Raw genomic sequence first — 56,895 nt, forward strand, 5'->3', positions numbered from 1 at the left:
TGCGTTCCGTTGCCTTTTTTCTGTGAAAAACGTTTCGACGTTTTTCATGAAATGGGATGTGACCGCTTGCGGTCAACAAAACGGTCACGACCGTTTTGGGCAGTTATGTCCTTTCTTTTATGCAGTCGGGCAGAAAATCTTGGTATATTCATGGACTTTCCATCACACATTAATAGAGGTGTTACTGTAAGCACGATGCCCTGCAAAGGAGGAGTTCATGTGTATTTCTCGAAAAAAGCAATTGTTCCGGTCGAAGAAGAGGAAACAGATGTATGGACGTGCAGCAATGATGGGTGTACGTGCTGGATGAGAGATAACTTTTCCTTTGACAAGAGCCCGAGCTGCCCTTTTTGCCATTCCGAAATGATTAAAGATACCCGGGTGCTTCCGGTTTTGACCAATCACAGCAAGCGAAACTCCTAATCTCTCCCCTCTTTTTCCTTGCGGGCACCCGCCCTCTTCTCTACAATTAAGCACATAACGTGTACGACTGATTGTTAGAGGAGCATATCTATGAACCGAAAAGAGATGGAAGATCAAGTCATCCAGGCTTACCAGCGCGACGAAGGAATGATGATTCTCGTCTTTGCCCAATGGTGTGTCAACCATGGGCTTGATGCACGTGAGCTGTATCGGGCCGCTTATCCCGCTCAAGGCGAAAATCCACTGCTCGCGCAAATGTTGGAAAACACGGTGCCGAAAGAGGAAGCAGAAGAAATCCCTGACGCCACCATCCTCGGTGTCCTGTCGCTCTTTGGCAACGATGATCTGGCCTTCGTGGTCAGCCAAGCGATTGAGGAGCGGAACAAGCCGCAAAAATAAGGCCGAAAGCCACGCACAGGTGTGGCTTTTTTCCTGTCTTCCCAAACATTGGCTTGCACAGATCACAAAGATCAAATCTCTTTCAAAATTTCATTATCTAAGATAGACGCATTCGCAATTTATTGTGTTGGCTGTCCGCAGGGTTGGACGCAGACGACTCGCCAGACGACGAACAAGTAAATGGAGAATGCCTATGTATACCGATTCGAAAATTTTGAAATCGCTGTTTTACGTCCAGTTGTTCTCAAGCTTTCTGGTCGTGGTCGGCCATTTTACTGCTTCTGTGCTGTATTTCAACGATCCGTTCTGGGTGGTCGCTCTCAATCAGATCAGTCGCTACGGCACTGTGCTTTTGACGATCGCCACCGGCTATTTGACCGCTTACTCGTTTGAGGCGAAAAGCCCGACGCCCCGCGACTTTTTTACGGGCAAGCTCCTGTACATTTTCTTGCCTTACCTGGTTTCCGGTATTCTGTACCACTATTTGCTGAAAAAAGAGATGCCGCATACGACCCTTGATTTCACAAACATCCTGATGGGGAAAACCGGCGATCATCTTTATTTTGTGTTCATGATTTGCCAGTATTACGTGTTTGCTTACTTTTTCCGCAACTGGATTACCAAACGCAACATTTTGTATGTCATCTGGCTTCTGCTCGCCGTGCAATACGTCTACATCAACTATTTGCACAAAGGCTGGCTGGAGCTGTCGACGCGGCACATGCTGCCCAGCTGGATTTTCACGCTGTACATGGGCCATCTGTTGTACTGGTACCGGGAGACGATTTTGTCCTTTTTGCGAAACAACCGCTCGATCCTGATGCTGCTTACAGGGATCGCGACCGCTGCCGCCATGTTTTTTGTCGTTTCCAGCAAGCTGTACGTGGCGGTGCATCTGACTTTTGTCTTTGCTACCTTGCTGTCTTTTCTCGTGCTGATGGTCTTTTTCCTGGAATTGGTCGATCATCTGCGTCTCAAGTTTCGCAAAGGTTTGACGTACTTTATTTTCCTGTTTCACTCCGCTTTTTTGATCCTGTTCAAAGATTTTCTGTTTGAGCAGTACGGCGAAGTCGCCTGGGTGTTCCAAAACACCTGGTACTCGCTTTTGTACCTGGGCTTGATCTTCGGGTGCAGCTTCCTGCTCTCCCTCCTGTTGGTCTGGCTGGTCAAAGGACTGGAGCAGTTGGGCCGATTCGCCGGGAAAGCGCGAAGGGAGCGGCTACAGTAAGCGTGTGTCTTGCTTGCTTTTTGTCCCATTCGGTAGACAGTAAACAAAGGGTTCATGCTGTCATGGATTCAGTCACTGTCGACCGGGTGGGACTTTTTTTGTCAGGAAAAAGGAGGATACTACGCTGGGGCCATCCATTTGCATCGTGTGGAGGAAAATAAAAAAAGCCATCAAAGTTGATAGCTTTTTTTGTATGATACGTATCGCCTTGCTTTGAATCTTATGTAAACTTGACTCTCCTGATCGCTTACGTGGTTAAGGAGACATCGATTTCCTGGTTCCGGTTATTTGCCCGAATGATTTTTTGCAACTCTTCCTCATTCAAGCTCTTGATCATGGTCACAAAATTCGCTGCGATTTCAGCATCAAACTGGGTGCCGGCTCCTTCCTGAATCCGCCTCAAGGCTTCTTCCACGGACATGCCTTTCCGGTAAGGACGATCAGAAACCATGGCGTCAAAAGCGTCACAGACAGCCAGTATGCGGGCTATGAGCGGGATTTCGTTTCCTTTGAGCTTATCGGGATATCCTGTCCCGTCAACCCGCTCATGATGCCAGCGAATGGCAGGGAGCAGCTCGGGGAAAACCGACGTCCTTTTCAAAATCTCGTACCCGATGACCGGGTGCTCCTTGATGCGTTCAAACTCCTCTTTGGACAGAGCGCCTTCCTTGTTTAAGATGTTGTCTTCTATACCGATTTTGCCAATGTCGTGAATGATCCCGCCATAGTAAACTTCCGTCGACTGCTTTGGCGGAAGTCCCATGAATTTTGCTGTTTCTCTCCCCCAGTGCGCGACGCGAAACGAGTGTCCGAGCGTGTATGGATCGCGCGCATCGATCGATGCCGCCAGGGCGATCAAGAACGAATCATTCAGGTTTTTGATCTCTTCCATCTTTTTCTGCTGATCGCTTATACTCGCAAAATACTGATGGAAAACCGAGCGAAGCAGCAAAACCGTCCCTAGCAATATCGTCAAGGAATACCCCTCGTAAGCTCCTACAAATCGCGCCCCTATCTCCCCCACTGCCATGAGCAGGAGATAAGTCATGCTGCCGCCTTGCAACATGCTTTTTATAATGACTTGAAAAGACACCTCTCTAAAATAGGAAATGCCGGCCGCGGCCAAAAGAGTGTTGCTCAGCCAGTAGACCAGGATCAGCCCGATATCCGTCAGAAACCAATAGTCAGGATAATAGGTGCGGAAAAACTGATCCAAAGTTCCGACCAGCCAAACCGTAATCAAGACTTGGCCACTATTTGCGAGAGCTCTCGATACTTTCGATTTGAATATAAACGAAATGATGATAATCTCCAAAAGCGCTGACCAGACGCCGATCCAGGTGCCATACAGGACAATTCCCGAGAATATCACGGCATTGTTCAAGGTTAAAGGCGAATTTAGCGTGCGAATGGGAGTAAACGAGCTGACCAAGGTCAAAATGGTGTAAGTCGCCATGACTCCCCAATGTTCATTCACACCCCAAGAGGTAATGATTGAAATGATCACCAGCAGCCCGGCTACCGGAAATAAGCATTGAACAAGTAATCCTAGAGCAAAATGACTAAAGTTCTTGGTTGGTTTCATGGATTTTACCCTCGCGGAGTCTGATTAGAGATATTGGTTTTCCCATTACGCGTTGTACAAGCAAGAACGCGCCTATCATAATGAAAATATCGCCAATACTGATGACTCTTGCAATTGGGAACGGCATAAACATTATGTCTGTCAAAAATGGCAAATTGGTTGAATTATCCAAAACCGAGTGCTTGAAATCGGTCCCGTTTACAATCGGATCGACCGAGTATTTCAGCTTCTTTGCAAGTTCGAGGTCAATGGGCATTTTCCCAAAGTTCGACCAGATTGCGATCGCATTAAAGAACCAGCCAATCATGAAAAATCTGATATCTTCATGCTCTCTGTTGGAATAGAAGAAGATGAGTAGACACAAATACGCAACTGAGACAAAAATTCTTCCCCACGTTGGCATGAGCGCGGATAGAATCTGCAAAAGCACAGCGATTCCAAAAACAGAAAATTTATTAAATTTTGGTAATTCTTTTATTCTGCCTCCCCGTATCAATGCCACAACAAAAGAGATGAATATAATATCTAGCAACATGATAGAACCATCCTCCGATACAGTAAAAAAACACCACTAAGAAGCGGTGTTTTCTTACTTCATTCACGCTGTTATGTAATATGCCAGTTTGCAGATGTTGCTCCTACGATTGCCGCAACGAGGAGAAATGCGTAAACTATTTTTTTCATAAAGACATCCCCCTTTTGTATGGTATAAACATGCATTACAATTGAATTGGTATACATATCCATAATAGAGTGCTACGTAGCTGCTACGATCAATTTTACAGTATTAGCCAACTATCGACATTAGTTATCTTAACCTATTTTCAGCACTCTATCTCTGTTTACCTTAGGTATATTTTCCCCCTACTTCATCGGAATTTCAATAGGGAATGTCGTTTTCATAGCTTGTTTTCATAATTTTACCTATTGTATAAAAGAATGCGCTCTTGATCGCTCATTTGCCCTTAGTGCTTTTTCTCTATTCTTCCTGGTTAATGCGGTCCAGGTCGACATGTATGCATATGGGAAATGTTGAATCTAGCAGGAGTTACTGCCATGTCGAGAAAAGGTAGCTCTAGCTGTAGTCAGCATGTTCAGCGGCGCACGTATTGGCGCTGGCCGAGCGTGAGCCATTCCCAGCTTGGAAACTGCTTTTGGGGATTCTTGCCCATCTTAACCGAGAAGCGCTCTCTTGAAAAGCCTGTAACCGGGACAAAAGCCCGGATGTTCCTTGCAGACTCTAGCCAATTTTACAACAAAAATCGCGTTCAGAAAACTCGGCGACCTCTCCCCCGCAGATTACAAGGAAGCGACCGCCGTATCATTCGAGCCTTTTTCGTTGTCCACTCGACAGGGAGATGCGCATAAGCTTAGCCGCAAATGCAGGTCGTTTTGATTGCGCTGGCTGATCAAGTATGTCTGAAGTACATGGAAAAGACCGTCTGCTGATCAGACGACTCGCATGCGATCATCCCGCCATGGCGCTCGATGATCTCCTTGCAAACGTACAACCCGATCCCCGTTCCCAGCTCTTTCGTTGTAAAGAACGGCTCGAAGATGACTGACAGCAGGTCGGGCGGGATGGGAGCGCCATTGTTGGAAATCGTGATCACGGCCATTTCTTCGGTTTGGGCCCCTTTGATCGCCACTTCTTTCTCCCCGTTTTTCCGTTGCAGCGCGTCCAGCGCGTTGGAAATGATGTTGATGAACACTTGCCTCATCTCGTCCCTGTAGCCGACCAAAAGCAGGGCAGGGTCAATCGAGCACGTAATGTGCGCGTTGACATCCACGATGTTTGGATAGAGGAAGGACAAAATCTCCTCGAACAGTAGAGCTATGCTAAAGACTTCTGTTTTTTTATGTACAGCTCCCTTTTTGGATACAAGCAAAAATTGGGAGACACGGTAGTTCAGCTGATGAAGCTCGTTCTCGATAATATCCACGTACGGCAGGTTCGGGTAATCTTCTTTTAGCAATCGGGAAAATCCCATAATGGAAGTTAGCGGATTGCGAAATTCATGGACAAAGCTCGAAGCCATCTGTCCCAAGATCGTCAGCCTGTCTTTGTGAGACCGCTCAATAAACAGCTTCTTTTCCTCCAGATCGCTGTCTTTCAGTTCGGTATATTTGGACACGGCATGCACCAGAAAGACATCGAAGCATTCGTTTATTTTAATGAGTGCTGGAAGCAGAACATTTGGAGAAAAGGGGCCTTTTTGCAAGGTATCAATCACCAGCTCACGCCCCATGCAGACGTTAAAAACAAAATCGCCAATGTTAATTTGGGCTTGATTCCGCTCATGCGCTACTTTATAGGCAAGATCCTTGATGTCCTCATGAGTAATCTTCGAACGAAGATATCCGGCCACCATGCGATACATGGCTTGTCCGTTCAAAGGAATAATCTCGTTGAACTGATCGTGCTCAGCCACCTTAATCCGTCTCCTGAACTCTTCCACTGCCGCATCCTCATGCTCGTCCAAATATAGTGCCAAGTCGTCCATCGCCATCTATCCCCACTCCGAATGATCGGCATACTAATTCCGATAATATTATACTATCGATTCAACATTTATTGACTAAATATTTTTACTACTCCTATCATTGTACACCGTTCGACGCTGAATTACATTTGAAAGTCATTCTTATTGAGAAAACAGCTGAGAAAACTTTTTACGGGGCGACAGAATCGGTGCGCTGTTTTTTTCGAATAAAAAAGCAAAGGGACGGTTGCTCGTTCCGTCCCTTTGCCTGTAAAGCTTTAGTTTAGTCTGACAATAGTTAGCGTGGCCCCGGCGCCAGTCAACAGCGTAGCTGCTCCCAACAGGCCGAAGAGCTGAAGCGTGATCGTCGAGTTCGCTCCCAACGGGGCAATGATTGTGTTGTGGAAGGAAGAGAGGGACAGCGTTGGTGCAACGATTGACGGAGTGAATGGAGAGCCGTTAATGACAAGACGTGTACTGACCAGCAAAGCGGCTGTCGTATTGATCGAATACGACAAGAGGTAATTCCCCGCTGATGGCACGGTAAAGGTGGTGTTGGCGCCATTGACGGTTACACCGTTCAGGATCTGATTGTTGGGCAAAGGTACGTTCGTGCCGCCCAATACAACTGCGATGAGCGCCCCGCTTGTATTTGCACCGAACGCGTTGATGTTTGTGAAGACGGTTCCGGTGGCGCCTGTGGCTCCCGTGGCTCCGGTTGCTCCCGTGGCTCCGGTTGCTCCCGTGACTCCAGTTGACCCCGTGGCTCCAGTTGCTCCCGTAGCTCCCGTAGCTCCAGTTGACCCCGTGGCTCCGGTTGATCCCGTAACTCCGGTTGACCCCGTGGCTCCGGTTGATCCCGTAGCTCCAGTTGATCCCGTAGCTCCAGTTGACCCCGTGGCTCCGGTTGATCCCGTAGCTCCAGTTGCTCCCGTGGCTCCAGTTGATCCCGTGACTCCAGTTGCTCCCGTCTCTCCGGTTGCTCCCGTCTCTCCGGTTGCTCCCGTAGCTCCGGTTACTCCCGTTTCTCCGGTTGACCCTGTCTCTCCGGTTACTCCCGTAACCCCGGTTGCTCCCGTTGCTCCAGTTGACCCCGTAGCTCCAGTTGACCCCGTGGCTCCGGTTGATCCCGTCTCTCCCGTAACCCCAGTTGCTCCCGTGACTCCAGTTGCTCCCGTAACTCCGGTTACTCCCGTTTCTCCGGTTGCTCCCGTTGCTCCCGTTGCTCCCGTTGCTCCCGTCTCCGGTTGCTCCCGTCTCTCCGGTTGCTCCCGTAGCTCCAGTCGACCCCGTGGTTCCGGTTGCTCCCGTGACTCCAGTTGACCCCGTGGCTCCGGTTACTCCCGTTTCTCCGGTTGACCCTGTCTCTCCGGTTACTCCGTAACCCCGGTTGCTCCCGTTGCTCCAGTTGACCCCGTGGTTCCGGTTGCTCCCGTTTCTCCGGTTGCTCCCGTAACTCCGGTTGCTCCAGTTACTCCAGTTGCTCCCGTGGCTCCAGTTGACCCCGTAGCTCCAGTTGGCCCCGTGGTTCCGGTTGCTCCCGTAACTCCGGTTGCTCCCGTAACTCCGGTTGCTCCCGTAACTCCGGTTGACCCCGTGGCTCCGGTTACTCCCGTTTCTCCGGTTGACCCTGTCTCTCCGGTTACTCCCGTAACCCCGGTTGCTCCCGTAGCTCCAGTTGACCCCGTGGCTCCGGTTGCTCCCGTCTCTCCTGTCGCTCCCGTAACCCCAGTTGCTCCCGTGACTCCAGTTGCTCCCGTAACTCCGGTTACTCCCGTGGCTCCGGTTGATCCCGTGGCTCCGGTTGATCCCGTAGCTCCAGTTGACCCCGTGGTTCCGGTTGCTCCCGTCTCTCCGGTTGCTCCCGTGACTCCGGTTGCTCCCGTAGCTCCAGTTGACCCCGTGGCTCCCGTCTCTCCAGTTGACCCCGTGGCCCCGGTTACTCCCGTCTCTCCGGTTGCTCCCGTGGCCCCGGTTACTCCCGTCTCTCCTGTCGCTCCCGTGGCTCCGGTTGACCCCGTAGCTCCAGTTGCTCCCGTCTCTCCGGTTGCTCCCGTAGCTCCAGTTGACCCCGTGGTTCCAGTTGCTCCCGTTTCTCCTGTTGCTCCCGTAACTCCGGTTACTCCCGTGGCTCCGGTTGCTCCCGTAGCTCCAGTTGCTCCCGTAGCTCCAGTTGCTCCCGTGGCTCCGGTTGATCCCGTAGCTCCAGTTGATCCCGTAGCTCCAGTTGACCCCGTGGTTCCGGTTGCTCCCGTCTCTCCTGTTGCTCCAGTTACTCCTGTTGCTCCCGTAGCTCCAGTTGACCCCGTGGTTCCGGTTGCTCCCGTCTCTCTGTTGCTCCCGTGACTCCAGTTGATCCCGTAGCTCCAGTTGACCCAGTGGCTCCGGTTGCTCCCGTGACTCCAGTTGACCCCGTGGCTCCCGTCTCTCCGGTTGATCCCGTAGCTCCAGTTGACCCCGTGGTTCCGCTTGCTCCCGTCTCTCCGGTTGCTCCCGTAACTCCTGTTGCTCCCGTAACCCCGGTTGCTCCCGTGGTTCCAGTTGACCCCGTGGCTCCGCTTGATCCCGTCTCTCCTGTCGCTCCCGTACCCCCAGTTGCTCCCGTAACTCCGGTTACTCCCGTTTCTCCGGTTGCTCCCGTAACTCCGGTTACTCCCGTTTCTCCGGTTGATCCCGTAGCTCCAGTTGCTCCCGTCTCTCCTGTTGCTCCCGTAGCTCCAGTTGACCCCGTGGTTCCGCTTGCTCCCGTCTCTCCGGTTGCTCCCGTAACTCCTGTTGCTCCAGTTACTCCGGTTGCTCCCGTAGCTCCAGTTGACCCCGTGGCTCCGGTTGATCCCGTGGCTCCGGTTGCTCCCGTGGCTCCGGTTGCTCCCGTGGCTCCCGTGGCTCCCGTCTCTCCTGTCGCTCCCGTAACCCCAGTTGCTCCCGTCTCTCCGGTTGCTCCCGTAGCTCCAGTTGACCCCGTGGCTCCGGTTGCTCCCGTGACTCCAGTTGACCCCGTGGCTCCCGTCTCTCCTGTTGCTCCCGTGGCTCCGGTTACTCCCGTTTCTCCGGTTGACCCTGTCTCTCCGGTTACTCCCGTCTCTCCTGTTGCTCCCGTGGCCCCGGTTACTCCCGTCTCTCCTGTCGCTCCCGTGGCTCCGGTTGACCCCGTCTCTCCAGTTGCTCCCGTGACTCCGGTTGCTCCCGTAGCTCCAGTTGACCCCGTGGCTCCCGTCTCTCCGGTTGCTCCCGTAGCTCCAGTTGACCCCGTGGTTCCAGTTGCTCCCGTTTCTCCTGTTGCTCCCGTAACTCCGGTTACTCCCGTGGCTCCAGTTGACCCCGTGGCTCCGGTTGCTCCCGTAACTCCGGTTGCTCCCGTAGTTCCGGTTACTCCCGTGGCTCCAGTTGCTCCCGTGGCTCCGGTTGACCCTGTGGCTCCGGTTACTCCCGTAACTCCGGTTGACCCTGTCTCTCCGGTTACTCCCGTAACTCCAGTTGACCCCGTGGCTCCGGTTGTTCCCGTCTCTCCTGTCGCTCCCGTAACCCCAGTTGCTCCCGTAACTCCGGTTGCTCCTGTAGCTCCAGTTGACCCCGTGGTTCCGGTTGCTCCCGTCTCTCCGGTTGCTCCCGTGACTCCGGTTGCTCCCGTAGCTCCAGTTGACCCCGTGGCTCCCGTCTCTCCAGTTGACCCCGTGGCCCCGGTTACTCCCGTCTCTCCGGTTGCTCCCGTGGCCCCGGTTACTCCCGTCTCTCCTGTCGCTCCCGTGGCCCGGTTGACCCCGTAGCTCCAGTTGCTCCCGTCTCTCCGGTTGCTCCCGTAGCTCCAGTTGACCCCGTGGTTCCAGTTGCTCCCGTTTCTCCTGTTGCTCCCGTAACTCCGGTTACTCCCGTGGCTCCGGTTGCTCCCGTAGCTCCAGTTGCTCCCGTAGCTCCAGTTGCTCCCGTGGCTCCGGTTGATCCCGTAGCTCCAGTTGATCCCGTAGCTCCAGTTGACCCCGTGGTTCCGGTTGCTCCCGTCTCTCCTGTTGCTCCAGTTACTCCTGTTGCTCCCGTAGCTCCAGTTGACCCCGTGGTTCCGGTTGCTCCCGTCTCTCCGGTTGCTCCCGTGGCCCCGGTTACTCCCGTCTCTCCTGTCGCTCCCGTGGCTCCGGTTGACCCCGTCTCTCCAGTTGCTCCCGTCTCTCCGGTTGCTCCCGTGACTCCAGTTGATCCCGTAGCTCCAGTTGACCCAGTGGCTCCGGTTGCTCCCGTGACTCCAGTTGACCCCGTGGCTCCCGTCTCTCCGGTTGATCCCGTAGCTCCAGTTGACCCCGTGGTTCCGCTTGCTCCCGTCTCTCCGGTTGCTCCCGTAACTCCTGTTGCTCCCGTAACCCCGGTTGCTCCCGTGGTTCCAGTTGACCCCGTGGCTCCGCTTGATCCCGTCTCTCCTGTCGCTCCCGTACCCCCAGTTGCTCCCGTAACTCCGGTTACTCCCGTTTCTCCGGTTGCTCCCGTAACTCCGGTTACTCCCGTTTCTCCGGTTGATCCCGTAGCTCCAGTTGCTCCCGTCTCTCCTGTTGCTCCCGTAGCTCCAGTTGACCCCGTGGTTCCGCTTGCTCCCGTCTCTCCGGTTGCTCCCGTAACTCCTGTTGCTCCAGTTACTCCGGTTGCTCCCGTAGCTCCAGTTGACCCCGTGGCTCCGGTTGATCCCGTGGCTCCGGTTGCTCCCGTGGCTCCGGTTGCTCCCGTGGCTCCCGTCTCTCCTGTCGCTCCCGTAACCCCAGTTGCTCCCGTCTCTCCGGTTGCTCCCGTAGCTCCAGTTGACCCCGTGGCTCCGGTTGCTCCCGTGACTCCAGTTGACCCCGTGGCTCCCGTCTCTCCTGTTGCTCCCGTGGCTCCGGTTACTCCCGTTTCTCCGGTTGACCCTGTCTCTCCGGTTACTCCCGTCTCTCCTGTTGCTCCCGTGGCCCCGGTTACTCCCGTCTCTCCTGTCGCTCCCGTGGCTCCGGTTGACCCCGTCTCTCCAGTTGCTCCCGTGACTCCGGTTGCTCCCGTAGCTCCAGTTGACCCCGTGGCTCCCGTCTCTCCGGTTGCTCCCGTAGCTCCAGTTGACCCCGTGGTTCCAGTTGCTCCCGTTTCTCCTGTTGCTCCCGTAACTCCGGTTACTCCCGTGGCTCCAGTTGACCCCGTGGCTCCGGTTGCTCCCGTAACTCCGGTTACTCCCGTGGCTCCGGTTGCTCCCGTGACTCCAGTTGACCCCGTGGCTCCGGTTGCTCCCGTAGCTCCGGTTGCTCCCGTCTCTCCAGTTGCTCCCGTAGCTCCAGTTGACCCCGTGACTCCAGTTGATCCCGTGACTCCAGTTGACCCCGTGGCTCCCGTCTCTCCGGTTGCTCCCGTAACTCCAGTTGCTCCCGTGGCTCCGGTTACTCCCGTTTCTCCGGTTGACCCTGTCTCTCCGGTTACTCCCGTAACCCCGGTTGCTCCCGTAGCTCCAGTTGACCCCGTGGCTCCGGTTGCTCCCGTAGCTCCAGTTGACCCCGTGGTTCCGGTTGCTCCCGTCTCTCCAGTTGCTCCCGTGACTCCGGTTGCTCCCGTAGCTCCAGTTGACCCCGTGGCTCCCGTCTCTCCAGTTGCCCCCGTGGGCCCGGTTACTCCCGTCTCTCCTGTTGCTCCGTGGCCCCGGTTACTCCCGTCTCTCCTGTCGCTCCCGTGGCTCCGGTTGACCCCATAGCTCCAGTTGCTCCCGTCTCTCCGGTTGCTCCCGTCTCTCCTGTTGCTCCAGTTGACCCCGTCTCTCCTGTCGCTCCCGTAACCCCAGTTGCTCCCGTGACTCCAGTTGCTCCCGTAACTCCGGTTACTCCCGTTTCTCCGGTTGCTCCGGTTGCTCCCGTAGCTCCAGTTGAACCCGTGGCTCCGGTTGCTCCCGTAGCTCCAGTTGCTCCCGTCTCTCCTGTTGCTCCCGTGACTCCGGTTGCTCCCGTAACTCCAGTTGCTCCCGTGGCTCCAGTTGACCCCGTAGCTCCAGTTGACCCCGTGGTTCCGGTTGCTCCCGTTTCTCCAGTTGCTCCCGTAACTCCGGTTGACCCCGTGGCTCCGGTTGATCCCGTCGCTCCAGTTGCTCCCGTCGCTCCAGTTGACCCCGTGGCTCCCGTGGCTCCCGTCTCTCCGGTTGCTCCCGTCTCTCCGGTTGCTCCCGTAACCCCAGTTGCTCCCGTAACCCCAGTTGCTCCCGCGACTCCGGTTGCTCCCGTAGCTCCGGTTGCTCCCGTGACTCCAATTGACCCCGTGGCTCCCGTAACTCCGGTTGCTCCCGTAACTCCGGTTGCTCCCGTGATTCCAGTTGCTCCCGTCTCTCCAGTTACTCCCGTGGCTCCGGTGATCCCAGTTGCTCCTGTCTCTCCAGTTACTCCCGTGGCTCCGATTGCTCCCGTGACTCCGGTTGCTCCCGTAACTCCGGTTACTCCCGTAGCTCCAGTTGATCCCGTGGCTCCGGTTGTTCCCGTCTCTCCTGTCGCTCCCGTAACCCCAGTTGCTCCCGTAACCCCAGTTGCTCCCGTAACTCCGGTTGCTCCCGTAGCTCCAGTTGACCCCGTGGCTCCGGTTACTCCCGTCTCTCCTGTTGCTCCCGTAGCTCCAGTTGATCCCGTCTCTCCAGTTGATCCCGTCTCTCCAGTTGATCCCGTGACTCCGGTTGCTCCCGTAGCTCCAGTTGACCCCATGGCCCCGGTTACTCCCGTCTCTCCGGTTGCTCCCGTGACTCCGGTTGCTCCCGTCTCTCCTGTCGCTCCCGTGGCTCCGGTTGACCCCGTAGCTCCAGTTGCTCCCATAACTCCAGTTGCTCCCGTCTCTCCTGTTGACCCTGTCTCTCCTGTTGCTCCCGTAGCTCCAGTTTCTCCCGTAGCTCCAGTTGACCCCGTAGCTCCAGTTGCTCCCGTAACCCCGGTGGCTCCCGTCCCCCGGTGGCTCCCGTAGCTCCAGTTGACCCCGTGGCTCCGGTTACTCCCGTCTCTCCGGTTACTCCAGTTGCTCCCGTGACTCCGGTTGCTCCCGTCTCTCCTGTCGCTCCCGTGGCTCCAGTTGACCCCGTAGCTCCTGTTGCTCCCGTAACTCCAGTTGCTCCCGTAGCTCCAGTTGCTCCCGTAACCCCGGTGGCTCCCGTAACTCGGTGGCTCCCGTAGCTCCAGTTGACCCCGTGGCTCCGGGTACTCCCATAGCTCCAGTTGACCCCGTGGCTCCGGTTACTCCCGTGGCTCCCGTCTCTCCGGTTGATCCCGTCTCTCCTGTCGCTCCCGTGGCTCCGGTTGACCCCGTAGCTCCTGTTGCTCCCGTAGCTCCAGTTGCTCCAGTTGCTCCAGTTGCTCCCGTAGCTCCAGTTGACCCCGTAGCTCCTGTTGCTCCCGTAGCTCCAGTTGCTCCAGTTGCTCCAGTTGCTCCCGTAGCTCCAGTTGACCCCGTAGCTCCAGTTGCTCCCGTAACCCCGGTGGCTCCCGCGTAACCCCTGTTGCTCCCGTAGCTCCAGTTGACCCCGTGGCTCCGGTTACTCCCATAGCTCCAGTTGACCCCGCGGCTCCGGTTACTCCCATAGCTCCAGTTGACCCCGTGGCTCCGGTTACTCCCGTGGCTCCCGTCTCTCCGGTTGATCCCGTCTCTCCTGTCGCTCCCGTGGCTCCGGTTGACCCCGTAGCTCCGGTTGCTCCCGTGACTCCGGTTGCTCCCGTAGTTCCGGTTACTCCCGTGGCTCCAGTTGCTCCCGTGGCTCCGGTTGACCCTGTGGCTCCGGTTACTCCCGTGGCTCCGGTTACTCCCGTAGCTCCGGTTACTCCCGTAGCTCCAGTTGCTCCAGTTGCTCCAGTTGCTCCCGTGGCTCCAGATTCTCCCGTGGCTCCGGTTACTCCCGTGGCTCCAGTTGCTCCCGTGGCTCCGGTTACTCCCGTGGCTCCAGTTGCTCCCGTGGCTCCAGTTGCTCCCGTGGCTCCAGTTGCTCCCGTGGCTCCGGTTGACCCTGTCTCTCCGGTTACTCCCGTAACTCCGGTTGCTCCCGTAGTTCCAGTTGCTCCCGTAACCCCGGTTGCTCCCGTAGCTCCAGTTGACCCCGTGGCTCCGGTTACTCCCGTAACCCCGGTTGCTCCCGTCTCTCCGGTTGACCCCGTGGCTCCGGTTACTCCCGTAACCCCGGTTGCTCCCGTCTCTCCGGTTGCTCCCGTAACTCCAGTTGCTCCCATTTCTCCTGTTGCTCCCGTGGCTCCAGTTGCTCCCGTCTCTCCGGTTGCTCCCGTAGCTCCAGTTACTCCCGTGGCTCCGGTTGCTCCCGTGGCTCCGGTTGACCCTGTCTCTCCGGTTACTCCCGTAGCTCCGGTTGCTCCAGTTGACCCCGTGGCTCCGGTTGACCCCGTAGCTCCCGTAACCCCGGTGGCTCCAGTTGCTCCAGTTGCTCCCGTAACTCCGGTTGACCCTGTCTCTCCGGTTGCTCCCGTAACTCCGGTTGACCCTGTCTCTCCGGTTACTCCCGTAACTCCAGTTGACCCCGTGGCTCCGGTTGTTCCCGTCTCTCCTGTCGCTCCCGTAACCCCAGTTGCTCCCGTAACTCCGGTTGCTCCTGTAGCTCCAGTTGACCCCGTGGCTCCGGTTACTCCCGTGACTCCGGTTGACCCCGTGGCTCCGGTTGCTCCCGTAACTCCGGTTGACCCTGTCTCTCCGGTTACTCCCGTAACTCCAGTTGACCCCGTGGCTCCAGTTGCTCCCGTCTCTCCTGTCGCTCCCGTGGCTCCGGTTGACCCCGTAGCTCCGGTTGCTCCCGTGACTCCGGTTGCTCCCGTAGTTCCGGTTACTCCCGTGGCTCCGGTTGCTCCCGTTGCTCCAGATTCTCCCGTGGCTCCGGTTACTCCCGTTGCTCCAGTTGCTCCCGTGGCTCCAGATTCTCCCGTGGCTCCGGTTACTCCCGTTGCTCCAGTTGCTCCCGTAGCTCCGGTTGTCCCTGTCTCTCCGGTTGTCCCTGTCTCTCCGGTTGCTCCCGTAACTCCGGTTGACCCTGTCTCTCCGGTTGCTCCCTGCAACTCCGGTTGACCCTGTCTCTCCGGTTACTCCCGTAACTCCAGTTGACCCCGTGGCTCCGGTTGTTCCCGTCTCTCCTGTCGCTCCCGTAACCCCAGTTGCTCCCGTCTCTCCTGTCGCTCCCGTAACCCCAGTTGCTCCCGTAACTCCGGTTGCTCCTGTAGCTCCAGTTGACCCCGTGGCTCCGGTTACTCCCGTGACTCCGGTTGACCCCGTGGCTCCGGTTGCTCCCGTAACTCCGGTTGACCCTGTCTCTCCGGTTACTCCCGTAACTCCAGTTGACCCCGTGGCTCCGGTTGTTCCCGTCTCTCCTGTCGCTCCCGTAACCCCAGTTGCTCCCGTCTCTCCTGTCGCTCCCGTAACCCCAGTTGCTCCCGTAACTCCGGTTGCTCCTGTAGCTCCAGTTGACCCCGTGGCTCCGGTTACTCCCGTGACTCCGGTTGACCCCGTGGCTCCGGTTGCTCCCGTAACTCCGGTTGACCCTGTCTCTCCGGTTACTCCCGTAACTCCAGTTGACCCCGTGGCTCCGGTTGTTCCCGTCTCTCCTGTCGCTCCCGTAACCCCAGTTGCTCCCGTCTCTCCTGTCGCTCCCGTAACCCCAGTTGCTCCCGTAACTCCGGTTGCTCCTGTAGCTCCAGTTGACCCCGTGGCTCCGGTTGACCCCGCCTCTCCTGTCGCTCCCGTAACCCCAGTTGCTCCCGTAACTCCGGTTGCTCCTGTAGCTCCAGTTGACCCCGTGGCTCCGGTTGACCCCGCCTCTCCGGTTGATCCCGTAACTCCAGTTGCTCCCGTGGCTCCGGTTACTCCCGTAGCTCCAGTTGCTCCCGTGGCTCCAGTTGCTCCCGTCTCTCCAGTTGCTCCCGTAGCTCCTGTGACTCCCGTTGACCCTGTGGCTCCGGTTACTCCCGTGGCTCCGGTTGACCCCGTGGCTCCGGTTGCTCCCGTAACTCCGGTTGTCCCTGTCTCTCCGGTTACTCCCGTAACCCCGGTTGATCCCGTGGCTCCTGTTGCTCCCGTAGCTCCGGTTGTCCCTGTCTCTCCGGTTGTCCCTGTCTCTCCGGTTGCTCCCGTAACTCCGGTTGACCCCGTGGCTCCGGTTGTTCCCGTCTCTCCTGTCGCTCCCGTAACCCCAGTTGCTCCCGTCTCTCCTGTCGCTCCCGTAACCCCAGTTGCTCCCGTAACTCCGGTTGCTCCTGTAGCTCCAGTTGACCCCGTGGCTCCGGTTGACCCCGCCTCTCCTGTCGCTCCCGTAACCCCAGTTGCTCCCGTAACTCCGGTTGCTCCTGTAGCTCCAGTTGACCCCGTGGCTCCGGTTACTCCCGTGACTCCGGTTGATCCCGTAGCTCCAGTTGACCCCGTGGCTCCGGTTACTCCCGTCTCTCCTGTCGCTCCCGTGACTCCGGTTGACCCCGTAGCTCCGGTTGCTCCCGTGACTCCGGTTGCTCCCGTAGCTCCGGTTACTCCCGTGGCTCCAGATTCTCCCGTGGCTCCGGTTACTCCCGTAGCTCCAGTTGCTCCCGTGGCTCCAGATTCTCCCGTGGCTCCAGTTACTCCCGTAGCTCCAGTTGCTCCCGTGGCTCCAGATTCTCCCGTGGCTCCGGTTACTCCCGTAGCTCCAGTTGCTCCCGTGGCTCCGGTTACTCCCGTCTCTCCGGTTGCTCCCGTGATTCCGGTTGCTCCCGTGACTCCGGTTGACCCCGTGACTCCGGTTGACCCCGTCTCTCCTGTTACTCCCGTGACTCCAGTTGACCCCGTAACTCCAGTTGACCCCGTGGCTCCAATTGACCCCGTGGCTCCGGTTGCTCCCGTAGCTCCAGTTGACCCCGTGGCTCCGGTTACTCCCGTTGCTCCAGTTGACCCCGTGGCTCCGGTTACTCCCGTAGCTCCAGTTTCTCCCGTAGCTCCTGTAACTCCGGTTGACCCCGTGGCTCCAGTTGCTCCCGTAACTCCGGTTGACCCCGTAACTCCAGTTGCTCCCGTAACTCCAGTTGACCCCGTAACTCCAGTTGATCCTGTGTCTCCGGTTGCTCCCGTGGCTCCAGTTGACCCCGTGGCTCCAGTTACTCCCGTGACTCCAGTTGCTCCTGTCTCTCCGGTTGCTCCCGTAGCTCCTGTAGCTCCAGTCGCCCCCCTCCCCGCCCCTGTCGCTCCCGTTGGACCTGTTGCTCCGGTTGGACCAGTCGGCCCCTGCATGGTGGAGGCGCTCAACACCGTCTGCAGCTTCGCCTGGAGGAGCATGTCTTGTTTGATCGTCGCATCGACCATTTCTCTTACGCTCTGGTCAATCGCCAGCAAATCATCTATCGTCGCTCCCGCAGGTCCACTCACACCAGGAAGCGTTCCTAGGACATACTGAATTTTTTCGCCTTCCGCATTCAAGATATGGCTTAGCCCCAATTCCTCCATGGCAAAAGAAGACAGCAACAAGTTAATGGCGTCTTCGCGCGTAATCGTAATTGTCGGGCTGATATTTGGGATATTTGGAAATGACAAAACTCTCCCCCCTTCCCCGTGAAAAGCGCAGCCTCCCATTCCGCTTATTCAAATAGCCAAAAGAACACCATCCAACCTCACGGATTCTTCTTCCACTTCTTGGACTGGACCACAACCTTGTGGCTTTTGGTCACGGCGGGCAGTACCTCCCTGTTTAACCAAGGAGCTTGATAATGGCGATTTGTCTCGATAACGGAACGGACGCTCCCCCCGAGATCGCCGTACTTTTTCAATGGCAGGACAATGTCCTTCAATTTCATTTTAAAAGCAGAAGAAAGCGCGCTCGAAGGCGAACCATACCTTTCCAACTGCTGCAAAGCCGAACCAAGCATGGAGCGTTTTTCCCGCTGTGCAGCTTCCCCCTCAATCCCTCGATTGGCAAAAGGCACTCCCCAAAAATCCGCTTTCCGCACACAAATGCGAAAAAAATCATCCAACTGTTCGAGCAAATGAATAAGCTGCTGCTCGGACGATCGGTGACAGGGCGACGTTTGCTGGAGAGCAATGACATGCAAAATGATCTGTTCCACTAGGCCAATGGCCGCTAGACCAAACGAGTACACAGCCGTCCATGACCTTTTGCAAACCTCCGCAACCTGCTCCGATTTCTCTGCCATATGATCTTGCCATGCAAAAAAAGAAGCCATCCCCTTTATCCGGCTAAAAGTTATCCAATGCAACATAATCATCGCTTCCAGCCAAAGACTTGACGATTTCAGCGCCTGGAATAAAAGTGGGATCGCTTCTTCCTTTGGATGTGTTTTGGCGGCAAGCAAAAAAGCTTTGGTGTGACACGCTTGGCATTCCGCCAGAGAAGCCATGGCTTTTTCCATGGCGAAGGCAGCGGCCAAAAGCCGCTCATATCCGTCTGTTCCCCCTGTCGTTCCCTGGCGATTCGTCCAATGAACCACACCTGCAAGCATTCGGTCAAACGAGCTATTCCTCATGACAATCCTCGGCAGGATCTCCCGAATCGCCCGGCTTTCGTTCCATTTCCAAAATATTATCCAGCTTGAATTGCAGCAAAATTTGCTTGCTGATGATGCTGCGCAGCATTCTTTCGACGCTTTTGTTAATGCGCAGCATATCTTCCAGGCAAACCTCCTCTTTTTGCAGCAAACGCTGAATTTTTTCCCCCTCCGCATTCATAATATGAGACAGGCTGATTTCCTCCATGGCGACAGAGGTAAGCAACAGATGAAACACTTCCTCGCGCTTCAGCGTGATGCGCGGCGTTATGTCAGGCACATTTGGCAACGACATGTCTCATGACCTCCGTTTCCAGCCGCCGGAAAAAGCAATTCTCTCACACAGACGGCTGCGCTTCTTCCCGGCTGGCAAAGTACCTTTCGTTGTGCAAAACGCTCGGATGCGTAGGATGGTGCAGCTTTGACATCTCGTGGTGAATTTTTGCCCTTCCGTACTCCCCGATCTGATCATAGCAGTAGCACAACTGCAAATGAGGCAGCCACGACCAGGCAGGTTCATCTGTCATCCCCATCATGTTTGGTGGCCGTTCAAGCAAAGTCGCTTGCCGGAACCAGTAAATCGCTTTATGAATATCCTTTTTCTCCAAAAAATAAGCCCCTACCTTGCAGCAAAATTCCGCCCGCGGCGCGTCAAAAGCCAATGTTCTCACCAGGGACTGAATCTGTTTTTCCGGCTGCTGCAAGTTCGCATAACATTCCGCTTGTTTATAGCAAGCCATAATCTGGTCCTCGATCCAGCCCTGTCCGCCATCCAAAAAGGCTTGATATTGCTCGGCCGCTTCCTGATAGCGGCCATGATCGTAAAGTTCGTTGGCGAAGTAGTACTGATCCCTGGGGGAAAACAATTCTTTTCGCTCCTGCCGCCGCAAATAAATTTGCAAATTGCGGTCGGTGTACGCCTTCTCCTTGCGATGCGTGACCGCAATGTCGCTGTGATAAATCTCCCCTCCCACCTCCAAATATTCGTGGACAGCGCCGTGCCAGACAAATTGGCGTTGCCGCTTCACCAGCCGATTTCGCCGCAGGAACTTCACAGGCTGGCCCCGATCGTCAAAGGCAAGGTGATAAGGCATGGAAACACTGTCGTACTCAAAAGGCTCCATTTTCCGCAGCGCCAAAAACCGTTCCCGGTCAGCTTCTTCCAACACATCGTCGGCATCGAGCCAAAAAATATAGTCTTTGCTCGCCTGGCTGAAAGCAAAGTTGCGCGCTGCCGCAAAGTCGTCGATCCACGCAAACTCAAACAGCCTCGCCCCGAATGACCGGGCAATTTCGCGCGTCTGATCTTCAGACCCTGTATCTACAATGATGATCTCATCCACCAAATCGCGCACAGTCGACAAGCATCGACCCAGTGTCTGTTCTTCATTGCGAACGATCATGCACAGGCTGACTGTGAACATGCAGATCGCCCTCCTTAGGCGCAAAATCTTTTTTACATCCTATTTTCCGGCCAAGCCCAATATGTATATCGCTCCTCACATAACTTTGGCTTTCAAAGAATAAGGTTTATCGAAAGCGTGATGAAAGAACAACCCAAAGAAGGTGATAGCGTCCATGACACCTCCGCTCATTTCGCTATGCATGATTGTCAAAGACGAGGCCGATCAGATCGAAGCATGTCTGGGAAGCGTTCATTCTGTTGTAGATGAGATCATTGTCGTCGACACAGGTTCAACAGACGGCACACAGGAGCTTTGCCGCAAATACGGTGCGAAAGTCATCGAAGCTCCGTGGGAAAACAGTTTTTCCAAAGCGCGGAATATCGGATTGAAAGAAGCCCGCGGGGAATGGGTGTTGTGGCTCGATGCGGATGAGCGATTGGAGGAAGCAGATCAGGAGGCGTTGCGTCAGGCGGCCATTGCAAGCAAATCGGACGTTCTGTTTCTCAAGCTCCTTCATTACCAAGGCCCGAAAAAAGAAACGGCCTCTCTGCATCTGGCAAGCCGCAACGCGCAAATCCGCCTTTTTCGCAACAAAAAGGGGTTTCAATTTGCAAGGGATATTCATGAAGTGCTGCAATGGCCCGAAACGGTTCCGCAGGACGGGGCGATCCCGCTGATTCCTGTCCGCCTTCACCATTATGGCTACATAGAAGAAGTTGTTACGAAGAAAAACAAAGCCAGACGCAACCTGAAGCTGCTTTTGGAAGAGAGGGAAAATCCCGATCGCGACCCGTGGTGCGACTACCACCTGGCCAGCGAATTTTATCGCGCGCAAAAATGGGAGCACGCCTTCATTCTCGTCAATCAGGCGCTGGAAGGCTTTTTGGGCAAAAGTCAGTTGCCGCCGTCTCTTTTTTACAAGCTAAAATACGAGATTTTGTTCCGGCACGGCAGCATGCGGGGGGCATGGCCCGGCATCGAATGCGCCATTCGGCTCTATCCGGATTACGTGGACCTGCATTTTTACAAAGGGGTTTTCTTGATGGAGCACGGGCTGTACGCCGAAGCGATCCAATCGTTCGAGCGTTGCCTGGAGATCGGGGAAGAGCATTGGGAGCATCTCAGTCAGCAAGGGATGGGCAGCTTTCATGCCTTGCACTATCTCGGACGTTGCATGGAGCGTCTGGGCAAATCAAAAGAGGCGCACGTATACGACCAGACCTCGGCCAACATGGTGCGTACATGTGCCCACACGCCATCGACCAAGGGGTGATAAAATGACGACGCAAACGCGGATTTTGATTGGAAGCCCGGTTTGCCAACAACCGGACGTGCTGCGCATGTTTTTGTTTTCGCTGGAAAAGCTTTCGACTTCCGATATGGCCGTCCACTACCTGTTTGTTGATGACAATAACGATCCTGCTTCGAGCAGACTCCTCCACCATTTTGCCGAAAAGCACTCCGGCCAAGTGGAGATCATCCGCAGCCAGGAAGCACCCTCTACCTACTCTTGCAACGAGACGACCCATATTTGGACAGATGAGCTGGTCTGGCGGGTAGCTTCCTTCAAAAACCAACTGATCGAGCGCGCCAAATCAGGCGGCTACGACGGGCTGTTCCTCCTCGACTCGGACTTGCTGCTCCAGCCAGCTACGCTGGAAACTTTGCTCGCATCGGAAAAAGACATCGTCTCGGAAGTTTTCTGGACGAGTTGGACGCCAGACACGCTGCCAGTTCCCCAGGTTTGGCTTACGGACCAGTACACGCAGTATGAAATCAACCATCGGCTGGAAAGCATCTCTGCCGAGGAACAATACCTCAGAAAGTACGCCTTTTATGGAAAGCTGCGCGTTCCCGGCCTGTATGAAGTGGGCGGCCTCGGCGCTTGCACCTTGATTCGCCGGAAGGCATTGGAATCCGGCGTGAACTATTCGCGTATTCACAATGTCACGTTTTGGGGAGAAGATCGCCATTTTTGCATACGGGCTGTGGCGCTAGGGTTCTCTTTGTTCGTAGACACCCACTACCCCGCGTTCCATCTGTACCGGGAAAGTGACTTTGCGGAAGCGACCGTCTGGATGAAACAAATCTACGGTTCCGCTCCGCTCCGCGTCAAAAAATCCCCCTCTCTTGCCGTGCCCGCTGTGCCCACGTCCCGTCCCAAAATTACTTTGTCCATGGTCATCCACAACGAGGCAGACAAACATCTCGCCCACGTGCTCACCAAGCACAGGGAGTACATCGACGAAGCCGTTATTATCGACGACGGCAGCACAGACGACAGCGCCGAAATTTGCCATGAGCTGCTAAAAGGCATTCCCCTCCACCTCGTCCGAAACCCGACGCCGCAATTCACCAACGAAGTCGCCCTGCGCAAACAGCAATGGAAAGAAACCATTTCTCACCAGCCAGAGTGGATCGTCAACATGGATGCCGACGAAGTTTTTGAAGACGGGTTTGCCACAGGTGTACATGCGCTGCTCTCCAGACAGCATGGCGATGTGTGCTGCTTCCGCCTGTATGATATGTGGACTGAATCCCACTACCGTGAAGACCCGTATTGGCGCGCCCATTATGTATACCGCCCATTCATCGTCCGCTACCGCCCCAACCTTCGCTATCTGTGGAAAGAACAGCCCTTGCACTGCGGACGCTTTCCCGGCAATATTTTCGAGCTGCCTTCCTTTCTCAGTTACTACCGGGTGAAGCATCTGGGCTGGTCATCTGAAAAGATTCGCCAGGAAAAATACGCCCGCTACAAGCTGCTGGACCCAACCGCCCTGTATGGCTGGAAAGAACAATACGAATCGATTTTGGACGCCGAGCCAAATCTCGTGCCGTGGAGAGAATAAAGGGTTGGTAACATTAACCAGTTGTGGTAAAATCGTTTACAACTATTTGGATAGGAAGGTACGGGTGCGACGTATGCCAACAACAACTTTGTAATGGCCTAAAAAACTGGATAGCCTTGCTCCTGGAAAAACAACGCGTTTTTTCGCCCAGGTGCAGTCTGCCCTTTTTTCCCATTACAAAGGAACGTAACGAAATCTGTAGGCTGTCCTTCTTACGGAGATTCGCTATGGGGAATCTCCGTTTTTTGCGTTCAAAAAAGCCAGTCTGCAAGACATCCAAATAGCAGGTACGTTCCTTACCCTTTTTCACGAGGTGAAGGATCATGCTAATCATGGAACATACGTGGGTATTAACTCAAACGCCATGCACTCTCCCCGTGCTGCGGTATTGCCGGAGCTGCGGACGCACCGTACCCTTTTTCGATACCAGCATTCGCCGGCACAACGCCAACGGCAAAAACATTTATCGTTTCGCCATCTACAAATGCGAGCGGGACCACACATGGAACGAGAAGCTCGCCATATACAAATCGTTTACGGAGCATGTAGAAGTACCGGAGCAGGAGACAATGGCAGAAAATCTCGCCTTGCCCGTCGTCCCTGTTCTCGATTACAAAGAGCAAGGCGTGCAGGAAGTCCGAATCACGATTGAAAGCGCAGATGCGCGGTATCGCCTCGACAAGCTGCTCGCCAGTCGACTGGATGGCTGGAGCCGCAGTCAAATCGTGCAAAAGATCAAGGATGGCCGCATCCGCGTCAACCAGCGGGAAGCGAAGCCGAGTGCGATTTTGTCCGCCAGCGACGTCATCGTCATTGTGATCGGCTGACACTTGCTTGCACCATATTCAATAGCAAAAGGGGCTGTCCCAAAAGTCGAATTTTCGGCTGAGCGACGCCCTTTTTCCTTTCATACGCGTCGATGAATCAATGTTTCCGCTTGCTTGACGTTAGCTAATTCGCCTTTTTGGGCAGCTCCTTTGTGCTCTGTTGGGTCGTGCTGCCAACGCCGCTATTTTCGCCTTCTGTTACTCATGCTTATCCTCGCAGCACTACCGTTTTCCTCGCTGCGTCCCAGCTCACTTCCATCCCTAGCAGGGCAGCCACCTCTCTTGCCGGAGCATAAGCGGTTCCATTTTCATGGAGACAATTCAGTTCGTGACCGTTCACCGTTACCGTTTTGGTACTCAGCTCCCACCCGACCGTTGCTCCCGCTGCCTCCGCGACCAGCCGGACCGGGACATAGGAAGTTCCTGCAATCAGCTTGCCTGTCGTCGCCAGCGTCAGCTCGACAGCGCAGTTATCAACAGGCGCCTGTGGTTTTTGTGGAAAACCTGTTAGCAACCTGTGGACATCCTGTTTAAAACTTTCCCAGGCAGCTTGCGCATTTTTGCCAAAATAAGCTTGCGCCGTGCGCTCATCGACAAAAAAGGCCGGGCAGTTTTTCCCGGTAATGTCGTAATGCCGCCACAACTTATCCACAGCCCAGCCATAACGTTTTAAAAGCTCTGCTGTCAAAGCTACGGTCTGCTCGTACATTTTTGTAAAGCTGCCGTCCGCGTTGACACACATCTCGATGCCAATCGTGCAATCGTTCGGGTACGCGCTCAGCTTTTGCAGCGCCTCTGCCTTGTACGATTTCGCCCCCACGTGATAGCCCATTTCCGTCTCAGGCAAGCACCTGATAATTTGCCGGTCGTCCACGATGTAGTGAGCGCTGGCTTCTGTCGTCGGCTTGTTGAAGTAGTTCCGGTTTGCCACCGCATCGGCGCCTTTTTTCTCGTTGGCTGTCCAGTGGATGACCAGTCCTTTCGGGACCATCTTTGTACCTGGTCTGGCCGTTGGGTTCGTGAGTAGCATTTCTGTGATTTGCATGTTATTTCCCTTCCCCTCTCCCTTTTAGTACCTCTACTGCTCGCTTAATCAATTCCGGAACGGGCAGGCCAATGCGTCCCGCGTTCTCGATAATGCTTAGCAGCTCATTTGCCAGGTAAAAAAAGATCGTCGCGTCGCGGATGAAATTTTGGTCACCAAGCGACATGTCGATCAGATGCGCAATCGCGACCATGCAAAAAATGAACAACTTCCGCGCAATGCCGATCATACCGACCTTGCTTTTTAACTTTCCTTCCATTCCGGCTGCAATCAGACCAGTGACAAAATCAAAAATGACGAATGCGAGTAGCACACTGAGCAATGCTGACCAGCCGCCAAAAAGAAACGAGGCTGCTGCGCCTCCGATAGCAATTCCTGCTTTGATAAAGTTGTCCATTCGCTCTTCTTCCTCTCTCCCCTCGGTGCAGTAAAAATTGCCCCGATCGGCTCGGGGCTGGCTCTCGGTCTTGGTGATAAAAAAATACCCTCGGTTTTACCCGAGGGCCGTTGATGGCGTTTTAAAATGGACCACTTAATGGTGTTTCATACGTTATGTTCTCGTGTTTATCCTTTACTGCCCCGGGAACAAACTTTACTTGATAGAAAAACCCGGTATGCCAAGTATCAGGATTATAACGCATGTAAACCTTGAGAATGGGCTTTTCCGGATCGGTTGTATCCCATTCAATACTCTGGTTCCAATTTTGTTTTTTTAAGTTGGCTCCAGTATGACTGTTAATGTGGGTAATGAGCTGATCGATATCAGTAATGGATAAGGTATCCTCTGATAATTCTTCATTGAAGCTAATCAGCAAAATACTCGCATTCATAACAGTGATTGTGCCAACTGCCGGGCTGGTATCGCTATTCTCGACTTATCCCCTTCTCTCCACGAGGGGTTTCGTTCGAGCCTACACCGCGCGAGCGACTTTCATCGCACACGGCGTTCCATCAACGGATAAAAAGCAAAAAACCTACAACGGGCAAATGTGATTATAAGCTCATAACGTATAACTGGTCCTCTAACTAAAGTTATGCATTGAGACAAATTTGAAGCTAACGGAAAGGAGCCACTCAGTAGCTCCCCCATGAAAAACGCCCTCTCCGTGTTGGAAAAGGCGCTCTATGCGCTGTGTTGGGGCTGGGCCATGATCTCTGTTTTTTCGTCTTCTGTGATGTGATTTTTTGATACGGCAGTTATCAGTTCAGCTTCAGTCCACGCACCGGATTCCCATCTCATCGTGCAATACGAATAGAGTTTACTTGCCATCGTTATCCTTCCCTTTATGCCAGCAAGAGTGCATCTAGGGCATCTTGCGTGATTTTTAATTGTTGTTCCAATTGGGCAATCCTTTCTTCTGGCATCAATGGCCTGCCCACATATTCGTAATAAACGGCTTTGTTTGTCACATCAACATACGCCACCGCCGTTTTTCCCGGCTGCGCCTCCGGGTCGGGAATACTCTCAACGATAACCCCGGAATCTTTGACATCCTGCGGCACATCAGCAACATTCAAGTTGATGATACTAGAAACCATATTTTTATCATCTACACTTTTGTACAAAACCAACAACATTTCAATCATCCTTTCAAGTGTATTTTTACCAAACTGTTACCTTGCAGAATGTATCCACCGCCCAACGAATACCTGGTAATAATCAGCTTACCAATTTCCTCGTAATGCGGCTGCTGGTCAATATTGAATGCGGAAACACACGGATTGATAATGTTGAAATTAACCGGGTTCACTGTATACATTTCGCCACACCCGGCGGTGCCACTCCAACTGCACACCAGCATTTCTGTGTCGCTTATCTTGTAAAACATTGCTACGTTTGTGACCGTCCTCGCCAGCGTGGCAAATGTATTGTCGGTAAAAACCTTGTATTCATTTGAATACCCAACGAAATACTCTGTGCCAAATTTTCGCATAGTCTCGACGTTTTGCGTCGAAGAGGGGGTAACCGCCCTCTCGCCTTTTTTCAATCCAGTCACTTTGTCATACCATGACATTTTGCCGTTGGTATTATGTCCGCTATACACATTCCCATCTTCAAACCCTGCGATCACGTTACCGCCTTCTGAGGAGTTTATGGCTGTATTCCAGACCTCGTTGCCGTTCGTGTCGATTTTCTTAATGTAAGAATAACTGTTGGTGTATAACGAACCATCGGAAGGGTCATTCTTGAAATCTTCGAAACGGCCTTGGTTGTTTGATAGTGTCCGAACCCATGTACCAGTTGTGGCGTTGAAAACACCGAGATACCTATTCGGTCCGGTGGGATAGTAAACATTTAGCACCAAATAGTTGCCAACAAAACCACCACTGATTATTGATGCTAATTCTGGATAACAACCACTACCATAAACCGCCACCAAGTTGATAGAACATACAAGCTGTTTCGTCTCGTGTAAGTAAATATCAACTGTGGAAACGGCATTGCTGCGATATGTGGCTACTCTTGTTTTGTCGATGGCGAGAATAGGATCTGTGTAGGTGTTTTGTGCCTTCGGATCGTCCCGCCTCATCCTCGATGCTGAGACGAGTAATTCCTTTTTGTAGTCGGATTTTCTCGATCCAACCCCAATTCCATGAGCAGCCAATAACAGTGCAGTATCCATAATCAATTTCCCTCCCTTCTTAACCGCAATTTATATAATCACCATCGACATCATAGGTAATCGGGTTGTCAACGGTTGAAATGACTGTTACACCGTCCGCTTTATACTTAATCACTCTCATCGTCGGGTAATTACCATTAGAGTCTACCGCCCCAATCAGTGCCGTCCGGATCGCCAACGTATTGTCGGCTGGCCGCAGGTAATCAACTTGCGTGTATTTTCCGTTCGCATCTTTGGCGCTACGTCGTACTTTATAGTCCGGGCTGATTACATCAACGCCGTCGTATTCCAATTTGCTATCGTCTCGCAATTTCAGTTGTGCTCCTGACACGGAGTTTTCAACCCAAATACCTTTGCCTGGTGAAGAGTCAATTCGAATGATAGGCAATTTTACTTCTTGGAGTCCTGGTTTCATGTAGGCTCCTCCTTCCTATGTGATCTTCATTAATCCCCCAGATCGAGCCAAATCAGCAGGCGAAACCTTGCCGATATCGCCGCTCGTCAGCCTGATGCCCGCTGCCGCAAACATCTTGTCCACCGTCTCGCTACAATTCATTCGGCCCGGCGCATCACTGATCGGCAGACCAGTCAGCAGATACAGCCCCGTTCGTGACAGTCTGCTAGAAGTCATACGGCGTGCCAATGTGCTCTTGGATAAACGTGGACATTACATCAGCCTGCACCGCCGTCAGCTCACCACGATATCGGTACACGTCGTATTGCCACGGCGGGTAATTGTTGTGGTTCCATTGCAGCGGAAAACGCCAGTCCGTCTCGGCGATGTGCATGTCATCCAGCACGATTGCAACATGGCTGTATAGTGAGTCAGTAAACCACTGTATAGCCCGTGCTAATGGTGATTGCCCGCGAACAAAAAGAAGGTCAAAGCGCTTCAAGTCCATGCGCTCGACCTCCTACCAGTTGATTGCGTCGATCTGTTCTTTTGTTTCAGCGGCTTCGACCTGAGCTTTCAGCCCCCAGTACCTAGCGATTTGCTCCTGCTTATGCTGCCCTGCCTCCAGCACCACCTCAATGAACTGTTCCCGCGTCAGGCTGACGATGCCCGCGTCTTCCGTTTTCCATTGCGTCTCGGCAAGAGCAGGCTTCAGCAGGAACAAGGTGCTTTGCTGGTTGAAGTTTACCTGATCCTCTTCATTGAAACGGAATTGGTGCCCCGTCGACGCAGAAGTAAATCCTGCGTAAATCGCCTTGAAACACTCCTGATTCAAATAGTCGACCTTGGCCTGCTTCACCTGTTCCAGTGGAGCCTCTGGTGGCGTCAAGCTCCAAACGATCGTCTCTGTTGCCGGATCGACCCGATACTGATATTGAGCAAACATATCCGCATCTTGGCCGTATTCGAGCTGCAAGCTGCCTACAGTGTCTGGTACGCGCTCGGCCAAAGTTGTAAAAGTTCGAAAATCCTGTTCCTGTGTCGTTTCAACGACTGCTCCTGCTCGTTCACCAGTATCCACTAACACATTTCCAGTTAGTTTATCGAAATAGATTTTCCGCCCAACGTATTGCATTCCTAATTCCTCCTCTTATTCGATTGCCAGCCAATACAATGTAATTGGATACTGCACCCTTACTGAGAATCCGTCTGCGGTAATGTTGTTGATTGTTGTATCTGATGTTGTAGACGTGGAGTTGAAATCGCTAGATGGCGTACCGTAATTGGTTAGTGCCTTCAGTTTACCTGCGCCGGAATAATAGAGATTGGTTGGTATTCGGTTATAGTCAACCAAAGTTGTGAATTGCCTGTTTGATGTGCTAGTCGTACTGTTGCTGTAAAGGAAAACGAGCGTTGGTTTGAATGCTAGACCGGTAACCGTATAGTCCGAATATGCCGCCGTGGCAGTAAAACTCCCTGTTGCAGATCGCTTCACAGGTAACGATGCTACTTTATCAACCAAGGATTTTATGGTTTCTGTTCCTACGGCAACCGTACCTTTTACTGTGATGTTTGCCGCCAGGCTGTTCTTTTGATTCTGCAGAGTCGTGATGAGCGTCGCGACTTCATCTGTGATTAATGCCGGGCTTCCTATGACTGAAAATAAGTCGGCTTTTTGATTTATACATTCCATAGCTTGAAGGGCAGCGATGATGTCTTTGATTGTCGATGCGCTTGGTAGCTGTGCCATGTATTGACCTCCTTTCTACTCTATTCGAATGCGTACCACGTCACTGGACTCGACCACTTGTTTCGCTGATTATCTCCGATCTCATAGGTGAACCCATTTACCGTTTTCGTAACATTTGCAGTTTGTCCAACATTTACATAGCCGTTGTAAGGATCATCCTGTAGCTGCGTACTACCATCTGGTGTAGAGGCAACTTGCAGATAGCTGGACTCGCCGCTTACACTACCATGGACAATGATGACTCGTGGTTGAAATGACAGACCGCTTACCACAATAGTTTGATTTGGCGTTGTGATCGCTGTTGTACCAGTAGCATACTTTTTCCCGGTTTTGACTTGTAGAATTTTCGCCGTGATTTCCGCCCACGTTGATGCTGCCGTAAGCCCAAGCGCTTTGTCTGTACTGACTGCGTTCAGAGCAGTGGCAATATTCGTTTTGACGGTGCTCTGATTCGTGTCGGCAGCGTTTGTCAGGTCAATCAGAGCCTGCTTGTCCGCACCGTTGATGCCTTTGTCCGCACCGTGATCACGCCAAGTATCTATGCTCATGCGCTTGGCACCTCGCTTATCCAATCTCCGTCTGCATCATAGGTGCGGTTGACGGTGACTGTCTGGTCTACGGTGGTTCCGTCTGTTTTGTAGTAAACACGGGTGTCAGTCTGATAGCTCCCTTTCGAATCAGGATTAGAGAGTGTCGACTTCATGTAAAGCGTGTTGTCAGAAACGCGTCGGTACTCTAATACTGTGAAAACCCCGTTCGCGTCTTTGCCGCTTCGATTTTTTTTGTATTTTTCCAACTGAGCAACCTTTTGCTGTAAAGCCGTGTCCAACTTCGCAGCCGATATCGTACCATCTGCCAAAACGCTTGCCGAAATGCTTCCTTCTGCCCCCTGTGGCACGTTTTTGAGGATCAGCAGAGCAATTTCCGTACCAGACGACACTCCCTCCGCCAATCGAACCTTGTTCGCACCCGAGACGTTCACAATTGAGTAGTCATTCTTGTTCAGTGTTGTCCGATTCTGTACAACCATGACCGTATCCGTTTCCGCCACAAATGTTGCCAGAGGAATATCAAAATCCGTCTGACCACTCGTTGTAGCTGTCAGAACATACGAGTACGACACCAATTTTGGTATCCCGCTCGCTGTTACCAGAGCAACTTGCTGGTCTGTGTAGGCTTTGGCGTCCGCGGCAATCGTACTGTCTTTAGCACTCAATTCTGCGAGCGCCTCTTCGACATTGCCACCTGCAAATCTGTTATTTGCATCCTCAATCGTTACTGACGCGGCTGTCGGAGTTTTGATTGTCGTTGTGATAGTCCGCTGATCCGTCGAAGTAATCACTGAGCTTGCATCTGTTGCAAAGTACCACAACAAGCATTGAGCACTTGCAGCATCTCGTGACGTAGTTTTCTTGATGATTCCGTCGCTGTCCAGGTAAATGTATTGGCCTTGCGTGTCGCTCAAAGCGATGCTGCCAGCCGCTACGTCAAACCGAACTCCATTGACATATGCAATGCCAGACGTCCAACTCGCAGTAAGACCGCTGTTAGAAAAAATCAGACCTGATACTACCGCGCTACCTACAGCGGTCTGCGCAAGGTCTTCAATAAGTTGGTGTGCCCTCTCAATACCACTTTCCATGTGGTTGGCGCGAGTAGCCGTAAATTTTGTCCCTTGCTGAACGACATCTCCGGTACTCGGATCGACGATATGATCAATCCATGTATTTTTTTGATAGCTCACGATGTGCTCACCTCCACTTTCACCTCAAATTCAAAGGCGATCAGCAGCCCACTGTCGCCCTTAGTGATACTCAATGTTTTCGTTGCCAAAGTATTGCCTGTACTGTCTACCAATGAAGCAGCCATGATCTGGCCTCGAGCTTGCACATCATCCAAATAGACATACTTGGTTACTTTCATTCCACTGATGGTAGTTTTAAAAATTGGATAAGTCTTGAGTTGCCCGTCTACATTAATGAGGGCAGCCGAAACATGACCACTCAGATCGTCACGCAGAAGCTCCAATAACCGATTTTGCACAATTGCCAATGATATCACCTCCTATTCTGGAACAGGGTAGAATGTATCAGTCAAAGGATAGTCTACAGGGCTTGTACGTGCTATTTCTTGTATCGCCATACTCTCTTTAAAAATCCGTCCTTCTAAGTCATCTTCGGCGTAAAAAAGTCCACATATTGGATATTCCACATCAAATGAACGAGCAAAAGCAGAAACAAGAATGCTCTCCCTCTTACTACGAACAATTGCTTTACTGCCATTGACATGAACTGGCCTGATTTCTTCAAAATTTCTGGACAAATCAACAAGCTGAACTGGTCCTATGCCTGAATACTCAAAAATAATCTCCTTGTTCTCAAAATCTTCTTTTACACTTTCTAGCTTTCCAGCTGACTGTCCCATCGTTTTTAAGGTTGCAAGTGTAAAAGGCAGCCGAGCCCAATGCTTCTGCCGTATATTCTTCCGCCGCTCCTCAACACCCAGCAACTGCTTTTGACCAAAGTAAATCCAATCCCAAACATCCAGCCCCCAGGTCGCTGACCACGGATGGAACTGCCGCAAAACGTCTTCCCGCTCCGCATGAAAAGCATCGACTGCGGTTGCTGCGCCTTCGAAATGATACTCCGCTACCTTGTTCTCGTACCATTGCGGCGGCAACATTTGCCTGTAGCGTTCTGGGATCATGTCGTCACCGCCAAAGCGAGCGAAGCGACAGAGTCAGCAGGCACGGTTAAATTGGCTTCCTGGCCGTTCAGCGTGTAATCCGCAAAGTCGACGACCCCGTCCACGAAAAAGAGCGCCCCGATCTGCTGGTACACGATCTGCGAACGCCCTTTCAAATACGTTTTCACTTGGGCAGCAATCTGTTCCTCGATCTTCGCCTGCTCAGCATCGGGGCGCAGCGCCAGCTTCACTGCAATCGAAACGGGATAAACCTTGGCTGGCAGCACCCGCAGTTCGTGCAAAGCCCGCCTTTTGTCTTCCAGCTTGGTACGCACAGTATTCGCCAGCTCTTCCGTGGCGGGCTGACCGCTCGCATCCGTGATGTACAGATCAATCGACAGATCGTGCCGCGCTTTCTCTACAGCGACTGCTCCGCCTACGCCGTCAACGTTTCGCGCCCAGCGCTCATAGTCCTGGCGGCGGCCGTCGCCTTCTTCGGAGCGCGCCCGATCCAGCAAACGTTTGCGATAGGCATCGTCAGTTTCTCCCTCGTTGCGAGGGAGGCCGAAAAAGACGCCTGACGCGTCCAAATATTCACCGTCTGCCCAAGGAAGAAAGGCTTGCAAAAAGCCGTACTCCAAAAGCTGCTGCTGCTCGCTAAGCTCTTCGGCAATCGGGTAGGCCAAATCGTAGTGGATTTCCCCCTCTCCCGTAGCCGGCGGCGTCTCCCCGCGCTTCTGCGCGAGCACAGCCATCCGGTTCGCGATCCGCTGGTAAATCTGTTCGGGCGTCTCCCGCAAAATCGGCATTTCAGGTCTGTCTATCGTTGCCATGCATCCACCTCCAATCGGGTTGTGCCTCTTGTTCCTTCTATCTCCAGTTGCAAAATGACCCGGCCGCTCGCAAAGCGAATGTCCTGCACGACAGCGCGCTCAATCTCGCTGTGTGCCTCCAGCGCTTCCTCGGTCTGCGCCTTGATCGTCGGCAATGACAAACCGGAGCGCATCCGGCCTTTTTCCGCCAAAAAGTCCACCCCGTACCGCTCCGAGTAAATCGCGTAGCGAAAGCGGCGGGTGTGGAGAATTTTGTGCACCGTCTCCTGCAAGTATTCTGCATATGTTCTCGTGCGCAAATAGCGGCCATCTGGCCCTTGCTTCAACTGCTTCGTCTCCCAATCGAACTGATACGTCCAGGGAATCGGCTCGTCCGTTTGCGCCGTCAAAATGTCTTCCGTGCCCGTCAACTGGGGAAACATCATTCCACCACCCCGAGCAGGAGGTATTGATCGTTCGTGCAGGAAAGCAGGGCAACCTTTTTCCCTACGTCCTCCTGGCGCAACTCCGCAGAGCGCAAGGCGACAATTTCATCCGGCTCCAAAGGCGTTGGGTCTTCGTCGAGCTTGACGGACAACGGCGTGAGCGACAAAAGCTGTCCGAACTCCCCTCGGGTGTTCACCAGCCCGTCCTGTGTATATCCCCTGAGCTTTGCAATGACGGATTGCATGGTTACGTCCTCCTTTCCAGTTGCAGATCCATTGTGTATTGCCCGCCTTTCCAGTGAGCGTTGCAACTGGTGACGATCCAATCGGTAATGGTCTGATTGTTCTTTTCCATGATCTTGATCAGCCAGCCTGCGCGAAGCCTTGCCGCCTGCTCGTCCTCATGACGGACCGAGATCGACCTTGTCAGCGGGATTTTGGACAGCTCGGCAAGCTGCTTCGCTGCCAAAGCGGCAACATTTTTGTCCTCCCCGGCGTCGATGACCTTTTGCATGCGACCAATTTGCTTGACGAGGCTCTCGTTCGCTTTCGTCGCACTGCTCGCCACCTTGTCGTCCTGGTAGCGCTCTGCTGTCACCACCGTGTACACATCCTCGATGCTCTCGCCTGTGGAGCTTGTCGAAAGCAAGCTTGCCTTGAACAGCGGAACGATCGGGTTTGCCCCCTCCGGCAAAACGGTCAGCTTGTCGCGCTGGTACTGCACGAAATAGCGGGCGCCTGTTTTCTCGTACGCTTGCTCGGTCAGCGATGTGAACAGAGCCGTATATGATTGGGGAGCAATGCGCTCTTTGGTCGTGAAGCCAAAAGGCGGGCAGCTTATGTTCACGCCCGCCGCCTTGATGACTCGCGCCAGCTCCGTTCCGGCATCGCCGTCCAGCTTGATGCGGGATACTTCGTTTTTTTGCAAATACCAGCCAAGCTCGTAAGCTGTCGCGGACAAATCCCCAGTCCGATCGTCGCGATCGAGGCGGACAAGCGGACCGTGGAAGATTTGCTGCGCTTCTTTTAGCTGATTGCCGGAAAAGAGCATCAAAAAGCCGGCCGCTTGCAGGGGCGGGGCTTCCTTGATTTGCACACTCAACTGCCCGGCGATTTGCCCGCGGGACGATGACCAGGACAGCTCTGTGACAGCCGGGGAAAGGTCATATCGAGTCTGTTCCTTCCCATATATGACTTTCATCTCATCATCTCCGTTAAAATCCGTGTGCGTCTTCCAGCTTTTTTTGAATCCGCATGCGCATGTCCTCAGCCCGGCTGCTGCCAGCAGACTGAGTGATCGCCTTCTGCTTCTTCGTCTTTTTCGCTACCTTGCCGCTCGTATTGGGACGAACCGGCTGCTGCCGCGAGATGACGGCGCCAGGGGAGAGAAGCTGCGTCTGGTTGCTCCAGGTAATAAATTCGTCTTTTACAAACAGCGGCAGCTCAATCGAGCCGTGAAAATCGACGTTTTTCCCCTGAAACTTGCCATCGCACGGCCCGATCAGCACATTCCAGGCGAGATTCAACTCGTCGATCGTCAGCAGCACCTCTGATCCTGTCAACCGCTCCAATCCGGCAAGCCACGGTCTCGGACCTTGGTAGCCTTTGACCTCGATGTAAGGAGCTGTAATGTCTCCCGGCAAAAAGAAATCGAAACTGATCGATTTCGGACGTCTGGCCGAGATGCGATTGGCGGCGAGCAACGTGATCGACGTGGTGCCTTCGACATCGTTACCGTAGCCGCGAAATTGGATTTCGGCTGGAGTGACCGGGAATGTCAGTGTGTATTTGCCTTGCATGCGAATCATGTCACCACTCCTCCTCTTGTCTCCAGCGCGTCCAACAGTGCCCTCTCGATGATCGCTCTGATTCTTTGGCTGACAGTTGGATCATTGAGCATTTTCAGCATCGTCGGAATATCTTGCAGCACACCGTCCGCATGCAAAGAAATTGTCAGTTGTGGGATCGTCAAGGAGACGCTCTGTGTTTTTGCATTCGGATTTCCTGCTGGTGAATAGGCAGGGGCAGTTGACCTTTGCGGCGCTGCTTGAGGTGCGCGTGTCCTGCGCCGCTCCTTTCCGAAAAGCTGCTGCTTTTGTGCTGTATCTCCTTCTTTCGCAAGCGACCTGTTCTGCCACCAATTTTTTGCTGTGTCATAGATCGCGCCTCCCGCCATAGAACCTCCGAAGCCACCAATGATGCCGCCGATCGCTCCTCCGATTGCTGTCCCAAGTCCCGGAACAATGGAGCCTACAGCAGCTCCCATCGCCGCGCCAGCAGCTGCGCCTCCCCATCCACCAAGCGCTTCTGCACCTACTTGTGCTGCCGTATCCACTTTATTTTCCGATCCGGCGATTGTCGCAACACCGAGCAAGGTTCCAACGAGCGGTACCCTTCTCAATCCTGCCTTCGCGATCTTTTTCCAGGAGCCTTTTCCTCCGGCTTTTTCGGTTTTATCCGCTTTCTCTCGGCCGCCACTATCCAGTTCAGTCATGTCCGGCAGTTCAGGCATCATGTCTAGAGGAGAAGCACCTGGCACAGCTGCACTGATGCCAAGAGGAGCTGCGCCTGCGACTGCACCAACTGCGGTTGCATTGCGTTTGCCTCCCGTCTGCTTGTTCGCTTCATTACCAGCAGCAGACTTGTTCGACCCGTTCCTGTTTTTATTGCTGTTATTTTTTTTGTTACCCTTATTGTTGGATTTATTCCCCTTTTTACCACCTGCGCCAGAACCGTCGCAGCAGCAACAGCAGCAGCACTCTCGTTTTCCTCCTGCATCCGGATTGAGCGGTTTTTCTTCCTCCGCTGCTTTTCCTTTTTTGCCTATTCTGGCTATAAGCCCCCCTACCGTAGTGAAAAAAGCTTTCGTTTTCGTCCAGATGTTTGTTGCAAGGGCACCGACTGTCAAAATGACGGTCACAGCCGTTACCATATATACGGCACCTTTCCTTACCGTCTCATCCCAACTGTTGAACCAGCCGGTGAAAAGTGCAGCTGTTTTGGAGACCAGCGCAGTGACACCCGACAAATCGCTAGTTACTTTTCCGATCGCGTCCATCGCCTCATGCTTCGCCTCTGCCTGAGCCTGAAGCGTAGCAAAAAACGGGTCGGCCTGGGATGAAGCTGCATATGCTTTATCTACCTCGTTATTCATCTCTGGCTTCATATCGCCGGAGGCAATCTTGACCGTCTTCTCCACAATATTTCCCGAATCGCCGCCCAGACTGGCCATGGCTTTTTGCTGTTCCGCCGCGTTCGAAGAGGCAGCAATCAGCATCATCATTTTTCCCAATGCGATTCGCTGCTCGTCTTTGTCTGTAGAAGCCAGCCCTATAGCAAGCCTTTTGGAATCTTCCTCGGCTCTTTGTTGTGCCATGGCTTTTTTCTGCTCGTCGGTTAGTTTCTTTTCCGGGTCAGACTCCTGAATTTGCTTTTCGTATTTGGATGCAAGAAGCTGTACAAGTCCACCATTGGCGTTATATTCCTGACCCTTGATCAACAGGGCGCCAAACTCCTTGCTATTCAGGGACAGCTGGCTGATTTCTCCGACCACGGCAGCCAGTTTCTCTGGGGTATTCAGCATTTTGCCATTCGCTGTGTTGAATTGCGCGAGGGAATCTACCAGCTTGAGGCTAAGATTGCCTGCTCCCGCATTGTTCATATACTGAAGCGCATTCGCCAGTTGTTCAGGTTTGGCATCAGCCTGTGTTGCGGCGCCAATCGCTGTCATCATTCTTACACTTTCTTCCCCGGCAAGACGAGTCGTGACAGCCAGTCTTGCTGCCTCTTCCACCATTTTTGGATCGACGTTCCCGCTTTTTGCAATCAGAGCCATCGCCGCGGGTTCGGTCAGATAAGGATTGAGCCTTGTCAATTTCGCGGCCATCTCTTCGAAAACTCTCATTTCCGCAGCGCTTTTTCCACTGCCTGCATAAATAGCCCGCTCTTGCCCCGCAGCCTTGGCTTCCGTTTTGACTCCATCCATCGATGTGCCAAAAGCAACACCATTCCAGAGTCCCCCTAAGTTGGCCCACTCCTTTTTCATGTCGTCAAACTTGGGGGCAATGTCTACAAATTTGACTTTAGGCTTCACTTTGTTCAGCTCATCCATGCTGGCCCTGACTTTCTGAACGTCGCTCTTCATTCGACTAAGTCCTGCGGAGAGCTTATTGGTCATGCTCTGCATTTCCCGTCCTGCTCGGCCTACTTCCTTGGTCATCGCGCCCATTTCGTGCAGCATGCGCTTCATTTCCGAACGCGTGTCTTTCAATCTAACAGCATCTGTTGCCATTCATTTCACCTCCTGTCTTAACTGTCATCCAACTTCCTTTTATATCCTAAAGCGGGATCGGAAAAAGCCGAGCCCCTTCACCCGGCTCTTTCCTCATCCTCCAGCTCGACCATCTGACAAGCCATCACGAACAGCTTTTGCTTGTACGCGTCCACATCGTACTCCAACAGATCCGACGGACGGCCCCGGCCTCTTAAAAAAGCGCGGCACATGTGCCAAGCCTCTCCGTCAGATCGGATCAGTTTTTTGCTTCTTCAATGGCCTCTTCTTCCGACTGGCCTGCGTTTACATCGCGCACTGCCTGGAGCAGCTTGCTGTATCCCTCAGGATTGTCGCGGAAAATTTTCTCCACCAGCTCGTACTTCGTTCCGGCCTTGTACGCCTTTTTCAGCTCTTCCTGGTTCCACGAAAACTCATGCTCGGTCGCCTTGACGATTCGGGCGTCGTTGTAGAGGAACCAGTCTGTTTTTTCTCCCTTGTCTGCCATGCGCTCGCATTCGCGCAGCTCGGACAGGTTCAGTTGGCGCACTTTCCATTCGTCGCCGTCGATGACGACAACCACCTCTTTGCGCGGCGCTTGTTCATTCGCTTTTGCCAAATATTTTTGCAGTTTGCTCATGTCTCTTCCTCCTATTCGATGTAAGCTGGCAATTCATCCAGGTAGTCCGGCTTGTCGATGGACATCCCTTTCAGGTCGTAGGTAGCGTGATCGTTGCCGTCTGCCTTCGCTTCCCACAGCGTGATTTCTTCCGGATTCAACACGATGTTGGAAATGCGGACGCGCTCGGAGTTGCCCGCTTCCTTGTCCAGCGTCTCTCCAATCAAAAACGGCAGCACAGGCGTTTTGCCCTGGGTCAATTGCTCGACGCAGTAGTATTTCAAAGCGGCGTTGGTAGCCGTAATTTTCAGCGTGACCTCTACATGCCAGTCATTGACCGTCTGGATTTTCCCTTTTTGCAGACGGTTGGTGTCACCGTACTCGACCTTGAGGACCATTTTGCCCTCCAGTGTTCCGTAGATCGGATCTCCATTTTCATCGTAAACTTGGCAATTTTTCAGTTTGATATCGCGTGCAATAGCCAATTACAGCACCTCCCAGTCAATGTCAAAGTATTCGATCGCATCCAATGGCTTGGCCGACAGCAGGAAGCCGCGGCGATCGCCGTTTCCGTTCTTTTTGTCTGTAAACGTCCAGCCTGTCTCAATCGCGCCTTGCTGCTCGCGCACGGTCAAATAAGTGTTGACCGCAGACACAAACACCGCACCGCCCAGGTCGTTGTTGCCCAGCTTGCCTTTGTACTTTTTGCCGACTGCATTGATGTCGTTGACGATCTGGTCGAGCGTCATGCTGACGCGGATTTTGCCGTAATCTTCCCGCTCGTGTGCACCCAAAACAGCCAACGTGTTCACGGCGCTCTCGATGATGTACACCTCGCCGTCACGGGTGGCGACCAAGGTTCCCGAGCTGAGCGCTTGCAAAATGTCGGTGTGGCCCCAGTCTTTCAGCGCTTTTTTCAGCGGCACGACAACCGCCGTCAACGATTCGTGCGCAGGCGTCGCCGCGATCATGCCCGCTACCCATGCCGCCCACTGCAGGCTGCCATATGTGTTTCCATTGTTGTGCTGGCCAGCGATGGCGCAATTGACGACATAACGGGCATTTTGCGCGACAGAGCGCTCCACATGCTTCTCCATGTTTTCATCGTCCGCAGCCTTGCCGCCAATGACCAGCGTGCTCAGCTTTTTGCCCAGCTTGCGGCGATCGCTCATAAACTGCTTGGCCGCTGCCTGCACGGAAGCATCGTCGAACGGCAAGTACATGGCGTCAAAATCCGCACCGGAAACAGCCATGAACAGCTTGCTGGAATCCGCTGCCGAGAGTGCCGCTGTCCCGCTGGTGCCGCCTGTCAAATTCGCTTCGGAAGCTACGGCAATCGCCGCATCGCCCAGCTTTTTCACGCGCACGTAAAGCGACTGGCTTGTTTTCGCCACCAGCTCATCTGCATCCGCAAACGAAAACTTCTCGGTTTGCAGCGGCCCTTTTACTTGCAGCTCCTTTTTGCCCGGCTCGGAAGTAGAAGCGACGATGACGACGCGCAATTCGTTGCCCAGCAAGCCCGGATAAAGCGCCTCGATCCGCACGGCATTCGCCTGCTCGTAAGCTGCCTTCGCCGCTGTTCCGTTCGTCATGCGATACGCCAGGACGGTTGCCCCGCCTTCTGCCGCAAGTTCGACCGTATCCGCTTTGCCAAACGTTTGCGCCATGCGCTCCTCGTAGCTGCCCAGCTTCACCAGTTCATCCGGCGCTCCCCACTCTGCCTGGTACGGAACCAGAACAACACCGCTCTTTGGTACTACTCGTTCTTTTGCCTTTGCGATCAGTTCGACCGTTACGCCCGGCCGTTCACGTTGAATTGTCATGCTTACACCCCGCCTTTGTATTTGGTCAATCGATTTTTTACTTGCCCTTCCGACAGCTGCTCGTTGTCTGCCGCCATAAAAAGAGCGCCTGCTACCTCGAACCGTTCGGCTTCCAGATAGGCGGCGCTCAAAATCCACTCCTGTTTTGTTTTCACAACATCAGGTTGCTGCTCTTTTTTTGCCACTAGGAACGTCCCTCCTCAATCTCAAATTCGTTGATGGTCGCTTCCGCCGCTTTCGGCACCGTGACGACGTACGTAAACCGAAACGCAATTTCCGTGCGATCCCGCTTATCCCGCCAGATTCGCAATGTCGAGCTGTCGATGTCGATGGACAAATCCGACGCCGTACCGCGATAGCTGTACTGCGACTTGCGCAAAAGCTGGCGCAGCGGCTCGTCCGACAGCCTCTGGTACACGCCAGCTGTTTTCGGATAATGCAGCACGATCCACGCCTCTGACTGCACTTGATAGGAAGCATGGCTCCTGCCCGTCTCCCCGATGCCTTGCGTCAGCAAAAACGCGGCCGGTGCGGAAAAACGCTGAGCCATCCAGTCGTCGACGTTGACGACCGTTGCCAGCTGCGGATAAGCTTCCCCGATCAGTTCGGAAAGAACGGACAACTCGCGATCCTCCATCCTCCCACCTCCCTTGGTTGCACTGCTTGCCTGCTGTTTGTCACATGCCAGCTCCCTCCTTCGTCGGATTAGCGAACAGGAAAAGCCACCCGGCAATTGACCAGATGGCTTCTTGTGTCTCTTACTTGATTCGCTTGAGTCCATTATAACCTTTTGCGCGGATCAAAATGGATTTTTCACGTAAGTGTCAGGGAGTGTCAGCTCTTGTCAGCCTTGTTAGCCAGTGATTCGCCCGCCCTTTTGGAAAAAGCCGCTCGAAGATCGTTCCAGCTCTTTCAACGATTCCAGCTACTTCATTCCAGCTCCAAAAAAAAAAGCCCGATCCTGGCATGTCGCGCCAAAATCGAGCTTCTCGCATCTTCTGCGTATTCACTTTTCGCTTTTTCATCCCGTCTGCTGCATTTCATCCCCGTACATCGCCCACGCCATTTTCAGCACAGCACTCCGCTTAATCTCGTAGTAGCGTTGGCGGGACACCCCGATCGCTTTGGCGATCAAATTGTTTTTCTCCCCATCCAGCAGCGCTTCCACAATCAGTCGCTCCTGTTCGCTGCGAATCGTTTCTACCGCTCTGTTGATCCGCTCGATTTTGTCCTGCAAATTTTGCAGCCGCTTCTGTTTCCGTTCCCGGCGAACGACTTCCGCGTGTGTTTTGTCGCTGTGGGAGCCTTGGCCTTTTGGCATGGCCGAATCCAATCCGTACTGGCTGACCATGCCTTCCCCGGCTTCCCGCAAATAGCGCTGAATGCGGACAATCTCGATTTGCATGTAGCTGTAATCGCGAATTTCTTCTTCCGTCTTTTGCAAAACAGAGAGGGCTGGAGCCAACTCGTGCAAATCAAAGCGGACTTCCCGTTGTTTACTCGCCTCTTTCTGAATCGGCCGTGCTGGCTTTGCTTGCTGCTGCTGCAAATATCTGTCCCACTCCGGGCACGATTCAATTTTGCCGATATGCTGGTCATGGACCTGGCAATGCGTCCGCTTCCCCCAGCACGTCGCCGGGCAACCTTCGCACACCGCTTCCATCAACATGTCTTTACTGATCAAAGTTGTCGTCGTCATTCTCTTTCCCCCTCGTTCTCTCGTAAAAGCTGTAGAGATACATCGTTTCGTTTTGCTGCTATCTATCTTTTTCGTACCTTTTCTGCTAAAATGCTCTGCCCGATGATCACTCCGACCAACAGGGCGCAAGCAACGATCAATGCTGCCTGTATCATCTCTGCAAAAATCCCCTTCCCCCATGGAATGATATGGAAACAAAGGACAGCGCCGACTCCTCAACTATTCTTGCGGATGCTGTTTTTCATGGACAGGAGGATCGATTTTTTTCTCACTCGGTTCTGCCTCCTTCTCTTTCTCCTTGTTCGCTTTCAACTGCACATCCAAAATGTTGTTGATGCGAATCTGCAAATCGACATGCTTGAACGTCACTACCAACACGAGAAAACAAACGACCACAGCGAGCACCTGGACATAATCCATCGACATCATCGCTGCCCATCCTTACTTTGAATCAATAGGCGCTCTCTGATCGTGCTTCCTCGGCTGAGCTTCGTGCTTGTCCATTCGCCTGCCAAAACGAGATTCTTCTTCGGGGAGAGCACAGGGAACTGGCTCGTGAGTACCGCTTTGCACTCTCCTGACCGTCCTCTGCGCACTCGGCAATGAGAACTCTCGCCTATGCAGCCGATACGGCCTATCGCTTGTTTTTGCATACTCTCACTCCTTGCCTGATTCCATTTTTGGAAATAAGATAGTTTGCTTCCCCTAAAAGATAGACAGGAACGTTTGTTCTCTTTGTTAGTACAAGTATCTCATACAATCCATTTCAGTTCAAGTTATTTCCAATCATTTTTTTCCTTGACTTTTCTTGATCGAACGGGGTTAAATGCCCCTGTATTTATTGCAAAATTCCGCATAAAAAGAAGCGCGATTCTCTGGAAAAGAACCGTGCTTTGAACGATAGCCACAACTCAAAAAGTACACCACTCTCATACTTCGTTGGTTACGTAATGCTTTCTTGCTGCCTTTCTGCCTGAGCGTTCCCAACCACGCCATCCACCATGCATAGCTGAAAAGCCGTGCGCAAAAAACGCAAAAGAGCCAGCGTCTCCTCCCGATGCAGAGAACGCTGGCTCTTTTGCGTTATTCCCCAAGCTTCTTCCGTTCTACTCAATCCCAAATGTTCGGACGTTCGATTCCCATCGTCCTCATGTAATCGAGCAACTGCCCGGTATGAACCGATTCATGGTACGCAATCCGGAGCAGCATGTCGCCCAATGTCCTGACGTACCCGACATCGGAACGGTCGATGCGGATGCTCTCCAGGTCGCTTTTGTCCAACTCTTTGACAAAGGCGAGAAACTCGTCCCGATACGGCTTAGCAAAAGCCAACTCTTCCTCAATCGAGGTGAACGGCTTGGTGTCATACGGATTCGGCAGAGCAGACAGAGCGGAGCTGCCTCTTTGAATCAAAATCTGATGGTACAAAAACTCGCCCTCGATGACGTGCCGGATCATTTCCCCGCAAGTAAACGCTTTGTTGTCGGGCTTCCAATCCAGCTTGTCTTCCGGGATCGCCCTCCACACCTTGATGCTGCGGCGTCTGACTTCCTCGAAATTCAGAATCAAAAGATCAGTCGCATTCATGTCTGCTCCTCCTCTCATTGCCTGTGCTTTAGTCTTTTTGATACAGATCGCACGTCTTCACGTGGTCATTTACCATCCCTACTGCTTGCATGAACGCATAGCAGATCGTCGAACCGACAAACGTAAACCCGCGCTTTTTCAAATCCTTGCTCAGCTTGTCGCTGATCTCGGTGGAGGCAGGCACATCTTTTAGCTCCTGAAAGTGGTTGTGAATCGGCTTGCCGCCAACAAACGACCAGATGTAGCTGGAGAAGGAGCCGAACTCCTCCACGACCTTGAGAAAGGCGTGAGCGTTTTTGACGACGCCCCTGACTTTCAGCTTGTTCCGCACGATGCCCTCATCCTGCAAAAGCTGCTCGATCTTGTCCTCGTCGTACTGCACAATCTTTGCCGCTTCGAAGTTGTCAAAAGCCCGGCGGTAGTTCTCCCGCTTTTTCAGGATCGTGTACCAGCTCAGCCCCGCCTGCGCGCCTTCCAGATTCAAATATTCAAAGAGCAGCCGGTCATCGTAGACAGGCACTCCCCACTCATGATCGTGATAATCCAAATACAACGGGTCCTGATTCACCCAGCCACATCGATTCATCAAAAGGAACCTCCCAGCAAATACGAACATATATTCTTATGCAAAGAATATACAATCTTTGGCTATTCTGCAAGTTATTCTTGCTCATTCTCGCAATTTTTCTCCCAAAGCAAAACGGTCATGACCGTTTCGTTGACCGTAAGCGCTCACATCCCATTTCATAAAAAACGTCGAGACGTTTTTCACACAAAAAAGACCCTATCAGCGCAATAGGGCCTCCTCTCTTTGTTCACGCTCGCAAAATCACCGCGCGCGGTGCGGAAAAACGCTCAAGCCGTCAAAATAATCGGCTTGCCGCGCGTTATGACGACGGTGTGCTCGTACTGGGCGGTGTAGCTTCTGTCCGGCGTCACCAAAGCCCAGCCGTCCTTCCCGTCCTGCACATACTCGGCTCCTGTGGAAATAAACGTTTCGACAGCGAGCACAAGCCCGTCCGTCAGCAGCCGTTTGTCCCATTTGTCGTAGTAGTTCAGGATGTCCGTCGGCTCCTCGTGCAAGCTTTTGCCGATGCCGTGGCCTGTGAGGTTTTTGACGACCGTAAATCCTTTTGCCTTCGCTTCATTGTGGACGATGCGCCCGATCTGGCTCAACTTGGAGCCAGCCCTGGCCGAATCCAGCGCCTTGTACAGCGACTCCTCTGCGCATTTGCACAGCGCCTGCTTCACAGGTTCTCCCTGTCCCACGACAACCGAAGCGCCTGTATCCGCAAAGTAACCTTCCAGCTCTGCGGAAACGTCGACATTGACGATGTCGCCTTCCTTCAATACCGTTCCATCGGGAATCCCGTGCGCCACGACATGATTCACGCTGATGCACGTCTGCCCGGGGAAGTCGTACGTCACCTGGGGTGCGGAGCGCGCGCCGTACTTCGCCAAAATATCGCCGCCAATCCGGTCCAGCTCTTTTGTCGTGATCCCCGCCCGAACGGCCTGCAGCATCGCTTCTCTCGCTTCTGCCACGATTCTCCCGATCCGTTGCAAAGCGAGCAAATCGTGCTCATTTTGAATCGACATGTCATTTCCCCCTTCATTAAAATATATGGCCAAAATTTATTTCCAGCTCTGCTCCCATTTATTGAAACACACTTCCGCGCAAATCGCAAATGCCAAAGGCTTGAACCAAACGGCAAGCCAGGCGCGCTAGGCCGGACTGACCACGTACTGTCCTCCCCCTGCCTGCTGCCTGATAAATCCGATCGAGACACGATTGAACTCTTCCGGCTGATCCACATTGACGACGTGGCCGCAATTGTCCAGCATGCAAAGCTGGGCGTGCCTTCTGCGGCTTACACACGACTGGACCGAGGGCAAAAACATATAGTCCTCATCTCCCATGATAAAAAGCGCGGGAATCGCAGGCTCTTTCGTCAGCAGCCCCGCGAGAAATGCATTGATTCCGTACGTCAGCCTGAACCAGCGCTTGAACTCCTTTTGACAAAGCTTTTTCGCTTCTCTGACAAATAAAGAGCGGGATTCGCGATGGCGTTCCCGCGGCATGATCACCCAGGCAAACAGCTTGTACAGCCACATGTACGGAACGATATGCTTGACGAGATTGCCCAGCGCAATCAAAATTTGCGAGCGCAAGTTCAGCTTCGTCACGGCTCCCGCCAAAACCATCGAGCGTATTTTTTGCGGCGCAAGCTCGGCGATGATCTGGACGATGATCGTGCCCAGCGACACCGCTACGAAATGAGTGGAAGCAATGTTCTCGTGCTTCAGCACCTCAATGATATCTTTGCTGATGTCTTCAAACGTGTATTTAGCCCTGGGCTTCCCCATATGCTGCTTCGACTTGCCGTGACCGCGCAAATCGACGAGGAGAATATTGAAATGCTCTTTGTAAGCTTTGATCTGTTTATACCAGATGGATGAGCTGCCGCCCGCCCCGTGGACGAAGGTTACCCATTCATAGGCATCTCCGCGTATGTACGTCTTATAATGGATCACTTATATCCCCCCAGAGTATTATAGCGGAGGGATGCTGCATGTGAAACATTTTCCATTTTATTGAAAAGAAAAAGGCAGGATGCCTGCATTCCCGCAGCTCCCTGCCTTGCCTGTACAGCCATGTTTTACGCTTTTCTTTTCCTGCGCAACTGATAGTACGTCACCGCAAGAGCAAGCGCCAGTACCGTTCCTTTAATAATATCGTAGGCGTAATACGGCACGTTCAGCATCGTCATGCCGTTCAGCAACACCCCGATCAAAATCGCGCCGACGAACGTACCGAATACGTTCGGCTTGCCCGCGCCGAAAACGGAGAAGCCGACAAACGCGGCCGCCACTGCATCCATCAGCATCGAGCCGCCGCTGCTCACCTGGCCCGTACCGATCCGCGCTGCCAAAAGCATCCCGCCCAGTCCGGCGAACAGGGCAGACAACACATAAGCGAGCGTGCGATAGCGATTCACGGGAATGCCGGAGAGACGCGCCGCTTCCAGATTGCCGCCCGTCATGTACAGCATCCGCCCTTGGCGAGTATACGCCAAATAGACGTGTGTGACCGCGACCAATAAAAAGGTCAAAATGACGGGAACAGGCAGGGATAAAATTTTGCCTTGTCCGAGCCAGAGGAACCATTCCTGGAATTTTCCCGGAGCCATCGAACCATCTTCCAACGGCATGTTGGCGTAAATCGAGTAGCCTTTTGAATAAGTCATATGAAGTCCGTTGACGATGTACAGCATCGCCAGTGTCGCCAGCAGATCGGGAATGCGGATTTTGACGACCAGAAAAGCGTTGACCAATCCGACAATCAGACTGAGCGCGATCGGGACGACCAAAGTGGCAAACACGCCCTGCTCGTACCAGACCATCATGGAAGCCGAAACGACTGTGGTCAACGACACCGTCGAACCGACAGACAAGTCGAAGCCTCCGACAATCAGTGAAAACGTAACGCCGATCGCGACGAACGTTACGATCGAGATGGAACGCAAAATGTCTGTGATGTTGTCGTACGTGAAGAAATACGGATTGGTCAGACTGAACAACAGCATGACGATCACAATTACTGCGACTGTACCGTATTTGTAAATAAAATCAAACAAGCTGAATTTTTTACCTTCCACCTTACTCACCCCCGCTGGCATAATACATCATCGTCTCCTGTGTCGCGTCCGCGCGGCTCAGCTCCTTGACGATTTTCCCTTCAAACATGACCAAAATCCGGTCGGCAATGCCCAATACTTCGGCAAACTCGCAAGAAAAGTAGAGAACGCCCTTGCCCTGCTCCGCCAGCTTTCCAATCAGGCGGTAAATATCGCTTTTCGCCCCGATGTCGACGCCTTTGGTCGGCTCGTCGAACATGAACACTTGCGCATCCGTATCCAGCCATTTGCCAATCGCGACTTTTTGCTGGTTTCCTCCGCTGAGGTAGCCAACCAGCTGTGTGATGTCTGCCGTCTTTACGCCCAGACGGCTCACCAGCTCCCTCGCCTGCTTCGCTTCTGCCCCTCTGCGGACAAATCCGAGCCGCGACCACTTCTCCAAAGCGGAGACAGACAAGTTGTTCTGGACAGATTCCTCGACAAAAATGCCTTCTTTGCGCCGTTCTTCCGGTACGAGGACGATTCCCGCATCAACAGCGTCCTTCGGCGACCGCAGCCGCACCTCTTTGCCGCTCAGCCTGACTTGTCCCGCCTCGGCGGTATCCGCTCCGAACAAAAGTCTCGCCAGTTCCGTCTTCCCGGCTCCAACCAGCCCGACAATCCCGACAATCTCGCCTTCGCGAACGCTCAAATCGGCGCGGCGAACCTTGCCGCCAGCCACTCCCGCAGCTTCCAGAAGCACCCCGCCTACAGGCACTTCGACTTTCGGGAACTCTTCCTCGAAGCTTTTGCCCAGCATGTTGCCGATGACCTCATCCATCGTCGTGTGGGACGTCTCGCTCGTCACGATCAGTTGACCGTCCCGCATGATCGTGATTCGGTCGCATATCTCAAAAATTTCCGGCAGGCGATGGGAAATGTAGATGATCCCGACACCCGCTTTTTTCAACTGGTCAATGATGAGAAACAGCCGCTCGCTCTCCTTCGTGCTCAACGGAGCTGTCGGTTCGTCAAAAATGACGTACTTCGCTTTTTGCACGGTCGCGCGGGCAATCAGGATCAGTTGCTTTTCGGACAGCGTACATTCCTCGACGAGCATGCGCACAGGGATGGAAAAGCCGAAGCTCTGCAAAATGCTTTCCGCTTCCTTGTGCAAGCTCGGCCAGTTCATGAATCCTTTGCGGCCTGCCGAGACAATCTGATCGAGCAAAATGTTTTCCGTCACGCTCAAGTACGGGATCAGCGCCGTATCCACTTCCTGGTACACGCACTGGATGCCTAAAGCTTTCGCATCCTGGGGCGATTGGATCGACACCTCTTTGCCGTCAATCGTGATGCTCCCCCCGTCAGACTGATACGCGCCCGTCAAAATTTTCATCAAGGTACTTTTCCCCGCTCCATTCGCCCCTAAAAGCGCATGAACCTCGCCAGCCTTGACCTCAAAATCGACCGAACGCAGCGCAGGAACGCCGGAGAACTGCTTCACAATCCCTTTCATCTGCAAGCTGGACACTTTTCGCACCCCCTTAAATAAGCAAGATTCCCGTTGACTGATCAACGGGAATAGCCAAATCAACCAGCTTTATATGCTTACTTGCCCCACTCTTTCACGTACTGGGACAAGTCGCCCATTGTCACTTTTTTGTCCTTAGGCAAATCTTCTTGTTTCACCAACACCGGATTCAGCTTCACGCTGTCTGGCACTTGCTCGCCTTTGATTTTTTGGAAAATAGCCGCTGCGTGAGTGCGTCCGATGTTCGATGGATCTACGGCTGCAGTCGCTGCCCATGGCGAATTTGCTTCCTGGATCAGTTGCAGGTCTTCATCACTCAGGTCGATGCCGTATACTTTGATTTCTGTGCGGCCTGCTTGCAAGATCGCACGGGTTGCCCCTTTGGCAAATTCATCCCAAGATGCCCATACAGCCGTGATGTCGCCTTTGTTCGGATATTTTTTCAGGATGGCTTCCATCTGTGCTTGGGTATCCAGCGCTGTGTTGTTTGTCGCGGAACCGAAAGCGGCGACTTCCTTGATATCCGGATATTTTTTCAGGAACGCTTCATAAGTCACCTGACGTTTTTCCATCGGAGCAAAGCCTGCCACCCAAATTTTCACGATGTTGCCTTTGCCGCCGGAATCTGCCGCCAGCTTTTCCAGGCTCAGCTCTGCCAGCTTGTTGTCGTCTTGCTCGACAATCGGCACGCCAGGCAGCTTGATGTCTGTGTCGAACAGAACGACCGGGATTTTTTTGTCGACAGCTTTTTGCGTACCTTGTTGCAACGCTTCCGCTGTACCGTGGTCAATCAGGATGCCGTCAAAGTTTTGGTTGACCGCAGCGTCAAGATTCGACGCCATTTTCGACAAATCCGTATCTGCGTTGAATACTGTCAGCTCTCCGCCGTTTTTCTCGACTTCCTGCTTCACACCGTTAATGTATTGAGCCGAAAACGTTCCTACATTTTGGCGCATGATCAGGGCAATCCGCTTCGCTTTTTCGCCGGAAGCGCCGTTTGCCGCCGTGTTTTTCGTATCGGCTCCGCCGCCGCACGCGGTCAAGGCCACCGATACTGCCAGTACGAGTGATGTGATAAGGCCCAGTTTCTTTTTCATCGAAAAATCCCCCTTTTTCTTTGTTCCTTGTTGTGCTGCAAGCTGAGGAGGCGACGACCTTCCCTTTCCAAAAGGAAAAGCCTCTTTCAACAGATGAAAGAGGCTTGATCGACAAGATTCGCGCCTCTTATCTGTCAGGTATCGCTACCTGTTGGAGTTAGCACCTTGGCTCGCAAGACATTGATCTTGCCAGCTAGGTTGCCGGGCGTCATAGGGCCATTCCCTCAGCCTTCTCTGGATAAGAGTAGTTATTATTTTCGAAACCTTTGTATTAGTATATAGAGACTATAATCCGTGTTTTACCCATCTGTCAACTAGGTTTTTAAAACTTTTCTCCTTTAAATTTATTCCGCCGCTGCGTCCAAATTTTGGAGGAATCGTGTAGGCTCTTGTCGAAATATCGTAGATTGAAGCAGCCATGCAAATTTGCGATGGGGATGTCCGATGATTCTACTAAAAGAAGTAATTTTGCAGATGTTTTTTGCTCTGACGCCATTTGTCCTGTTCAATATTTATTACCGCGACCGAATGCGCAATTACAGCCGCGCTTTCATTCTTGTGACCAGCTCGATTTGCATGTTTCTGGCCATGACCTTCGCGACCAGCGTCTCGGAAGGCGTGATTTTCGATATCAGGCACATCATCGTATTTTTTGCCCTAGTCTATGGGGGAGTGCGGATCGCGCTGGTCTTACTGATCGAGTCCGCGCTATACCGCTATTATTTGGGTGGTGAAGGCATCTGGCTCGCGCTGCTTGCCCTGGTTGTCACCTTTGCCATCTCCCTCCTGATGTATCGGCGTTACAAAGCCAGTTATCGGAAAACACTGTATATTTTTTTGACGGGCGCGCTCTTTTCCCTGGTAGCTTTGGGGTTGACCTATCTATACTTTCCCACCTATGTATCCCATCATCCTGCCTACTACTTGTTCGTGATCCCCGTTCAAAACTTTGTCGGAATTTGGCTTTTGTTGTCGCTATTTAGCAAGTGCGTATCCGACAAAGAACTGTTTATTCGACACGCCCAAAATGAAAAAATCGAAACGATGAGCCATGTCGCCGCATCGCTTGCTCACGAGGTGAGAAATCCGCTCACAGCGGTCAAAGGATTTTTGCGCCTGATCCAGGAAAATCCTGAAAATATTACGAAAACCGATCAGTACATCCGCATCAGCATGGACGAAATCCAGCGGACGGAAGCGATCCTGACCGAGTATCTCGCTTTGTCCAAGCCGCTCAAGGAGCGCACCGAGCTAATCAACGTATGCGACCAGCTTTACGTCGTGCGGGAAGTCATGCTGCCTTTTGCCAATATGCACAATGTCGAGCTGGAGCTGCAAGCTTATGAAAAGCCTGTCACGATTCTGGCCAATCCCGACGAGTTCAAACAAGTCTTGGTCAACTTCATCAAAAATGCGATCGAAGCTTGTGAGCAGACGGTCAACGGCAAAGTGTCCCTCTCGCTGTTCATTGAGAAAAGCAACGCCATGCTGATCATCAAAGACAACGGCATCGGGATGGACGAAGGCCAGATCAAACGCCTCGGGTCCATTTATTTCTCGACGAAAACAAGCGGAACCGGTCTCGGGCTTACGTACTCCTATCACGTCATCCACGCGTTCGGCGGGTCGGTAAGCGTGTCCAGCAAGCCAAAAGTCGGAACCAAATTCACGATCACGTTTCCGTATCACGCGCAACCCTAGCCGTCAGTCGAGTGATCTGGGCTTAAACGAGCGACCTGGTCATGAATACTTGCTTGGCCATCACGTCAAAACCTGCCCTTTGCAAAATACGGATGGCCATTTCGTTGGAAACTGGCAAATTGACCGTGAGGCGATACAGCTCCTTGTCCCATGGCGAAAACACATGGGCAAGAGCACTTCTGACAATCGCCTCACGGTCGGCCCGTTCCGGCCTTGCCTCACACTGAAACAGCAAGGCTGTCGTTTGTTTTCCGTTTTCAAAAATCCGTCTGTACAAGGCATAGCCGATTACTTGTTTGTTCTCATCGCGGACGAGTACCGCTTGCTTGTTCTCAATCGTTCTCCACTGAATATCCCAAAGCGGTTTGGTCCAAAAGTCCAATGAATACACGTCATCCGGCATGCCTTCAAGCAATTCGTAGGACGGGCTTGCTTCCTTTTGCAAAGCGGAAAGCACGCCTTCTTCTGTGGAAGACGCCTCGACGTTTTTCAGCGAAGTTGGATGTGAGCGCTTGTGGTCATGAGCTTTTTGTTCCAGAAAAATCGACTGGTCACAGACGGCGAAGCCTATTTTCTCGTACAAGGCTATCGCCCTGTCGTTCTCCCGAATGGCGACCAGCGCCGCAAGCTGTACACCCTGCTCCCGATATATTTGCAAAGTCGCTTCCATCAAGGCTTGGCCGACTCCGCACCGCCTATGCTCCAGCGCTACCCCTGTCCCGCCATTCCACCCAACTTTTTGCCCGTCCCGCTCCCAAATTCCATTCAGTACAATTCCGGCAGGCTCGCCGTTTACAAAGGCAACCAGCGAATGCGTTGGCGACAACTCTTCCTTACCCATTTTCCAGATGAGCGTGTCCGCCGTCTTCGATTGATCGAAAAAGTACCCGGAAAACCCTCTGTTGTAAGCTAAAACAGTCTCTGCCACCGTACATTGCTCCATTGATTTCAAAACCAGCACAGCCATTCCTCCTCGGCTTGGATGACATACGCGTTTATTTTATCAAATAATTTTAAATCGATAAAATATTTTTGATTAAAGGATTTGCAAGCGAGTATCTTCGGCCGTAAGAAAACACCAGCGGCCTCTTCCGGCTTTTTTCTTGCTCAGCCAAATAGTCGCAGGCAAAAGGAAATGTTACATAGAAAAGACCGCCTGACCAAACCGTTCTGTCAAGCGCTCCGTGACGATCCTTCCGCATATTTGATTGCTCTGTTCCCTTTTTCTAATGATGAACGGGCGGCACTTGTTGCTCGTTCTTCGGATGTTTTTCAAAAAACAGCAAATCGTTTTGCCGATTCAACGTGGCTAAAAATACTTGCTCAACCGCGACGCCGCTTTTATGTAGCTCCTGCAAAAGCCAGTTTTCATCCCGCTCGCGATAGGTCAACACTTCTGCGCATATTTTCCCCTCGATAATCACAGGCAAAGAAATGCCTGTCGAAGCCGTCTTGATTTGCAAATCTTGTCTCGTCACGGTCTGCTGTGCCGATTTTTTCAAGACCGTCAAACGCCCGTTGGCCTCGATAATCGCCATATCAATCTCGGCGAGATCGAAAATATCTTTTTCCCGCAGCATTTGCAGCACGTTGTCGAGGGAATAGCGGATTTTTTTCAGCTGATCGACGAGAAACTCGCCGTTGTAATAAACAACCGTCGGCTCAAACGTGACCATTTTGCCAAAGCGCCTGGAAACGACCGACCATTGCGACACGATTCGTTGCAGCACGCCCAATGTCACAATCGCGACAGCTATGGGGATATGGTGGACGTTCGGTTCGGCGATATCGGCCCCTGCCACCGAGCCTAACGTGATGATCACCATAAAATCAAAAACAGGCAGCTCGCCAATCGAGCGTTTTCCCATGAATAGCGTCACAACCAACAATAGCGGCAAAATCGAGCAAACCCGCCCGATCACGATCAAGCTTTCACTGAACAGCTCCACCCACTTGTGCCTCCTGCTCTATGCCTTTCTTCGTTTTACTATGTAAAGTTTTGGAAGCAATTATACAAGTTCGCCGATCAAGAAAGGCCGTTTCCCGCTTTCCCGAGCTGACGGCCTTGAAAAAGACGTTGCTATTTTCATATCGCAGAAAATTTTCCATTATATGGACCAAAAAATTATATGCTCCCCAGCCGCTGCGATGTTTTGTGGGCAGCATCCTGCACGCGCTCGATCAAATAGTTCAACCGTTCTTCTTTCAAATCAAAGGTGACGATTCCGATGCTGAGAGCACCGATTACTTTTTGCGTATAATCAAAAATCGGAGAGGCAACAGAAGCTGTATTCTCTGTCCGTTCCGCAAAACTCACCGCGTAACCAGCCTTGCGAATCTGGGCCAGCTTCTCCATAAATGCAGGCGTCTCCTCCTCGCCGACGAGTTGAAGCACGGTCTGCCTCGCTTCCTCCTCTGGCATGTGCGCCAAAACGACCTTGTTCGCTGCACCGATGTGCATCGGGATGCGCAAGCCAAGCTGATCGTAGATGCGAATATTGTGCTGGCTGTCCACTCGATCGACCACGATCGACTCCAAACCGCTCGGCTGGCTGAAATAAACGCTTTCCTCGACTTCTCTGGCCAGCTCCTCAATCATCGGTTTGATCACTTTGCGATAATCGATCCGATCCAGGACGCGAAGTCCAAACTCCATCCACCTGATTCCCAACGTGTACTGCTTCGTCGCCGCATCGTGCTCCACCAAATCGTGATTCATCAAAGTGTACAGGAGGCGATAAGTCGTACTCACCGGAAGCTGGCATTCTTTCGCCAAATCGTTGATGGTCCACCACTTTCTATGCTCGTCCGACGCAAGTGCCGTCGCAATCGCCATCGCCCGATCAAACGATTGAATCACTGTCATTTCCCCTTTTTCTATGTTCTCGTCTATCTCATATCTTAAACTACTCGCTACAATTTTGTGAATCGTAAAAAATTTTACACAAATCCCCACATCTGGCGCGGAATAGCGATTGACAGTGCAAAATCAGAATGTGTACACTTAGAGTGATTTTTCGAAATATGAACAATATTCCATAATACGGAATAAAGGGAGGCAACTATGTTCCAAGGCAGCCAATCCATGGTCAAAAAGATGAAGACAGTCATCATCAAGCATCCCCGTGAAGCTTTTATCAGCCAGGCCCACCTCGAAGAATCGTGGAAAACCTTTAACTATACAGACCGTCCTGATTGGGACAAAGCTTTGCACGAGTACGAGAAGTTCGAAGCCATTTTGCAAGAGCATGTGGAAAACGTCCTGCATCTCCCGCAATCAGACAAAACCGGACTCGATTCCATCTACGCCCATGATCCGGTGAAGTTCACGTCCCAAGGGGCGATCATCCTCAAATCCGGCAAAGAGCTGCGCCAGGGTGAAGCAGAAGTATACAAAGATTTCCTGCAAGCAAACAACATTCCGATTCTCGGACAGTTGACAGGCGATGCCCGCTCCGATGGTGGCGACCTCGTCTGGCTGGACGAAAAAACGCTCGCCATCGGGCTAGGCTTCCGCACCAACCAGGCGGCGATCGCGCAAATTACGGAGATGGTCAAAGATTTCACGGAAGAAATCATCGTCGTTCCGCTGCCATACGACCGCGGCCCGGCGGAGTGCCTGCACCTGATGTCGATTATCAGCATGGTTGACCACGATCTCGCCGTCGTCTATTCCAAACTGATGCCTGTTTTCTTCCGTCAGCTGCTCATCGACAGAGGCATTGAACTGATTGAAGTTCCCGACAACGAATACGATAACCTGGGCAGCAACGTCCTCGCGCTCGCCCCTCGCCTGTGCATGGTCGTAGCGGGCAATCCGATCACAAAAGAGCTGCTGCAAAAAGCGGGCGCTACCGTGTACGAGTACGCGGGTCATGAAATCTCGTATAAAGGCACGGGCGGCCCTACTTGCCTGACTTCTCCGGTTGAGCGGGTGTAGTTTACATGGAATTGGGAAGCGGAGAAATTCGTTCTACCAATGAAAACGAGCCATAATAGAGATTCTATGGCTTGTTTTTTTTTGCCTGGTTATGTGTTCTATACAAGGAGTAATTTTTGCAAAGAGTTTTGATAAAAGATATTATTAGATTACGCATTAGTAGTAACTATCTGGAAACTAAGTAAAGTTATGTATTTACCTTGGTCTCATGTCAGGCAACAAGACTGGAGAAACATTGTTTGGACTTGGAAGCATCGTTCACTATTTTGGAAAATCCAAACGATCAATAAGTCAATGGGTTAAGGAGTTAGAAGATGCTAAGCTTATAGAACGTATGCAAAGGAAGCGAGCGAGATATCAAAACTAAGGTAGTAAAAGCCAGCAAAGATTTGTATCATGATCAAAAAAATAAAAGAGAGTGTGAAATATGAAAAAAATATTATTGGTTTGTATCATGATAATGTTGATACTAGCATCGGCTTGTGGAAATGTTGAAATGACATCAAATCCACCTACTTCTAGTGAGCCTAAACCTGAAACGGATGAGTCTATTATTCCAAAAAACACATCCGATTGTTTTAATGCAGAAAATATAAATTTAGATAGTGAAACTGAAAAATATTTCTATGGAGTTTGGAAAGTTGAGAAGCTTTTAGGATTTGCAAATTCATGGAATGATGCTTCTGAATATCCAACAGGGCAAAAATTTATTGGAGATGAATTGATAATCAAAAAAGACTTTTTTTCATCAAAAGGACTAAAAAACTATAAGAAATATCAATATGAACTAAAAAATCCATTATACGAGATTACAGCGACATGCTATAGCTCTCTCTCTTTTTATAGATTATATAAAATAGATATCCCAGACTTAAATGAAAATGATGTAGTAAAAGTAATAGATATAAGTGACCCTTCTACAAACATGCACATACCTGTAAGTGTAGGTTTTTTTCTTGTTAATAACGATAGGCTGATCTTGATATCAGAGGCAACTATTTTTGAGCTAAAAAAAATTACTGATTAAATAGGTGACAAAAAAAGAGAGCCTCGACAAAGCCGGCTCTCCTAACCTAAATCAAACAATTCCGCGTAACGTAACGCAGCAACTTGTGCCACGCTTACAGAAAATGCTGCATCCAAATATTCGGCTCTACGTACTTGGCCTCGTTTTTCTCCACATCCATCCGCACAGGAACAAGCGCGTCCGGAATGATATACGTGCCGGACTCAGGGAACTTCAAGCCTGTCCATTCCTCCCAGTTGGCAATGCTTCCCACGATCGACATGGATTCCGACGCCACTTTCATGATTTTCGCCCCCATCTTCCAATGCGTGCGAACCCACGGATCAAAAGGAGCGCCCTCTTCCGTGTTCCATTCGATGTAGTTTTCCATCGGGGTCAACGGATACTTGTGCTTGAGCGATGGGCGAACAGGCGCCACCATATATTCCAGCCCGTTTTGCTTCGCAATGTCTTTCATCGCCGCCACCATGTGACGACTCAGTCCAAGACCGCGATGCGCAGGGTCGATTGAAATCGAAAGCGCCGACAACGTGTTTGGCTTCTGGCCTT

General features: G+C 52.6%; 56 protein-coding genes, 3 pseudogenes and 1 riboswitch (1 of these 60 running past the window's edge). Of the genes and pseudogenes, 11 read left to right on the top strand and 48 right to left on the bottom strand.

Going from position 1 to position 56,895, the window contains the following annotated elements; translation table 11 throughout:
- Window positions 1–219: 219 nt before the first annotated feature.
- From NST23_RS24480 to NST23_RS24490, 3 genes are all read left to right on the top strand, one after another.
- Window positions 220–423 (top strand): cold-shock protein, encoded by a 204-nt coding sequence (locus NST23_RS24480; protein WP_063226749.1) that lies wholly within the window; start codon window positions 220–222, stop codon window positions 421–423.
- Window positions 424–513: 90 nt separating this feature from the next.
- On the top strand, window positions 514–822 hold the full coding sequence (locus NST23_RS24485) for a hypothetical protein (protein WP_122966534.1): 309 nt from the start codon (window positions 514–516) through the stop codon (window positions 820–822).
- Window positions 823–1,015: 193 nt separating this feature from the next.
- Complete coding sequence (locus NST23_RS24490; RefSeq protein ID WP_173596618.1) at window positions 1,016–2,050, top strand: acyltransferase family protein; 1,035 nt, start codon at window positions 1,016–1,018, stop codon at window positions 2,048–2,050.
- A gap of 247 nt (window positions 2,051–2,297) precedes the next feature.
- Here NST23_RS24490 and NST23_RS24495 read toward each other — a convergent pair whose 3' ends face one another.
- The 4 genes and pseudogenes from NST23_RS24495 to NST23_RS28510 all read right to left on the bottom strand — a co-directional run.
- Complete coding sequence (locus NST23_RS24495; RefSeq protein WP_122966532.1) at window positions 2,298–3,635, bottom strand: HD-GYP domain-containing protein; 1,338 nt, start codon at window positions 3,633–3,635, stop codon at window positions 2,298–2,300.
- The gene (locus tag NST23_RS24500) at window positions 3,613–4,170 is read right to left on the bottom strand and encodes a DUF5317 domain-containing protein (RefSeq protein WP_173596617.1); all 558 of its coding nucleotides are present in this window, start codon (window positions 4,168–4,170) and stop codon (window positions 3,613–3,615) included. Before NST23_RS24500 ends, NST23_RS24495 begins: the two co-directional genes overlap by 23 nt.
- A gap of 874 nt (window positions 4,171–5,044) precedes the next feature.
- The gene (locus tag NST23_RS24505; protein ID WP_122966530.1) at window positions 5,045–6,145 is read right to left on the bottom strand and encodes a histidine kinase N-terminal domain-containing protein; all 1,101 of its coding nucleotides are present in this window, start codon (window positions 6,143–6,145) and stop codon (window positions 5,045–5,047) included.
- Window positions 6,146–6,396: 251 nt separating this feature from the next.
- Window positions 6,397–7,350, bottom strand: a pseudogene (locus NST23_RS28510) (BclA C-terminal domain-containing protein); the annotation flags it as partial.
- A 184-nt stretch (window positions 7,351–7,534) separates the two neighbouring features.
- Between NST23_RS28510 and NST23_RS24520 the strand changes: the two are divergent.
- A complete protein-coding gene (locus NST23_RS24520; protein ID WP_340964780.1) occupies window positions 7,535–8,464 on the top strand; it encodes a hypothetical protein in 930 nt (309 codons plus the stop codon).
- The gene (locus tag NST23_RS24525; RefSeq protein ID WP_340964783.1) at window positions 8,461–9,885 is read left to right on the top strand and encodes a hypothetical protein; all 1,425 of its coding nucleotides are present in this window, start codon (window positions 8,461–8,463) and stop codon (window positions 9,883–9,885) included. The genes NST23_RS24520 and NST23_RS24525 overlap by 4 nt, the downstream gene beginning before the upstream one ends.
- Before the next feature lie 151 nt (window positions 9,886–10,036).
- Here the strand turns inward: NST23_RS24525 and NST23_RS28515 are convergent.
- The 6 genes and pseudogenes from NST23_RS28515 to NST23_RS24555 all read right to left on the bottom strand — a co-directional run.
- Window positions 10,037–11,832, bottom strand: a pseudogene (locus NST23_RS28515) (beta strand repeat-containing protein); the annotation flags it as partial.
- A gap of 357 nt (window positions 11,833–12,189) precedes the next feature.
- A pseudogene (locus tag NST23_RS28520) lies at window positions 12,190–13,070 on the bottom strand (hypothetical protein); the annotation flags it as partial.
- Window positions 13,071–13,093: 23 nt separating this feature from the next.
- On the bottom strand, window positions 13,094–17,662 hold the full coding sequence (locus NST23_RS28525; protein ID WP_445662504.1) for a collagen-like protein: 4,569 nt from the start codon (window positions 17,660–17,662) through the stop codon (window positions 13,094–13,096).
- A gap of 38 nt (window positions 17,663–17,700) precedes the next feature.
- Complete coding sequence (locus NST23_RS24545; protein WP_340964787.1) at window positions 17,701–18,456, bottom strand: hypothetical protein; 756 nt, start codon at window positions 18,454–18,456, stop codon at window positions 17,701–17,703.
- Window positions 18,457–18,559: 103 nt separating this feature from the next.
- Window positions 18,560–18,886 (bottom strand): hypothetical protein, encoded by a 327-nt coding sequence (locus NST23_RS24550; RefSeq protein ID WP_173597633.1) that lies wholly within the window; start codon window positions 18,884–18,886, stop codon window positions 18,560–18,562.
- 43 nt (window positions 18,887–18,929) lie between these two features.
- Window positions 18,930–20,015 (bottom strand): glycosyltransferase family 2 protein, encoded by a 1,086-nt coding sequence (locus NST23_RS24555; protein ID WP_173600211.1) that lies wholly within the window; start codon window positions 20,013–20,015, stop codon window positions 18,930–18,932.
- A gap of 154 nt (window positions 20,016–20,169) precedes the next feature.
- On the opposite strand from NST23_RS24555, the gene NST23_RS24560 reads away from it, so the two are divergent.
- The 3 genes from NST23_RS24560 (at window position 20,170) to NST23_RS24570 (ending at window position 23,676) form a co-directional block, all read left to right on the top strand.
- Complete coding sequence (locus NST23_RS24560; RefSeq protein ID WP_122963795.1) at window positions 20,170–21,270, top strand: glycosyltransferase family 2 protein; 1,101 nt, start codon at window positions 20,170–20,172, stop codon at window positions 21,268–21,270.
- Between the two features lie 4 nt (window positions 21,271–21,274).
- Window positions 21,275–22,849, top strand: coding sequence for a glycosyltransferase family 2 protein (locus tag NST23_RS24565; protein ID WP_173600213.1), 1,575 nt, complete (start codon window positions 21,275–21,277; stop codon window positions 22,847–22,849).
- 323 nt (window positions 22,850–23,172) lie between these two features.
- The gene (locus NST23_RS24570; RefSeq protein WP_340964789.1) at window positions 23,173–23,676 is read left to right on the top strand and encodes a S4 domain-containing protein; all 504 of its coding nucleotides are present in this window, start codon (window positions 23,173–23,175) and stop codon (window positions 23,674–23,676) included.
- A gap of 208 nt (window positions 23,677–23,884) precedes the next feature.
- On the opposite strand, the gene NST23_RS24575 is transcribed toward NST23_RS24570, so the two are convergent.
- The 34 genes from NST23_RS24575 to NST23_RS24740 form a co-directional block, all read right to left on the bottom strand.
- Window positions 23,885–24,721 carry an N-acetylmuramoyl-L-alanine amidase gene (locus tag NST23_RS24575; RefSeq protein ID WP_340964791.1) on the bottom strand — a complete coding sequence of 279 codons (837 nt, stop codon included), beginning with the start codon at window positions 24,719–24,721 and terminating at the stop codon, window positions 23,885–23,887.
- Between the two features lies 1 nt (window position 24,722).
- A complete protein-coding gene (locus NST23_RS24580) occupies window positions 24,723–25,118 on the bottom strand; it encodes a phage holin family protein (protein ID WP_173598851.1) in 396 nt (131 codons plus the stop codon).
- Between the two features lie 121 nt (window positions 25,119–25,239).
- Window positions 25,240–25,551 (bottom strand): hypothetical protein, encoded by a 312-nt coding sequence (locus NST23_RS24585; RefSeq protein WP_122963791.1) that lies wholly within the window; start codon window positions 25,549–25,551, stop codon window positions 25,240–25,242.
- 454 nt (window positions 25,552–26,005) lie between these two features.
- Window positions 26,006–26,299: a hypothetical protein gene (locus NST23_RS24590; protein WP_340964794.1), complete on the bottom strand. Its 294-nt coding sequence runs from the start codon at window positions 26,297–26,299 to the stop codon at window positions 26,006–26,008.
- A gap of 5 nt (window positions 26,300–26,304) precedes the next feature.
- Window positions 26,305–27,345, bottom strand: coding sequence for a hypothetical protein (locus NST23_RS24595; RefSeq protein ID WP_340964797.1), 1,041 nt, complete (start codon window positions 27,343–27,345; stop codon window positions 26,305–26,307).
- A gap of 19 nt (window positions 27,346–27,364) precedes the next feature.
- The gene (locus tag NST23_RS24600; protein WP_340964799.1) at window positions 27,365–27,760 is read right to left on the bottom strand and encodes a hypothetical protein; all 396 of its coding nucleotides are present in this window, start codon (window positions 27,758–27,760) and stop codon (window positions 27,365–27,367) included.
- Window positions 27,761–27,965: 205 nt separating this feature from the next.
- Window positions 27,966–28,247 (bottom strand): hypothetical protein, encoded by a 282-nt coding sequence (locus NST23_RS24605; RefSeq protein ID WP_340964801.1) that lies wholly within the window; start codon window positions 28,245–28,247, stop codon window positions 27,966–27,968.
- A 12-nt stretch (window positions 28,248–28,259) separates the two neighbouring features.
- Window positions 28,260–28,874, bottom strand: a complete 615-nt coding sequence (locus NST23_RS24610; protein WP_340964803.1) for a DUF4376 domain-containing protein — start codon at window positions 28,872–28,874, stop codon at window positions 28,260–28,262.
- A gap of 15 nt (window positions 28,875–28,889) precedes the next feature.
- Window positions 28,890–29,489, bottom strand: coding sequence for a hypothetical protein (locus tag NST23_RS24615; RefSeq protein WP_340964806.1), 600 nt, complete (start codon window positions 29,487–29,489; stop codon window positions 28,890–28,892).
- 20 nt (window positions 29,490–29,509) lie between these two features.
- Window positions 29,510–30,037 (bottom strand): hypothetical protein, encoded by a 528-nt coding sequence (locus NST23_RS24620; protein WP_340964808.1) that lies wholly within the window; start codon window positions 30,035–30,037, stop codon window positions 29,510–29,512.
- A complete protein-coding gene (locus NST23_RS24625; protein ID WP_340964811.1) occupies window positions 30,034–31,233 on the bottom strand; it encodes a hypothetical protein in 1,200 nt (399 codons plus the stop codon). The genes NST23_RS24620 and NST23_RS24625 overlap by 4 nt, the downstream gene beginning before the upstream one ends.
- Window positions 31,230–31,532 (bottom strand): hypothetical protein, encoded by a 303-nt coding sequence (locus NST23_RS24630; RefSeq protein WP_340965213.1) that lies wholly within the window; start codon window positions 31,530–31,532, stop codon window positions 31,230–31,232. The genes NST23_RS24625 and NST23_RS24630 overlap by 4 nt, the downstream gene beginning before the upstream one ends.
- 21 nt (window positions 31,533–31,553) lie before the next feature.
- On the bottom strand, window positions 31,554–32,195 hold the full coding sequence (locus tag NST23_RS24635; RefSeq protein ID WP_340964813.1) for a putative phage tail protein: 642 nt from the start codon (window positions 32,193–32,195) through the stop codon (window positions 31,554–31,556).
- A complete protein-coding gene (locus NST23_RS24640; protein ID WP_242774212.1) occupies window positions 32,192–33,007 on the bottom strand; it encodes a baseplate J/gp47 family protein in 816 nt (271 codons plus the stop codon). Before NST23_RS24640 ends, NST23_RS24635 begins: the two co-directional genes overlap by 4 nt.
- Window positions 32,995–33,429, bottom strand: coding sequence for a DUF2634 domain-containing protein (locus NST23_RS24645; protein ID WP_173597642.1), 435 nt, complete (start codon window positions 33,427–33,429; stop codon window positions 32,995–32,997). Before NST23_RS24645 ends, NST23_RS24640 begins: the two co-directional genes overlap by 13 nt.
- Window positions 33,429–33,677, bottom strand: a complete 249-nt coding sequence (locus NST23_RS24650) for a hypothetical protein (RefSeq protein WP_173599379.1) — start codon at window positions 33,675–33,677, stop codon at window positions 33,429–33,431. Before NST23_RS24650 ends, NST23_RS24645 begins: the two co-directional genes overlap by 1 nt.
- A gap of 2 nt (window positions 33,678–33,679) precedes the next feature.
- Complete coding sequence (locus NST23_RS24655) at window positions 33,680–34,633, bottom strand: XkdQ/YqbQ family protein (protein ID WP_340964816.1); 954 nt, start codon at window positions 34,631–34,633, stop codon at window positions 33,680–33,682.
- 13 nt (window positions 34,634–34,646) lie between these two features.
- Window positions 34,647–35,240, bottom strand: coding sequence for a hypothetical protein (locus NST23_RS24660; protein WP_173597645.1), 594 nt, complete (start codon window positions 35,238–35,240; stop codon window positions 34,647–34,649).
- The gene (locus NST23_RS24665) at window positions 35,237–37,723 is read right to left on the bottom strand and encodes a hypothetical protein (protein ID WP_340964819.1); all 2,487 of its coding nucleotides are present in this window, start codon (window positions 37,721–37,723) and stop codon (window positions 35,237–35,239) included. Before NST23_RS24665 ends, NST23_RS24660 begins: the two co-directional genes overlap by 4 nt.
- Before the next feature lie 77 nt (window positions 37,724–37,800).
- A complete protein-coding gene (locus NST23_RS24670) occupies window positions 37,801–37,935 on the bottom strand; it encodes a hypothetical protein (RefSeq protein ID WP_255679189.1) in 135 nt (44 codons plus the stop codon).
- A gap of 26 nt (window positions 37,936–37,961) precedes the next feature.
- Complete coding sequence (locus NST23_RS24675; protein WP_173597647.1) at window positions 37,962–38,342, bottom strand: phage tail assembly chaperone; 381 nt, start codon at window positions 38,340–38,342, stop codon at window positions 37,962–37,964.
- An 11-nt stretch (window positions 38,343–38,353) separates the two neighbouring features.
- On the bottom strand, window positions 38,354–38,806 hold the full coding sequence (locus NST23_RS24680) for a hypothetical protein (RefSeq protein ID WP_063231751.1): 453 nt from the start codon (window positions 38,804–38,806) through the stop codon (window positions 38,354–38,356).
- Window positions 38,807–40,144: a phage tail sheath subtilisin-like domain-containing protein gene (locus NST23_RS24685; RefSeq protein WP_122963777.1), complete on the bottom strand. Its 1,338-nt coding sequence runs from the start codon at window positions 40,142–40,144 to the stop codon at window positions 38,807–38,809.
- 2 nt (window positions 40,145–40,146) lie between these two features.
- Complete coding sequence (locus NST23_RS24690) at window positions 40,147–40,329, bottom strand: hypothetical protein (RefSeq protein WP_122963776.1); 183 nt, start codon at window positions 40,327–40,329, stop codon at window positions 40,147–40,149.
- A complete protein-coding gene (locus NST23_RS24695; protein ID WP_122963775.1) occupies window positions 40,329–40,781 on the bottom strand; it encodes a hypothetical protein in 453 nt (150 codons plus the stop codon). The genes NST23_RS24690 and NST23_RS24695 overlap by 1 nt, the downstream gene beginning before the upstream one ends.
- Window positions 40,782–41,165: 384 nt before the next feature.
- Window positions 41,166–41,843, bottom strand: coding sequence for a hypothetical protein (locus tag NST23_RS24700; protein ID WP_229049757.1), 678 nt, complete (start codon window positions 41,841–41,843; stop codon window positions 41,166–41,168).
- Between the two features lie 219 nt (window positions 41,844–42,062).
- Window positions 42,063–42,272: a hypothetical protein gene (locus tag NST23_RS24705; RefSeq protein ID WP_063231744.1), complete on the bottom strand. Its 210-nt coding sequence runs from the start codon at window positions 42,270–42,272 to the stop codon at window positions 42,063–42,065.
- 681 nt (window positions 42,273–42,953) lie between these two features.
- Complete coding sequence (locus NST23_RS24710; RefSeq protein ID WP_122963770.1) at window positions 42,954–43,430, bottom strand: DinB family protein; 477 nt, start codon at window positions 43,428–43,430, stop codon at window positions 42,954–42,956.
- A gap of 28 nt (window positions 43,431–43,458) precedes the next feature.
- Complete coding sequence (locus NST23_RS24715) at window positions 43,459–44,016, bottom strand: DNA-3-methyladenine glycosylase I (protein ID WP_122963769.1); 558 nt, start codon at window positions 44,014–44,016, stop codon at window positions 43,459–43,461.
- 269 nt (window positions 44,017–44,285) lie between these two features.
- Entirely contained in the window at window positions 44,286–45,029 is a 744-nt protein-coding gene (gene map / locus NST23_RS24720) for a type I methionyl aminopeptidase (RefSeq protein ID WP_122963768.1), read from the bottom strand.
- 126 nt (window positions 45,030–45,155) lie between these two features.
- Window positions 45,156–45,965, bottom strand: a complete 810-nt coding sequence (locus NST23_RS24725) for an alpha/beta fold hydrolase (protein WP_173597650.1) — start codon at window positions 45,963–45,965, stop codon at window positions 45,156–45,158.
- A 125-nt stretch (window positions 45,966–46,090) separates the two neighbouring features.
- Window positions 46,091–47,089 (bottom strand): ABC transporter permease, encoded by a 999-nt coding sequence (locus tag NST23_RS24730; protein WP_122963766.1) that lies wholly within the window; start codon window positions 47,087–47,089, stop codon window positions 46,091–46,093.
- 1 nt (window position 47,090) lies between these two features.
- Window positions 47,091–48,581 (bottom strand): sugar ABC transporter ATP-binding protein, encoded by a 1,491-nt coding sequence (locus tag NST23_RS24735; protein WP_242774198.1) that lies wholly within the window; start codon window positions 48,579–48,581, stop codon window positions 47,091–47,093.
- 77 nt (window positions 48,582–48,658) lie between these two features.
- Window positions 48,659–49,678: a sugar ABC transporter substrate-binding protein gene (locus NST23_RS24740; RefSeq protein ID WP_063231736.1), complete on the bottom strand. Its 1,020-nt coding sequence runs from the start codon at window positions 49,676–49,678 to the stop codon at window positions 48,659–48,661.
- Between the two features lie 124 nt (window positions 49,679–49,802).
- Window positions 49,803–49,923, bottom strand: a riboswitch (SAM riboswitch).
- A gap of 199 nt (window positions 49,924–50,122) precedes the next feature.
- Between NST23_RS24740 and NST23_RS24745 the strand changes: the two genes are divergently transcribed.
- Window positions 50,123–51,379, top strand: a complete 1,257-nt coding sequence (locus NST23_RS24745; protein WP_340964821.1) for an ATP-binding protein — start codon at window positions 50,123–50,125, stop codon at window positions 51,377–51,379.
- A 22-nt stretch (window positions 51,380–51,401) separates the two neighbouring features.
- Here NST23_RS24745 and NST23_RS24750 read toward each other — a convergent pair whose 3' ends face one another.
- The 3 genes from NST23_RS24750 to NST23_RS24760 form a co-directional block, all read right to left on the bottom strand.
- A complete protein-coding gene (locus tag NST23_RS24750; RefSeq protein WP_340964823.1) occupies window positions 51,402–52,340 on the bottom strand; it encodes a GNAT family N-acetyltransferase in 939 nt (312 codons plus the stop codon).
- Between the two features lie 265 nt (window positions 52,341–52,605).
- Complete coding sequence (locus tag NST23_RS24755) at window positions 52,606–53,328, bottom strand: DUF421 domain-containing protein (protein WP_173597654.1); 723 nt, start codon at window positions 53,326–53,328, stop codon at window positions 52,606–52,608.
- A 176-nt stretch (window positions 53,329–53,504) separates the two neighbouring features.
- A complete protein-coding gene (locus tag NST23_RS24760) occupies window positions 53,505–54,239 on the bottom strand; it encodes an IclR family transcriptional regulator (RefSeq protein ID WP_122963757.1) in 735 nt (244 codons plus the stop codon).
- Between the two features lie 204 nt (window positions 54,240–54,443).
- Between NST23_RS24760 and NST23_RS24765 the strand changes: the two genes are divergently transcribed.
- Complete coding sequence (locus tag NST23_RS24765; protein WP_340964824.1) at window positions 54,444–55,319, top strand: dimethylarginine dimethylaminohydrolase family protein; 876 nt, start codon at window positions 54,444–54,446, stop codon at window positions 55,317–55,319.
- Between the two features lie 427 nt (window positions 55,320–55,746).
- Entirely contained in the window at window positions 55,747–56,346 is a 600-nt protein-coding gene (locus NST23_RS24770) for a hypothetical protein (RefSeq protein ID WP_281869353.1), read from the top strand.
- 94 nt (window positions 56,347–56,440) lie between these two features.
- On the opposite strand, the gene NST23_RS24775 is transcribed toward NST23_RS24770, so the two are convergent.
- A protein-coding gene (locus NST23_RS24775) for a GNAT family N-acetyltransferase (protein ID WP_281869354.1) crosses the window boundary here: on the bottom strand, window positions 56,441–56,895 show its 3' portion. The gene runs 286 nt beyond the window's last position; only the last 455 of its 741 coding nucleotides appear in the window; its start codon lies off the right edge, out of view — the gene reads right to left on this strand; its stop codon occupies window positions 56,441–56,443.

It is taken from the genome of Brevibacillus sp. FSL K6-0770 (assembly GCF_038000275.1).
In the GTDB taxonomy this organism is placed as follows: domain Bacteria; phylum Bacillota; class Bacilli; order Brevibacillales; family Brevibacillaceae; genus Brevibacillus; species Brevibacillus parabrevis.

What these genes read in the sequence shown, in the direction of transcription:
- NST23_RS24560 (WP_122963795.1), top strand. Translation starts at nt 20,170, where the DNA reads ATGACACCTCCGCTCATTTCGCTATGCATGATTGTCAAAGACGAGGCC.
- NST23_RS24490 (WP_173596618.1), top strand. Translation starts at nt 1,016, where the DNA reads ATGTATACCGATTCGAAAATTTTGAAATCGCTGTTTTACGTCCAGTTG.
- NST23_RS24660 (WP_173597645.1), bottom strand. Translation starts at nt 35,240, where the DNA reads ATGATTCGCATGCAAGGCAAATACACACTGACATTCCCGGTCACTCCA.
- NST23_RS24700 (WP_229049757.1), bottom strand. Translation starts at nt 41,843, where the DNA reads ATGACGACGACAACTTTGATCAGTAAAGACATGTTGATGGAAGCGGTG.
- NST23_RS24610 (WP_340964803.1), bottom strand. Translation starts at nt 28,874, where the DNA reads ATGCAATACGTTGGGCGGAAAATCTATTTCGATAAACTAACTGGAAAT.
- NST23_RS24655 (WP_340964816.1), bottom strand. Translation starts at nt 34,633, where the DNA reads ATGAAAGTCATATATGGGAAGGAACAGACTCGATATGACCTTTCCCCG.
- NST23_RS24500 (WP_173596617.1), bottom strand. Translation starts at nt 4,170, where the DNA reads ATGTTGCTAGATATTATATTCATCTCTTTTGTTGTGGCATTGATACGG.
- NST23_RS24670 (WP_255679189.1), bottom strand. Translation starts at nt 37,935, where the DNA reads ATGTGCCGCGCTTTTTTAAGAGGCCGGGGCCGTCCGTCGGATCTGTTG.
- NST23_RS24595 (WP_340964797.1), bottom strand. Translation starts at nt 27,345, where the DNA reads ATGGATACTGCACTGTTATTGGCTGCTCATGGAATTGGGGTTGGATCG.
- NST23_RS24685 (WP_122963777.1), bottom strand. Translation starts at nt 40,144, where the DNA reads ATGACAATTCAACGTGAACGGCCGGGCGTAACGGTCGAACTGATCGCA.
- NST23_RS24640 (WP_242774212.1), bottom strand. Translation starts at nt 33,007, where the DNA reads ATGGCAACGATAGACAGACCTGAAATGCCGATTTTGCGGGAGACGCCC.
- NST23_RS24705 (WP_063231744.1), bottom strand. Translation starts at nt 42,272, where the DNA reads ATGATGTCGATGGATTATGTCCAGGTGCTCGCTGTGGTCGTTTGTTTT.
- NST23_RS24565 (WP_173600213.1), top strand. Translation starts at nt 21,275, where the DNA reads ATGACGACGCAAACGCGGATTTTGATTGGAAGCCCGGTTTGCCAACAA.
- NST23_RS24590 (WP_340964794.1), bottom strand. Translation starts at nt 26,299, where the DNA reads ATGTTGTTGGTTTTGTACAAAAGTGTAGATGATAAAAATATGGTTTCT.
- NST23_RS24545 (WP_340964787.1), bottom strand. Translation starts at nt 18,456, where the DNA reads ATGGAAAAAGCCATGGCTTCTCTGGCGGAATGCCAAGCGTGTCACACC.
- NST23_RS24555 (WP_173600211.1), bottom strand. Translation starts at nt 20,015, where the DNA reads ATGTTCACAGTCAGCCTGTGCATGATCGTTCGCAATGAAGAACAGACA.
- NST23_RS24740 (WP_063231736.1), bottom strand. Translation starts at nt 49,678, where the DNA reads ATGAAAAAGAAACTGGGCCTTATCACATCACTCGTACTGGCAGTATCG.
- NST23_RS24495 (WP_122966532.1), bottom strand. Translation starts at nt 3,635, where the DNA reads ATGAAACCAACCAAGAACTTTAGTCATTTTGCTCTAGGATTACTTGTT.
- NST23_RS24585 (WP_122963791.1), bottom strand. Translation starts at nt 25,551, where the DNA reads ATGAATGCGAGTATTTTGCTGATTAGCTTCAATGAAGAATTATCAGAG.
- NST23_RS24575 (WP_340964791.1), bottom strand. Translation starts at nt 24,721, where the DNA reads ATGCAAATCACAGAAATGCTACTCACGAACCCAACGGCCAGACCAGGT.
- NST23_RS24635 (WP_340964813.1), bottom strand. Translation starts at nt 32,195, where the DNA reads ATGATCCCAGAACGCTACAGGCAAATGTTGCCGCCGCAATGGTACGAG.
- NST23_RS24745 (WP_340964821.1), top strand. Translation starts at nt 50,123, where the DNA reads ATGATTCTACTAAAAGAAGTAATTTTGCAGATGTTTTTTGCTCTGACG.
- NST23_RS24665 (WP_340964819.1), bottom strand. Translation starts at nt 37,723, where the DNA reads ATGGCAACAGATGCTGTTAGATTGAAAGACACGCGTTCGGAAATGAAG.
- NST23_RS24675 (WP_173597647.1), bottom strand. Translation starts at nt 38,342, where the DNA reads ATGAGCAAACTGCAAAAATATTTGGCAAAAGCGAATGAACAAGCGCCG.
- NST23_RS24570 (WP_340964789.1), top strand. Translation starts at nt 23,173, where the DNA reads ATGCTAATCATGGAACATACGTGGGTATTAACTCAAACGCCATGCACT.
- NST23_RS28525 (WP_445662504.1), bottom strand. Translation starts at nt 17,662, where the DNA reads ATGGGAGGCTGCGCTTTTCACGGGGAAGGGGGGAGAGTTTTGTCATTT.
- NST23_RS24550 (WP_173597633.1), bottom strand. Translation starts at nt 18,886, where the DNA reads ATGTCGTTGCCAAATGTGCCTGACATAACGCCGCGCATCACGCTGAAG.
- NST23_RS24650 (WP_173599379.1), bottom strand. Translation starts at nt 33,677, where the DNA reads ATGCAATCCGTCATTGCAAAGCTCAGGGGATATACACAGGACGGGCTG.
- NST23_RS24770 (WP_281869353.1), top strand. Translation starts at nt 55,747, where the DNA reads ATGAAAAAAATATTATTGGTTTGTATCATGATAATGTTGATACTAGCA.
- map (WP_122963768.1), bottom strand. Translation starts at nt 45,029, where the DNA reads ATGTCGATTCAAAATGAGCACGATTTGCTCGCTTTGCAACGGATCGGG.
- NST23_RS24605 (WP_340964801.1), bottom strand. Translation starts at nt 28,247, where the DNA reads ATGGACTTGAAGCGCTTTGACCTTCTTTTTGTTCGCGGGCAATCACCA.
- NST23_RS24715 (WP_122963769.1), bottom strand. Translation starts at nt 44,016, where the DNA reads ATGAATCGATGTGGCTGGGTGAATCAGGACCCGTTGTATTTGGATTAT.
- NST23_RS24505 (WP_122966530.1), bottom strand. Translation starts at nt 6,145, where the DNA reads ATGGCGATGGACGACTTGGCACTATATTTGGACGAGCATGAGGATGCG.
- NST23_RS24485 (WP_122966534.1), top strand. Translation starts at nt 514, where the DNA reads ATGAACCGAAAAGAGATGGAAGATCAAGTCATCCAGGCTTACCAGCGC.
- NST23_RS24645 (WP_173597642.1), bottom strand. Translation starts at nt 33,429, where the DNA reads ATGTTTCCCCAGTTGACGGGCACGGAAGACATTTTGACGGCGCAAACG.
- NST23_RS24580 (WP_173598851.1), bottom strand. Translation starts at nt 25,118, where the DNA reads ATGGACAACTTTATCAAAGCAGGAATTGCTATCGGAGGCGCAGCAGCC.
- NST23_RS24710 (WP_122963770.1), bottom strand. Translation starts at nt 43,430, where the DNA reads ATGAATGCGACTGATCTTTTGATTCTGAATTTCGAGGAAGTCAGACGC.
- NST23_RS24615 (WP_340964806.1), bottom strand. Translation starts at nt 29,489, where the DNA reads ATGGCACAGCTACCAAGCGCATCGACAATCAAAGACATCATCGCTGCC.
- NST23_RS24695 (WP_122963775.1), bottom strand. Translation starts at nt 40,781, where the DNA reads ATGGAGGATCGCGAGTTGTCCGTTCTTTCCGAACTGATCGGGGAAGCT.
- NST23_RS24620 (WP_340964808.1), bottom strand. Translation starts at nt 30,037, where the DNA reads ATGAGCATAGATACTTGGCGTGATCACGGTGCGGACAAAGGCATCAAC.
- NST23_RS24765 (WP_340964824.1), top strand. Translation starts at nt 54,444, where the DNA reads ATGTTCCAAGGCAGCCAATCCATGGTCAAAAAGATGAAGACAGTCATC.
- NST23_RS24600 (WP_340964799.1), bottom strand. Translation starts at nt 27,760, where the DNA reads ATGAAACCAGGACTCCAAGAAGTAAAATTGCCTATCATTCGAATTGAC.